Annotated in this window: 42 protein-coding genes and 1 other RNA gene (2 of these 43 only partly in view); 20 read left to right on the forward strand and 23 right to left on the reverse strand. The window is 44.5% G+C overall.

Annotated features, from left to right (window positions below):
- The 4 genes from ACRRSY_RS18020 to ACRRSY_RS18035 all read left to right on the forward strand — a co-directional run.
- On the forward strand, nucleotides 1–553 hold the 3' portion of the coding sequence (locus ACRRSY_RS18020; protein ID WP_432451876.1) for a cobalamin biosynthesis protein CobD/CbiB. It extends 395 nt beyond the left edge of the window; the window shows 553 of its 948 coding nt (coding positions 396–948); its start codon lies off the left edge, out of view; it ends in the stop codon at nucleotides 551–553.
- Entirely contained in the window at nucleotides 540–1379 is an 840-nt protein-coding gene (locus tag ACRRSY_RS18025) for a cobalamin-binding protein (protein ID WP_432460041.1), read from the forward strand. Before ACRRSY_RS18020 ends, ACRRSY_RS18025 begins: the two co-directional genes overlap by 14 nt.
- A 380-nt stretch (nucleotides 1380–1759) precedes the next feature.
- Nucleotides 1760–3337 (forward strand): peptidoglycan DD-metalloendopeptidase family protein, encoded by a 1578-nt coding sequence (locus tag ACRRSY_RS18030; protein ID WP_432463763.1) that lies wholly within the window; start codon nucleotides 1760–1762, stop codon nucleotides 3335–3337.
- A gap of 9 nt (nucleotides 3338–3346) precedes the next feature.
- Nucleotides 3347–4453, forward strand: coding sequence for an anhydro-N-acetylmuramic acid kinase (locus ACRRSY_RS18035; protein WP_432460043.1), 1107 nt, complete (start codon nucleotides 3347–3349; stop codon nucleotides 4451–4453).
- A gap of 133 nt (nucleotides 4454–4586) precedes the next feature.
- Here the strand turns inward: ACRRSY_RS18035 and ACRRSY_RS18040 are convergent, their stop codons facing one another.
- Nucleotides 4587–5888 (reverse strand): methyl-accepting chemotaxis protein, encoded by a 1302-nt coding sequence (locus ACRRSY_RS18040; RefSeq protein WP_432460044.1) that lies wholly within the window; start codon nucleotides 5886–5888, stop codon nucleotides 4587–4589.
- A 305-nt stretch (nucleotides 5889–6193) separates the two neighbouring features.
- On the opposite strand from ACRRSY_RS18040, the gene ACRRSY_RS18045 reads away from it, so the two are divergent.
- On the forward strand, nucleotides 6194–9163 hold the full coding sequence (locus tag ACRRSY_RS18045) for a DUF3857 domain-containing transglutaminase family protein (protein WP_432463764.1): 2970 nt from the start codon (nucleotides 6194–6196) through the stop codon (nucleotides 9161–9163).
- 203 nt (nucleotides 9164–9366) lie between these two features.
- Here ACRRSY_RS18045 and ACRRSY_RS18050 read toward each other — a convergent pair whose 3' ends face one another.
- Complete coding sequence (locus ACRRSY_RS18050) at nucleotides 9367–11244, reverse strand: methyl-accepting chemotaxis protein (protein ID WP_432451870.1); 1878 nt, start codon at nucleotides 11242–11244, stop codon at nucleotides 9367–9369.
- A gap of 1911 nt (nucleotides 11245–13155) precedes the next feature.
- Between ACRRSY_RS18050 and ACRRSY_RS18055 the strand changes: the two genes are divergently transcribed.
- Nucleotides 13156–13911: an Npun_F0296 family exosortase-dependent surface protein gene (locus ACRRSY_RS18055; RefSeq protein WP_432463765.1), complete on the forward strand. Its 756-nt coding sequence runs from the start codon at nucleotides 13156–13158 to the stop codon at nucleotides 13909–13911.
- A 169-nt stretch (nucleotides 13912–14080) separates the two neighbouring features.
- Here ACRRSY_RS18055 and ACRRSY_RS18060 read toward each other — a convergent pair whose 3' ends face one another.
- Nucleotides 14081–15658, reverse strand: coding sequence for an alkaline phosphatase (locus tag ACRRSY_RS18060; RefSeq protein ID WP_432451868.1), 1578 nt, complete (start codon nucleotides 15656–15658; stop codon nucleotides 14081–14083).
- Nucleotides 15659–16173: 515 nt separating this feature from the next.
- On the reverse strand, nucleotides 16174–17214 hold the full coding sequence (gene rsgA, locus ACRRSY_RS18065) for a ribosome small subunit-dependent GTPase A (protein WP_432451867.1): 1041 nt from the start codon (nucleotides 17212–17214) through the stop codon (nucleotides 16174–16176).
- Nucleotides 17215–17844: 630 nt separating this feature from the next.
- Between rsgA and ACRRSY_RS18070 the strand changes: the two genes are divergently transcribed.
- On the forward strand, nucleotides 17845–18993 hold the full coding sequence (locus ACRRSY_RS18070) for a N(5)-(carboxyethyl)ornithine synthase (RefSeq protein WP_432451866.1): 1149 nt from the start codon (nucleotides 17845–17847) through the stop codon (nucleotides 18991–18993).
- Here ACRRSY_RS18070 and ACRRSY_RS18075 read toward each other — a convergent pair.
- The 3 genes from ACRRSY_RS18075 to ACRRSY_RS18085 form a co-directional block, all read right to left on the reverse strand.
- Nucleotides 18983–19162 (reverse strand): hypothetical protein, encoded by a 180-nt coding sequence (locus ACRRSY_RS18075; protein WP_432451865.1) that lies wholly within the window; start codon nucleotides 19160–19162, stop codon nucleotides 18983–18985. The genes ACRRSY_RS18070 and ACRRSY_RS18075 overlap by 11 nt on opposite strands.
- 248 nt (nucleotides 19163–19410) lie before the next feature.
- The gene (locus ACRRSY_RS18080; RefSeq protein WP_432451864.1) at nucleotides 19411–20886 is read right to left on the reverse strand and encodes a pectate lyase family protein; all 1476 of its coding nucleotides are present in this window, start codon (nucleotides 20884–20886) and stop codon (nucleotides 19411–19413) included.
- A gap of 1991 nt (nucleotides 20887–22877) precedes the next feature.
- Entirely contained in the window at nucleotides 22878–23384 is a 507-nt protein-coding gene (locus ACRRSY_RS18085) for a hypothetical protein (RefSeq protein WP_432451863.1), read from the reverse strand.
- A gap of 342 nt (nucleotides 23385–23726) precedes the next feature.
- On the opposite strand from ACRRSY_RS18085, the gene ACRRSY_RS18090 reads away from it, so the two are divergent.
- Both ACRRSY_RS18090 and ACRRSY_RS18095 read left to right on the forward strand, forming a co-directional pair.
- Nucleotides 23727–24886, forward strand: a protein-coding gene (locus ACRRSY_RS18090; protein ID WP_432463766.1) for an IS3 family transposase whose coding sequence is annotated in 2 segments (ribosomal slippage) — nucleotides 23727–23976 and nucleotides 23976–24886 — 1161 coding nt in all. Because the reading frame shifts where the segments join, the coding sequence is not laid out codon by codon here.
- 321 nt (nucleotides 24887–25207) lie between these two features.
- Nucleotides 25208–26292, forward strand: a protein-coding gene (locus tag ACRRSY_RS18095) for an IS3 family transposase (RefSeq protein WP_432463767.1) whose coding sequence is annotated in 2 segments (ribosomal slippage) — nucleotides 25208–25457 and nucleotides 25457–26292 — 1086 coding nt in all. Because the reading frame shifts where the segments join, the coding sequence is not laid out codon by codon here.
- A 230-nt stretch (nucleotides 26293–26522) separates the two neighbouring features.
- Here the strand turns inward: ACRRSY_RS18095 and ACRRSY_RS18100 are convergent.
- From ACRRSY_RS18100 to ACRRSY_RS18145, 10 genes are all read right to left on the reverse strand, one after another.
- On the reverse strand, nucleotides 26523–27098 hold the full coding sequence (locus ACRRSY_RS18100) for a porin family protein (protein ID WP_432463768.1): 576 nt from the start codon (nucleotides 27096–27098) through the stop codon (nucleotides 26523–26525).
- 167 nt (nucleotides 27099–27265) lie between these two features.
- Entirely contained in the window at nucleotides 27266–28705 is a 1440-nt protein-coding gene (locus ACRRSY_RS18105; RefSeq protein ID WP_432463769.1) for an ATP-binding protein, read from the reverse strand.
- A gap of 180 nt (nucleotides 28706–28885) precedes the next feature.
- The gene (locus ACRRSY_RS18110; RefSeq protein ID WP_432460052.1) at nucleotides 28886–29569 is read right to left on the reverse strand and encodes a winged helix-turn-helix domain-containing protein; all 684 of its coding nucleotides are present in this window, start codon (nucleotides 29567–29569) and stop codon (nucleotides 28886–28888) included.
- A gap of 417 nt (nucleotides 29570–29986) precedes the next feature.
- A complete protein-coding gene (locus tag ACRRSY_RS18115) occupies nucleotides 29987–30976 on the reverse strand; it encodes a transposase (RefSeq protein WP_432451858.1) in 990 nt (329 codons plus the stop codon).
- A gap of 207 nt (nucleotides 30977–31183) precedes the next feature.
- The gene (locus tag ACRRSY_RS18120) at nucleotides 31184–31585 is read right to left on the reverse strand and encodes a hypothetical protein (RefSeq protein WP_432463770.1); all 402 of its coding nucleotides are present in this window, start codon (nucleotides 31583–31585) and stop codon (nucleotides 31184–31186) included.
- A complete protein-coding gene (locus ACRRSY_RS18125; protein ID WP_432463771.1) occupies nucleotides 31582–32490 on the reverse strand; it encodes a hypothetical protein in 909 nt (302 codons plus the stop codon). Before ACRRSY_RS18125 ends, ACRRSY_RS18120 begins: the two co-directional genes overlap by 4 nt.
- Nucleotides 32491–33420: 930 nt before the next feature.
- Nucleotides 33421–36306 (reverse strand): aminomethyl-transferring glycine dehydrogenase, encoded by a 2886-nt coding sequence (gcvP, locus tag ACRRSY_RS18130; RefSeq protein WP_432451852.1) that lies wholly within the window; start codon nucleotides 36304–36306, stop codon nucleotides 33421–33423.
- A gap of 109 nt (nucleotides 36307–36415) precedes the next feature.
- On the reverse strand, nucleotides 36416–36808 hold the full coding sequence (gene gcvH, locus ACRRSY_RS18135) for a glycine cleavage system protein GcvH (protein WP_432451851.1): 393 nt from the start codon (nucleotides 36806–36808) through the stop codon (nucleotides 36416–36418).
- A 65-nt stretch (nucleotides 36809–36873) separates the two neighbouring features.
- Nucleotides 36874–37965: a glycine cleavage system aminomethyltransferase GcvT gene (gene gcvT, locus ACRRSY_RS18140; protein ID WP_432451850.1), complete on the reverse strand. Its 1092-nt coding sequence runs from the start codon at nucleotides 37963–37965 to the stop codon at nucleotides 36874–36876.
- A 653-nt stretch (nucleotides 37966–38618) separates the two neighbouring features.
- Entirely contained in the window at nucleotides 38619–39512 is an 894-nt protein-coding gene (locus tag ACRRSY_RS18145) for a LysR family transcriptional regulator (protein WP_432460058.1), read from the reverse strand.
- A gap of 178 nt (nucleotides 39513–39690) precedes the next feature.
- Between ACRRSY_RS18145 and ACRRSY_RS18150 the strand changes: the two genes are divergently transcribed.
- The 3 genes from ACRRSY_RS18150 to tolC all read left to right on the forward strand — a co-directional run bounded on the left by ACRRSY_RS18150 (nucleotide 39691) and on the right by tolC (nucleotide 45331).
- Nucleotides 39691–40818, forward strand: coding sequence for an efflux RND transporter periplasmic adaptor subunit (locus ACRRSY_RS18150; RefSeq protein WP_432460059.1), 1128 nt, complete (start codon nucleotides 39691–39693; stop codon nucleotides 40816–40818).
- Nucleotides 40819–40820: 2 nt separating this feature from the next.
- Nucleotides 40821–43898 (forward strand): efflux RND transporter permease subunit, encoded by a 3078-nt coding sequence (locus ACRRSY_RS18155; protein ID WP_432460060.1) that lies wholly within the window; start codon nucleotides 40821–40823, stop codon nucleotides 43896–43898.
- 107 nt (nucleotides 43899–44005) lie between these two features.
- A complete protein-coding gene (gene tolC, locus ACRRSY_RS18160) occupies nucleotides 44006–45331 on the forward strand; it encodes an outer membrane channel protein TolC (RefSeq protein WP_432451846.1) in 1326 nt (441 codons plus the stop codon).
- Between the two features lie 183 nt (nucleotides 45332–45514).
- On the opposite strand, the gene ACRRSY_RS18165 is transcribed toward tolC, so the two are convergent.
- From ACRRSY_RS18165 to ACRRSY_RS18185, 5 genes are all read right to left on the reverse strand, one after another.
- The gene (locus ACRRSY_RS18165; protein WP_432463772.1) at nucleotides 45515–46726 is read right to left on the reverse strand and encodes an FAD-dependent monooxygenase; all 1212 of its coding nucleotides are present in this window, start codon (nucleotides 46724–46726) and stop codon (nucleotides 45515–45517) included.
- 77 nt (nucleotides 46727–46803) lie between these two features.
- Nucleotides 46804–47997: a 2-octaprenyl-6-methoxyphenyl hydroxylase gene (gene ubiH, locus ACRRSY_RS18170; RefSeq protein ID WP_432460063.1), complete on the reverse strand. Its 1194-nt coding sequence runs from the start codon at nucleotides 47995–47997 to the stop codon at nucleotides 46804–46806.
- 14 nt (nucleotides 47998–48011) lie between these two features.
- Complete coding sequence (gene pepP / locus ACRRSY_RS18175; protein WP_432460064.1) at nucleotides 48012–49307, reverse strand: Xaa-Pro aminopeptidase; 1296 nt, start codon at nucleotides 49305–49307, stop codon at nucleotides 48012–48014.
- A 25-nt stretch (nucleotides 49308–49332) separates the two neighbouring features.
- Entirely contained in the window at nucleotides 49333–49899 is a 567-nt protein-coding gene (locus ACRRSY_RS18180) for a UPF0149 family protein (RefSeq protein WP_432451842.1), read from the reverse strand.
- An 89-nt stretch (nucleotides 49900–49988) separates the two neighbouring features.
- The gene (locus ACRRSY_RS18185) at nucleotides 49989–50594 is read right to left on the reverse strand and encodes a hypothetical protein (protein ID WP_432451841.1); all 606 of its coding nucleotides are present in this window, start codon (nucleotides 50592–50594) and stop codon (nucleotides 49989–49991) included.
- Nucleotides 50595–50860: 266 nt separating this feature from the next.
- Between ACRRSY_RS18185 and zapA the strand changes: the two genes are divergently transcribed.
- The 5 genes from zapA to ACRRSY_RS18210 all read left to right on the forward strand — a co-directional run bounded on the left by zapA (nucleotide 50861) and on the right by ACRRSY_RS18210 (nucleotide 54783).
- On the forward strand, nucleotides 50861–51184 hold the full coding sequence (zapA, locus tag ACRRSY_RS18190) for a cell division protein ZapA (RefSeq protein WP_432451840.1): 324 nt from the start codon (nucleotides 50861–50863) through the stop codon (nucleotides 51182–51184).
- Between the two features lie 42 nt (nucleotides 51185–51226).
- Nucleotides 51227–51408, forward strand: a non-coding RNA gene (gene ssrS / locus ACRRSY_RS18195) — 6S RNA.
- A gap of 260 nt (nucleotides 51409–51668) precedes the next feature.
- A complete protein-coding gene (locus tag ACRRSY_RS18200; RefSeq protein WP_432463773.1) occupies nucleotides 51669–52856 on the forward strand; it encodes a hypothetical protein in 1188 nt (395 codons plus the stop codon).
- The gene (locus ACRRSY_RS18205) at nucleotides 52853–53878 is read left to right on the forward strand and encodes a sensor histidine kinase (protein WP_432451838.1); all 1026 of its coding nucleotides are present in this window, start codon (nucleotides 52853–52855) and stop codon (nucleotides 53876–53878) included. The genes ACRRSY_RS18200 and ACRRSY_RS18205 overlap by 4 nt, the downstream gene beginning before the upstream one ends.
- A 164-nt stretch (nucleotides 53879–54042) precedes the next feature.
- The gene (locus ACRRSY_RS18210) at nucleotides 54043–54783 is read left to right on the forward strand and encodes a LytR/AlgR family response regulator transcription factor (RefSeq protein ID WP_432451837.1); all 741 of its coding nucleotides are present in this window, start codon (nucleotides 54043–54045) and stop codon (nucleotides 54781–54783) included.
- A 58-nt stretch (nucleotides 54784–54841) separates the two neighbouring features.
- Here the strand turns inward: ACRRSY_RS18210 and ACRRSY_RS18215 are convergent, their stop codons facing one another.
- Entirely contained in the window at nucleotides 54842–55498 is a 657-nt protein-coding gene (locus ACRRSY_RS18215) for a cupin domain-containing protein (protein WP_432456142.1), read from the reverse strand.
- Between the two features lie 270 nt (nucleotides 55499–55768).
- Here ACRRSY_RS18215 and ACRRSY_RS18220 point away from each other — a divergent pair, with 270 nt between their 5' ends.
- The 3 genes in view from ACRRSY_RS18220 to ACRRSY_RS18230 are tightly spaced (at most 9 nt apart) and all read left to right on the forward strand, a layout consistent with a single transcriptional unit that may run on beyond the window.
- Nucleotides 55769–56398 (forward strand): hypothetical protein, encoded by a 630-nt coding sequence (locus ACRRSY_RS18220; RefSeq protein ID WP_432460068.1) that lies wholly within the window; start codon nucleotides 55769–55771, stop codon nucleotides 56396–56398.
- Nucleotides 56399–56407: 9 nt separating this feature from the next.
- Nucleotides 56408–57094 carry an ABC transporter ATP-binding protein gene (locus tag ACRRSY_RS18225; RefSeq protein ID WP_432463774.1) on the forward strand — a complete coding sequence of 229 codons (687 nt, stop codon included), beginning with the start codon at nucleotides 56408–56410 and terminating at the stop codon, nucleotides 57092–57094.
- Nucleotides 57082–57671: the 5' end (the start) of an ABC transporter permease gene (locus ACRRSY_RS18230; RefSeq protein WP_432463775.1), read on the forward strand. Its footprint extends 625 nt past the window's final position; only the first 590 of its 1215 coding nucleotides appear in the window; it begins with the start codon at nucleotides 57082–57084; its stop codon lies off the right edge, out of view. Before ACRRSY_RS18225 ends, ACRRSY_RS18230 begins: the two co-directional genes overlap by 13 nt.

Consider the following 57671-nt stretch of genomic DNA (forward strand, 5'->3'; position numbering starts at 1 on the left):
CGATTGTGAAGAGCTTTCGGCAGTGGGGGTAGCCAAAGCCAGCGCCGAGATGCTGCTTCTCCGCTTAGCTAGCAATTGGTTTGGGGTGATTTTTTGGTTTATGGTCGGCGGTATCGTTCCAGCCTTAAGCTATCGCTTAGTCTGCGAGTTACATCAAACTTGGAACCCCAAGCTAGTGCAATATCGACAATTTGGTCGCACTGCGAGCATTCTTTATCAAACCTTTAGCTGGCTCCCCTTCCGCATACTCAGTTTAATTTTTTGCTGCTATGGTCATTACGGACGCAACTTCACAGCAGGTAAGCAAGGATTTCGCTGGCCCTACAGCAGCAGCGGTCAATTGCTCGGCGTCGCCGCGTCTAGTCTACAAAGTGAGCTTGGAGGGCCTCGCCTTTATCAACAAAAAAAAGTTGAACAAGCTAGATTTGGCCCTAGTAAACATTATCCCAAAGCCGCTGAATTAGACCGACTAGCCTTAAAACTGAATATGAGTGCTTTGTTATTTTTATTGTTACTCAGCCCAATCTATGTGGCGCGTATTGTCTACTTATAGAGGAATTTGGCTGCTCATTGCAGGACTTTGCTTCAGTTTTAACAGCTTCGCGGTAAGCAAACCACAACGTATTATATCCTTAGCCCCTCACTTGACCGAACTAGTGTATTCCTTAGGTGCTGGCAATCGTCTGATTGCCACCGTAGATTACGCCGACTACCCTAAGGCGGCGAAATCTCTACCGCGAATAGGTAACTACCAATACATTAGTTTAGAGAGCATTTTGGCCTTGCAGCCCGATTTAGTGTTGGTATGGCAACAGGGGAATCAAAAAGGTCTCGCTCAGAAATTAGCGGCACTCAATATTGCTGTCTACGTATCGGCTCCCAAAACACTGCTGCAACTACCACAAGAAATATTACAACTGGGGCGAGCCCTAGGAGAGCCGCAGCAAGGTCTGCGACTCAGTCAACAAAGCCAACAAATTCTGAAGCAACTTCAACAACGCTACCAAACTCGGCCCAAGGTCAGTGTCTTTTATCAACTATGGCACAATCCACTACGCAGTATTTCAGCCAAGAGTTGGATTAACGATGGGATCCGCTTATGCGGCGGTGAGAATATTATGGCCGAAGCGCCAGCACCTTATCCCTTATTATCTGAAGAGTTGGTATTGGCCGCCAATCCACAGGCAATCATTGTGGCTCAGTGGGCATTCAATCACTTCTGGAATAAATGGCCGCAACTACAAGCAGTACAGCAGCAAACCATCTATCATTTAGATCCCGATAAAGCACATCGGCTAACACTACGCACTCTCGAAAGCTTAACTGAGCTATGTGATGTTCTAGAAAAAACTCGAAAAAAAACCCACTCAGATAACTGAGTGGGACGAGAGCATATACGAGTGAAGAAAAATCTTCAGATGAACTAATGAAAGTCTTGTGCCAGCTTTACCTGAACAATGAGTATAAACAAAACTTCAACACAGATAGCCTCCAATAAGCATCCTGTTAGCGATTTATTTCACCAATAACTCAACTTTCCCTCAATGTACCAATCATTATCCTGAGCGCTTAACGACCACAACATTATGTTTATAAATCGAAGCGAAAACGCTTGCACCACCTTTTGTCAACTTGCGCCAAATTGGGTCTTAGCTTCAATTTATTATGGATAAATCGCCAGCAAACGCACTGAATCTGGCATTCTGACCGGCATCTAGCTACAATCGGCCTAATCTCTTGTTTGTATGTTGGAAGTAGATTGGCAAGCTTATTACCAAAACGTCATAGACGGCTCTTATTGATTGCGCTGATTGTAGTGCTGGCCGCACTGCTCTTTCCCAGCGACCCTCCCGTCTCAGCAGAACAATCACGCCAACCTATCGATTTATCTGCTCCGGTAGCTCAAATCAGTTTGCCTTCAAATGAGACCTCAGAGCCAGCCAGCAGTGATTTAAACAACTCACAAGATCTTCACGAGAAAGCCAATAGCAGTCAATCGACCGCTAACCAAGCGCACTTACAACAAGCGAGCTCAGCGGCTCCACAGGCAAGCCCTTCGTTGCAGCCAAAACCAATCAGCGCCTTAACTCTCAATGCGACTGAAAACGCCTCAAAGGAAAGTCTAACAGCAAGCGAAGTGCAACAACGGCTCAGCCAATTCGATACCAAACAGCCACTACAACGTGGTGTTCGTTACCGTTTAGACTTAGCAATCGAGAGCAGCCAACTCAAGCCCGAAGAAGAACATTTTTATACCCTAAAACGACAAACTGTAAAATCTGGCGATAGTATGGCGTTGTTATTCTCTCGTGTTGGACTCAGCGCAAAGAGCCTCTATCAAATCGATCAGTTAGGCGGCGAAGCACATCAACTGCGAACCCTGCATCCTGGCGATAAACTAGATTTTTACTTAGATGAAAATGACCAGTTAATAGAATTACGTTATCCACGCTCAAAATACCAAACCTTAATTATTGAGCGTGATGAACAGCAACAATTTCAGGCCAGAGTGGAAACAAAAGCGCTAGAAATTAGAACCAATTTTGCGCGAGGCAACATTACATCAAGTTTTTGGAATGCCGGGATTAGCGCACAACTCAGTCAGGGACAAATCATGGCTTTAGCGGCCATTTTTGGTTGGGACATCGATTTTGCTCTCGACATTCGCAGCAACGACAGCTTTATGGTGTTGTTTGAAGAATACTATGTTGACGGACAGTATGCTGGCAATGGCAATATTATTGCCGCTGAATTTATTAATCAGGGCGAAGTATTTAGAGCGGTTCGCAACGACGATGATGATAACTACTATTCACCAGAAGGGCGCCCCATGCGCAAGGCCTTCTTACGCGCGCCGGTCAATTTTAAATATATCAGCTCCAATTTCAATCCTCGCCGCTTACATCCGGTGACAGGAAAGGTTCGTCCACACAATGGGATCGATTATGCGGCGAAACCGGGTACGCCAGTTCAGGCTGCAGGCGATGGCCGGGTGATAAAATCAGGATACAATCAATACAATGGCAATTATGTGTTTATTCAACATAGCAGTGCCTATGTCACCAAATATTTGCACTTGAAAAAACGTTATGTAAAAACTGGACAACGAATTAAACAAGGGAAAATAATTGGTACGGTAGGCGCTACCGGTCGTGTTACCGGGCCACATTTACATTATGAGTTTTTGGTTCACGGTGTACATAAAAACCCTCGAACGGTGAAACTACCGACGTCTACGCCACTTAAGGGTGATAAGAAAAAACGCTTCTTGCCTACGGCTAAGTCACGGATTGCCCAACTCGATAATACCAAACGTGTATTATTGACCATGAATTAAGCAATTCACATGAGCGAAATTTATCTTGGTTTAATGTCTGGCACCAGCATGGATGGGGTCGATGCGGTGTTGGTTGACTTCGCAAAACAGCCACCATGTTTATTAGCCCACTACCAGCAGGCCATTCCTAACACTTTATTAACCCAACTGCACCGCTTATGTAGTCCGGCAACGAATGAATTAACAGCAATGGCACAAGCCAGTGTGGCAATGGGGAAACTGTTTGCAAACGCCGCAAACCAAGTGGTAGCACAAGCTCGACTTGAGCCCACCCAAATAAAAGCAATTGGAAGCCATGGGCAAACCATTCGTCACTTTCCTGAACTCGGATTTAGCTTGCAAATCGGAAGCCCCAGTCACATTGCGGTCGCAACTGGTATTGATGTGATTGCCGACTTTCGCAATAAAGATATGGCTTTAGGGGGCCAAGGCGCTCCTCTGGTACCAGCGTTCCATCAAGCCATTTTTAGTGATCCCAGCGAGGCGCGATTTATTTTAAACATCGGTGGTATTGCGAATATCACTAGCCTCATCGCTAACCAAACGCTACTCGGTTACGACACGGGGCCCGGCAATACCTTACTTGACCAGCATTTTCAACGCCACCACCCAAAAGGCTTAGCCTATGACGACCATGGTCATTGGGGGCGTAGTGGCCAGCCAAATCCCGAATTATTGACCTGTTTGCTCAGTGATAACTATTTCTGCCTACCCGCCCCCAAAAGTACAGGGCGAGAGTACTTTCATTTAGCTTGGCTAGATACCCATCTCCAACAAGCCCGATTCGCTAAAATCAAACCTGCAGACGTGCAATGCACCTTGTACCACCTTACCGCTCAAAGCATTGCTCAGTCACTGAACAAGCATGATAAGGGTTGTGTTTATGTCTGTGGCGGCGGCGATAACAACCCATTTTTACTGGAATTACTAGCCAAGGCCCTTCCCAACTTACGACTCAGTCGAACCTCAGAACTGGGGATCCCAGAACAAGCGCTAGAAGCGATGGCATTTGCCTGGCTAGCTCGCTGCTTCATCAAACAACAAGCAGGCAATGCGAGTTCGGTCACCGGAGCAAGCAGAGCAGCAATTTTGGGGGCACTATATCCTGCAAAGTAAGAGACCAATCTTGCGAATTAAGCGCCGAAGTAAAGCGTCAAACGACAGCCTCGAGTAAAAAGTGCCAAACCAGATACTATAAACTTGCCTGAGGGCAACAACTGAATGGCGCGTCATCCCGCCAGTAAAACGACTAGCGAGTTTCGGAGAGTTGCGTCACCGTATTCGAAACATTCTCTGCTCCCTTATAAATTTCATCCATTACCGTTGAAACTTCAGAGATTTTATCCATACCTTCGGCTGAAATAGCCGCAACTTCCTCCATGGCTTTGGTGACACTACTGGTCAATTTCTGGTTTTCTGATACCACTTCGGCAATCTCAGAAGTAGATTGACTGGTTCTGGAAGCTAATGAGCGCACCTCATCCGCAACCACTGCAAATCCGCGCCCCTGTTCACCAGCTCTGGCCGCTTCAATCGCCGCATTCAGGGCCAGTAAGTTGGTTTGCTCGGCGATACTTTTAATCGTTGAAACAATCGCCTCAATACTCTGGGACTTAATATTCAATTCTTGTACTCGCCCAGAAGTTTGCTTGACTTGATCAGCAATACCGCCAGAAAGCCGAACCGAGTCTTGTAAAAGCTCAGAGCCTTGTTTGGCGATTTGTGCGGTTTCGATAGAAGTACTCAATGCAATTTCAGAGGCTTCTGCCACGGCTAAGTTTCTCGCGACTTGCGCAGAAATGTCGGTCGCAAATTTAATGACCCGAGTCACCTTGCCTTCACGGTTAATAATCGGATTATAAGTTGCTTCCAGCCAAACATCCTCGCCATAGCTGGTCTTTCGTAAAAACCGCCCAGACTTAAATTCTCCCTTGGCAAGGTCGGCCCAAAAATTTGGGTTTTCCTGGTAAAAAAGCTCATCGCAGAACATCTTATGTTTCTGTCCTTTAATTTGCTCCTGACTGTATTTGACCGTGGCTAAAAAATTATCATTGGCACGCAATATATTTCCCTGAGGATCAAACTCAATGATCGCTAAAGACCGTTCCAAGGCCTGCATAATGTTGTTTTTACTCTCTAACTCTAAATACTCTCGCGTCACATCATTGGCGATTTTCATAACTTTGAAAATCGAGCCATTCTTTTTAACTGGAAAATAGCTTGCCTGAAGCCAAACGGTGTGACCATTTTTAGCCACTCGTTCAAAAGTCCCTTGATGCGCAACTCCCTTGCTCAGCTCGGGCCAAAAACTGCGATACTCATGACTAGCGACATATGCTGACTTACAAAACATCGAATGGTGTTTACCAACTATCTCATCAAGTTGATAGCCCATCGTCTTTAAGAATAAAGGATTGGCATCGAGTATCTTTCCATCTGTCGAAAATTCGATGGTGGCAACACTGGCTTTAATCGAAGACACTATCCCCTCTAGTTCGCTCATCATTTCAATATTTTTGGCTAATTCTGCTTTCAATTTGGTTGCGAACATAGGTTCCCCTTTACTATGACAATAAGCGTTCTTAACATACTATTGCGGTATAAAATCAATGTGGTGCCACTAAAATATAGAACGGTGTTCACCATAGAGCGAATTAAATATCTTGAACATCACACACATTTTTAAATATTGTTATATCGCACCGCCTAATCACGTATATTCCGCTGTGCTCGATCATAAGAGTCTGTTTTTTTTGATCTTATTGAGTCAACTGTAAACTAATGGCATACTGACAAAATGTACAAAAATCTAACATTCATGTAATTAGCTGTTTTAAAGGATTAAAGTCACAGCAAATGAAGATTGTTCAAAATAAAATATCCCTTCAATTATTACTCTGCTTGCTGTTGATTTTCTGTGCGATGAGTGAGGCCGACGATCATATTCCCACCGCACCAAAACCAAACTGGGTGAGCGAGATAGTTCTCCCTGATCCCGAGCTTATTCAAAATAATCAAATTCAAAATGGTGTCTATTACTTATTAGCAGATACTCAGCTCAAGGTTGAAGAGCAACAATCACAGTTCTACTATCACTATGCTGATTACATCGTGAATCAAACAGGGGTCGAAAATAACTCCCAAATCAATATCGACTTTGACCCTAGCTACCAACAATTGCGCTTGCATTCGGTCCAAGTGATTAGAGACCAACAGCCCATCAATAAACGCAACTCGGCACTTATCAAGCTGCTCCAACGTGAAGAAGAATTGGAAAAACTGGTCTATCAGGGGGAAATGACACTTAATATCATTCTCGATGATGTTCGCGTCGGCGATATTATCGAATACAGTTACAGTATCCAGGGCATGAATCCAGCCTACCAAAATATTTTTGCCTATCAACGCTTACTCAATTGGTCGGTTCCTTTGGCTAAATTTTCGTTACGGATCCTATGGAACAAGGCCACACCACTTTACTACCAGTTACAAAATACTGAGCAAGAGGTCATCGAAAATCAAACAGTTCATGGGACAGAATACCTGATCCAAAAAAATTGGATTGAAGCGCTAAGAATTGAGGACAATACACCGATTGGCTTCGATCCCAGAGCAAAGGTCTATTTTAGTGAGCTTCAGTCTTGGGCGGAAGTCGCTCGTTGGAGTGAACCATTCTACCGTGATGCGATGATCGTCGACCAACACATCAAAAACTTAGTCAGCGATATTCAAACACAGCATCACGATCGAGAAGCACAAATTTCAGCCGCATTACGTTTCGTTCAAGATGAAATTCGCTACTTTGCCATCGAGCTCAACCAAAACTCACACATTCCCACCCCTGCTTTCGAAACGCTGCGTAATCGCTACGGCGACTGTAAAGACAAAACCGTATTATTACTCACACTCTTCAAAGAATTAGGATTTAAGGCTTATCCGGCGCTAGTAAATACCGAAGACAAATTGGATAGCATCTTGCCAAACGTTCAGGCCTTTGATCATGTGATTACCTATCTTGAATATAAAGGACGGCGTTATTGGCTCGATCCCACCCGTAGTTTTCAACATGGTCACATCGATAATATTTACCAAGCCGATTTTGGCAAGGCCTTGGTGCTATTAAAAGACCACCAGCAATTAACGCAGATGCAAGTCTCTCAGGCCAAGCATGGCGTTTTGGTTCACGACCACTTTATCCTTGCCGATGAAGGCCCAAGCCAGTTCTTATCAACAACCCAAGATATCGGTAAAGATGCCGAAAGACAGCGCCAGCGTTTAGCCGAAAATAGTCTCGAGCAAATCCAGCAAGATTATTTAAAGTTTTTTCAGGGGTATTACCCAAAAACATCAGTATCACAAGCCATTCGATATACGGATGACACCGAACTGAATATATTGCGCAGCGACGAGCAATACCAAATTGAAAACTTTTGGCAAAACGACTCCGAACAACAGCGCACTCAAGCCGATTTTTATGCGAATTTAGTGAGTTCCTCGCTTCAGGTTCCCGATGATTTAAGCCGGATTGACCCGCTTTATCTCAGTTATCCGCATCGCGTAGAACAAACCATTGATATCGATTTAACAGACGGCGACTGGAATTTTGATAATGAGAGCTTTGTTGAAGACAATCCATTTTTTCACTTCAGTCATCAGGTCAAATTCAATAAAGCGAAACAACAGCTAAGTTTAATCTATCAATATCAAAGTAAACTGGATCATATATCACCAGAAGATTACTCAGCTTATCGTAAGGCTATCCAAAAAACCCAAGACCACCTCAGCTATAGCATCATTCAAAGTCATTCGTCAGCAGCTGATGGTAATCCGACGCTCGCTTGGCTGATGCAGTATCTAACAGCTACCACCGTACTTATGGTATATGGAGCGCTCTATTTACTGGTGATGTTATTATGGCTCATGGAGCGTAAGCACACTGCCGACCAGACTGAAGCGCTGTTCTTTCCAGTCTCGATAGTAAAGCTAGCCCTGATGTGGGTACTGAGCTTTGGCTTATATGCCGTGTATTGGTTTTATCAGAACTTTCAATATATAAAACAGCAAGAACAAAACGCTTCAATGCCTTGGGCCAGAGCCTGTTTCAGTATTTTTTGGTATTATCCACTATGGCGTAAACTCAAAACTGATAATGAGCAACGTTTTACTCAAAGCCACTTACCCAACAAATGGCTTGCAATATTGCTTGCTTTGATTTATTCAGCAAGTGGATTCATCATTAATACAGACTATTGGCAACTCCTTTCATTATTACTTAGTGTTGCCCTCGTGATTCCTTTAGCAAACTATATTTTATTTATTAATGGCCCAGATTCAGCAGCCATGTTGAGAGACTCAAAGTGGCGTTTCCGCCACTATTTATTGACGATATTAACGGCCCCATTATTTATGTTTCAAGTAAGTTCATCATTTGGAGTCATTCCAAGTGATACCGTTGTGAAAGGTACATGGCTGCTAGACCACGATATAAAAACCATGCAGCGTCAGGGTATTATTAAACCCGGAGATCAAATAGATTACTTTTATAGTGATGCTTTATTCTTTGTGGGAAATGATGGAAATGGCTTCACCCAGCGCCATGTGTTCTCCTATTGGAAGGACGATGAGCAACGAATAAACAAACAGCTAGCATCCTATAGCGAGATCCGACAGATTAAAGTTGATTGGGCAAAAACCGTCAACAAAAACTCGACCGTGACGGTCATTCGAAAAGACGGTAGTGAGTTTATACTTTACGTTTCCAATGTTGACCATAAGGATCAACAGTTTGTTACAGCACTAAAAAAACACTGGCAAGCCAGTCCTTAAATCAATGCTTCGCATAAGGATAGATACCCTTGAGTGCGACTTGAAGTATCCGCCATAAGGCTATCAACGCCAATCAAGCTATTCGAGCCCACCACGACTCAGCAAGACATGAGCCTTTCTCGATGATGGGCCTAGTGCTCGGCCCTTGGCTTTGCCGTCTCAAGCGACCAAGCCAAGTTTTGAACACAAGCGAACTTGATTTACTAATGAAAGAAAGACAACTCTTTTTTCTGCGATTCAGCCAGCTGCGCTAACTCTTCCGATGCTTGTAAAGTCTGACTCACCGCTGCAACATTTTGATTCACGGAGTCAAAAGCTTGTGTCGTAATCTTCGAAATGTCTTCCGTCACCATGAATTGCTGCTGTGAAGATTCGGCCACCAAGCTATTGATGTCCAAAATAGATGTTACCGCTGTCGAAATATCTTCAAAAGATGCTTTGATCTGGTCGGCCAAAGTTACTGAGCCTTCAATCAACTCTACATTCCCAATCATATGCTGATTTGCTTTATCCGATTGAGATTGCAGTTTTTCGATAATCTCTTGAATTTTGACTGTCGATGATTGAGTTTTCGATGCCAAGTTTCTCACTTCATCGGCAACCACCGCAAAACCACGTCCTTGTTCACCAGCGCGAGCAGCTTCAATCGCGGCATTGAGCGCCAGAAGGTTAGTTTGCTCCGAAATACTGGTAATCACTTCAGTGACCGAGCCAATTTCAATAGCAAACTGCCTGAGTTCTTCCACAATAGTGGCAGCCTCTGTTACCGAGTGATGAATTTGATCCGTAAGACGAATATTTTCTTCTAAAACCAACTGCCCACTGGACACATTCGCTTGAGCTTTTTCGGCATCTTGTTCCGCTAAACCCGCCTTACTGCTCACTTCTTGAGAGGTTGATGACAACTCATTAATCGCAGTTGAGATTTGTTCGACTTGTATCAACTCTTGATTGGCATTGTTCTGAGTCTCATTCATAACCACATTCAACTCTTGAGATGCCGAAGAAACACTTTCAGAAATGCTTCGAGAGTTATTAACCAACTCATTCAGTTGTCTGGATAAATTCACCAATGAAAGATAGATTCCTGTCTCTTGACCCGTCACCTTTAGATTTTGACTTAAATGTCCCTTCGACATACTTTCCATTAAAGCTGCAATGTCATCGGGAGCGCCGCCAACCGGCTTAATCACCAGCTTATTCAAGGCCACTAATAAAACTAAAATAGCAATAATCAGACAAAACAAACCGATAACAATAGATGTCCATAACTGCTCATCTGCGCTCTCATGAATTTGATCATTACGAATGTAAGTAATAAAGTTCATATTCGCCTGTTCAAGTTTTCCCCAAAAAGCAGTGAAGGCGACCATTTCGCCATTCACTTCGCTTTCGTAAGATAACTTCGGTGACTCTGGGCTAAACTGTTTATATAGAGGGCGCTTGGTAAAGATATTTTTGCCGACAAAATCTGGATAGGCGGATAGCAAAATAGTGCCATCGGCGGTGTATAAAACCATATCTTTACGGTTCGCAATATCTTCAAGTATTGAAGCCAAATATACATTCGCCACCACGGCTGCTGAATCGCTGAGCTTATAAGCAATCGCGACAACCGTATTACCACTTTCTTTCGACTCAAAAGGAGGCGAGACAAAAAAGCTTTCTCCTTGTTTGAACAAGGCCGTGTAAAATGCACGGTTCAAATCCTTCACATTAAAACTAAGCTTTTTACCAGTTTCAAAATACACTTCACCATCTCTGTTAAATACCGCAACACCATCGCCTATCTTGCCCATCGAACGACGTAATGCCTTCAGCTCAGTGACCAATTTTTCAGATAGGCCTGCGTCGGAAAAATCCTTAGGAGCAACTTGAATCGAAGATAACATCTGCTTATAAGCTTTGAGTTTTTCATTCAATTTAGTCTCAACAGTGATCGTTCTTTCACGAAGTAATTCTTCATGTAAATAAATACTTTCTGTTCTGAAAGAATTAAAACTTAGACTCGATAGCAGCACTACGATGATGAGGATAATGGCACTGAGCGTGCCAACAATTTGAAGTTTAAATTTGTTCATATAAGCTCTCTATGTATCACTTCACAAATCAGAAAACAGTCAATATCTCGACCTAACTTGGCCGGGATGAATATATGACTTAGATGGGAGATAGAAATAAAAGATTAATTATTGTAGCACTTCTGATTACCCTCTCGTTTATCGTTTTTATATATATTAGATGATTTTTAAGGGCTTAGAAGCAAAACCTTTAATAAATTTCTCTCAATGAAGGCAGAGGGAAGTCATTTACTTTTCCGGTGTGATTTTTTTGTGAATAAGCAAAATACCTAGAATAAGACAAATGCCATATATTAGACCGCTAGAATATATATTCTAGATTAAAACACTATTCCATATGGCAGCTGCAGAGGATTTAAACTCTGCATAGAGTTGACTACAGTGTTCAATTCCAGAAAGAACAATATTTTACAATACAAAATCGCATTCAATAGACCAGTGCCGTTATTTGAGTCCGATATATTCTCGACTCATTTAAAAATAGCATTTAGTAAATACCGCTCCACCAATTGATAAAAACTAATTGAAGGGAGCTGTCTCGAATAACTGACACCTATCGATGTGAAACCGCTACTAGCCATTTAGAGCTATTTTTATGCGCACCTGAATGCCAGCATATACAAATAATTTTAGCGCATCGCAACGAATACCAAGCCTAATGCAGCGATGGTTCGCTTCGAATAAGTCCCCACAGGCGCATCATCGATGCGAATAAACCACCCTCAGATTTACTCGAAGGGTTACTGAGAGTTCTCTGTTCACGCAGCGACAAGAAAACGCTTGGGAATAAGTATTGGTATCTGGCTTCTGCTAAGAATATAAGCCTAGCGGAAAACACTCTTCGACAAGGTATAGCTGTCGATCTGGTTTAAGCATCAGAGCGAGATAAATCTTAGCGCTTGATTGGAGCTTGACGGCCATCTAAGCATTGGCCAGTTGCTTTTTTATATCACCGACATAATGTGTGAGGAATCAAAAGCATTAATCGCTAGCTTTGCTGCTTCATCTAAAATAGCCTGCAACACTCACCTCTTGTTGACCATTGCTCACCCAGTTGAACTGAACTAAGTGGTCGATTGCCAGACCAGCCTTGAGAGTTGTTTACAATGATTATCCCGATCACAAACAACCCGATACTGCATTCTCGGGGGGAACAGGGTCGTGCGCGGCAAATAGCAGTGCTTACTTATGCCTTCAAGCGGATGAACGATGGCATAAGGTAGATGTCACAGTGTACACTGATGACTTAAGCTAGTTAACTGACTCATCTAAGCCCCATACGTTATTTTTAAACATGTAATTAAATTTTTATAGGCATAGCCTGCGGATGTACTTAAATCTAATTGGCTGGTATTTTTAAAGCTTTGCTTAGCAATAATAATATAAAAAATCCTATATACAAAAGTAGATTTTAGCAACACAAATCAGGTAAAAAACCCATTTAAAATAGATACTTATATCATGCCGCTTTCTAAAGTATAACTGCATGTATTAGTTGTGGTTCATATATATAACCAAACAACTAATACAATATTATCCTTGTACAAGCCAATTTAAACTCAAAAATTATCAGGGGCAATAATTATTCTATGATTCCTTCCTGTCATAAAGCTAACAAATACAAATCATCAATTAAATAAACGATTCAGTGACCAAGAGAGCACCGTCAAGTCAATAACGAGTCCCTCTCCCACAAACTGTACTTCCCCCTTGAACTATCAAAAGAATAATCGAATTTGCAAAAAGCGAATACCTAGTTTGCATTTCGAGAAATGTATTCTATTTCAATAAGAACTAAGCGATAAGTAATTGAAAAATAAAAATATAATAAAACTGGCATGAAACTGGATTACTCGGTAATCAACAGCACCTAAAACCACCAACGCTAGCGCGATCCAGTCGAGGTATCAAATGCAAGCAAGATTTCACAAAATACTCATGCAATTCACACTCTGTTCAAGCATTCTAACAACAGTATTCACTTCATTAGCCAGCCAGGCAGGCGTTATCTACAGTATCGAAAAACCAGGCATTCAAAGCTCTCAAGTGAGCGGATTAACCCTCACCGAAGATTTTGACCTACTATCGAACAACAGCCTAGCCAAGGGTTACCAAGCCGATTTTGGCTATTACTCGGTAAATAAAGGCACCGCGAAGATCCACAAATTTGGGGTTTATGGGGGGGCATTTGGCGAAGGGAAATACCTATTTATTCCGAATAACAGCGCTGTAAAATTAAGTTTTGACCAAGCCGTCGGGTATTTTGGTTTTTGGTGGAGCGCAGGTGATAGTGGTAATCAATTGCGTATTACCACCAAGTCTGAAAACTTAATGTTTGCCACTCACCAAATTTTAGATGCAGCCGTATTGGAACCCGAGCACTACGGCAGCCCAACGAGAGTGAGCGGAAATAAACGCGAGCCTTATGGCTATGTCAATTTATTTGCAGAAACAGAGGCTGATAAAATAGTCTCAATCGAGTTCTTTGGCCGAAACTTCGAAACCGATAATCACACAACCAGCATCCAGCGCGAGCGCATTACTGGTTTAACATTAGCGGCGGTCAGCGTACCTGAGCCCAAAAGCAGCTGGTTAATCGGCTTGGGGTTGTTACTATTGATGATTCGTCAGACTAGGTGCAGGCAGCGAACTGAACACGCTCGATAGAGCCTTTGGGCTCTGATACCTAAAGGATAATCCGAACAGTGCTGGCGGTTCGGTCACTGCGCATTCTCCATAAACTAATTCTTATTTATAAATGTAAAAACGGTGCTAAACCTTTGCTTAGCACCGTTTGACAAGAACATCGTGTAAATATTAGCGTGAAAACCGCCGACTATTTCACCATATCTTTAATATATTGACCCAATTCAGAGTGGTGCATAATTCGAGAAACCGGAATGATTTCTTTTAACGGTCCCCACGCAAAAACATTGACCGGAGTATGAGTATGCGTGCCCGTACCCCAAACCGTATTTTGGCCCGTCGCATGTTGGCGCGCTAATACGTTACCGCGGTCGTTATAAGGGAAGAACGCGTCGAAGTCATTAATAGCAGGCACATCATTCGCAGATAAGTAGCTATGCATTTTTTTATAGTATGGATTTGGCTTGGTTGCCATCACATGAGCTGCTTGCTCAGAGGTAATCGAAAAATCACTATTTGCGTTCACAATTTCAGCTAAATGATCTGGAGTTTGTTGCGCTTTATCCAATTTGTCGAACTGAGCAAGCATATCTGCATAACTCATTTTCTGATTATACAAACCGTCTAAAATATCAAACTTACCAAAGTTGAAGTTAGGCGCATAATCGCGTTTTTGAAATGCTTCGCCAGTACGTTTTTCTGGTTTTGGTAAGTCATTTGAAGAATAGCTGAAACCGAACGAACCTGTTTCGTGGTCTGCGGTCACAATGATCAAGGTATCTTCACGACCTTTCGCCCACTCATAAACTGAATTGACCGCTTCATCGAATTTGATCATTTCATGTAACATCGTGCCAGCATCGTTACTATGTCCAGCCCAATCAATTTGCCCCCCTTCCACCATAAGGAAAAAGCCGTCCTGATCTTTAGCCAATACCTCCAGAGCTTTGTCTGTCATCTCTTTCAATGTTGGTTGAGTGCGTTTCGGATCATTTTTAGTATGGCTATAAGCAATGCCGTCATTCATCCCCGAATAAGAAAACAAACCTAATAATTTGTCACCTGACGCATTTGCCAACATATTTTTATTAAATGCCAAACTGTAGCCTTGGGTTTGCGCTTCATTCAGCAAATTGCGCTCATCCTTACGCTTAGACTTAAGCTTCACATCGCCCTGAGTCAATAACTCAAGCGCCTTATAAGTCTCCCCTTTATCATTGGTAGATTTAGGGATCCAATGACGAATACCACCAGACAGCATCACATCGGCACCAGTTGCCAACATATCAGACGCAATCTCATTTTCTAAAGAACGATGCGGTTCATGGGCAGCAAAGGCTGCAGGAGTCGCGTGGGTGAGACGGGTGTCAGAAACCAGTCCGGTGGCTTTGCCCATCCGTTTGGCTTTTTCCAGCACCGTTTCTACATGATCGCCATTTGAGTTAATTCCGATCACCTCAGAGGCGGTATATACCCCGGTAGCTAACATCGTTGCAGAACATGCAGAGTCAACAACGATGGCCTCCTCTGGATTAGTTAACGAAGAACCGATCACGCCTTCCTGGGCCAGCTTATACAATGCAGTGGTTTCACCGCGATAGATAGAATGCGGTGCATTGTTCGCGTATAGCTCTAATAACCCGACTTGCTGCGGGCCCATGCCATCACCAATCATTAAAATGACGTTCTTAATTTCTGCCGATAAAACAGAAAAAGAAAACATCGAGGTGGCTGCGGCGAAAACGAGGGGTTTAACGATCTGCTTCATTTCATGTTCCTTATGTATAAATGCGGCGGTAGTTAAACAAGGTTGTTTGACAGTTTTATGACAAAAGGTGATTTGTTTGACGACTCAAACATAATAATCACGCTAAATACGACCCCTTAATCTCGTATAACGTTGCCGCAGAGCAATCAAGCGCCTTTGCCAAAAATGAAATGAACCACTGGTTAATGAAAAAAGCACATCTTAACTCTCAAGCCGCAGGCGGATTGAATAACCAGAAAAATCACTTAGCCAAGCGCAATGATGAACATCATTTAAGCAAACAAATGCTAACTAAAAGTCGACCATGATTAGGCAATATCTCGCTTAGTTGATATAAATCGAAGGCAATATTCGATCTCGCAATCGACCATTTAGCTTCGAGAAATGTGATGCCCTTGTACTGCTCCAGCTCGCCAAAAATAAAAAACTCATAGCGTCATACGCTATGAGTTTGGTTTTCTTAATCGACCTTAATCGACCTTAACCAACATATCGAAAAATAAAGTCACCACAAATCAGTACTGTGACTTACGCTTTCGCGAACCAGCCAAAGTCGATTTTACCATTCGACCAAAATCTCGGTCATTGGCACGACGCTGGGCGATACTGGCAGCATTAAACTGTTGTTCTCGCATCAGTTTTCGATAGTTACTTAAACGACGCTCAGAAAACTGGCCTTGTTCTATCGCCAAACGTACTTTACAACCAGGCTCACGCTCGTGCTGACAATCTGCAAATTTACATTGGGCGGCCAATTCAACGATATCATTAAAGGTAGCCTTTACGCCCTCTTCGCAATCACTCAACTGCAGTTCACGCATGCCAGGCGTGTCGAGTAATAGGCCGCCTCGCCGCATGATATGCATCGATCGCGCAGTGGTGGTATGCCGCCCCTTACTATCGTTTTCTCGAATGCTAGCCGTAAGACTCGTAGGTTCGCCTAACAAAGTATTAATTAAGGTCGACTTACCCACACCAGACGAGCCCATAAAAGCCACTGTTTGCCCTTCGCCACAGTAACTTTCTAGCTGGCTAACTTGCTGTGCATCCAAGGCATTCACCGCCTCTACAAGCAACATTGGATCCAGTTGTTGCACTTGTTCAATGTAGGATTCCGCTGACTCACATTGATCCACTTTAGTCAGCACCACAACTGGGGCAACCTTTACTTCATGAGCTAAGGCCAAATAGCGCTCAATACGACTGAGCTTAAAATCATAGTTCACTGAGCACACCAAAAACAATGTATCTACGTTCGCTGCAATCAGCTGTAACTCGGCGCGCGAACCGACCGCTTTACGACGAAACAGAGTCGTAGGTTCAAGTTGCCGAACAAACTGGCGTTGCTCGAGTAACAGCCAGTCTCCGACCGCCATTTTTGGCATATTCGGGGTAATCGCCAGCCTTTCCAGCCCCTGTTCAGAAGCAAGTAAATATTCGCTTCGATGTTGTTCAAATATTCGAGCAGGCCGAAATAAGCTGAGCTCGTCGAAATGAAGTTGTTGTTGAAAAAAAGGTTTCCATCCTAGTTGAGATAGAGAAAAAGAAGTGCCCATTGAGCTTACTCCAAACACATAATTTGTGAAATTTTAAGACGTAGTGAAACGCCCCGGAGATACGGGCTTTGACAAGAAATGACTTAAGCTAAATCCTGAGCCCGTTGAGTTTTAATTACAATCATCAGATGTCCTTTATGTGTGTTCAAATTGTCGCCAATCATAACAAAATACCAGTAAATTTACTCTAACAATGATGTTCATCACTCAATTCAAACATACTGCGTGTAACAAGCACCGCTGACTCTTGGGGCGGCAGATCCCTTAGGGCAGGTAAGCTGAATACTCACTTTTGTTCAACATTTAATTCGCAGTTAAAAATATTGGATAGTGCAAAATATCTATATTTTGAGTAAAAAATTTTGCGCTGAAGACTCTCCTGCAAGGCGCATGACGGTTCAGTTATTCGCCAAGTAGGGTTCTTGTTCGCCAGTGGATCTGGCCAATGCTCCGAAAACTTGCGCTTAATTGTGTTAGACTACGCTCCACGGTATCAAATGACTCGCATCCCCTCTCGCATCAACGAGCTCTCATTTTCAAGCCTCCTCGATTACCAATATAGCCCCACTAAGCTTGTGACGTTTATTGTTAGCATCCTGCTGACGCGCTCGCTCAAGCAAAGGAAATATTATGAAAACATCTTCAATAGGCGTAATAGGCACCTCTAAAAAGCAAGACGAACGACGCGTTCCAATCCACCCTGAGCATTTATCTCGACTCCCAGAAGCACTGCGTAAACAGCTAACCTTTGAAACTGGCTACGGAGAACGTTTTGGAATGTCCGATGCAGAACTTACCACGCAAGTAGCAGGGCTTGCCTCACGAGATGAGATACTCGAGACCATGGATACCACCATTATTGCAAAACCCACGCTTGCCGACTTTGAACAACTTCGAGAAGGCGGCACTCTTTGGGGTTACCCGCATTGCACTCAGCAACGAGCTATCACTCAAACCGCAATTAACCGCAAGCAAACCTTGATAGCCTTCGAAGATATGTACGTATGGGGCCCTCAAGGACAAGTCGGACGACATACTTTTTATAAGAATAACGAAATGGCGGGCTACTGCGCGGTGATTCATGCGCTGCAACTGAAAGGCATTGACGGACACTATGGTAATCAACGCAAAGTGATTATCTTCAGCTTTGGTGCGGTAAGTCGTGGTGCCATTTATGCACTTAAAGCACATGGCTTCAGAGATATTACCATTTGTATTCAACGTCCTGATCATGAAGTGCGCGAAGAAGTGCTTGATTGCCATTATGTTACTTTTAGAGAAGGAGCTGAGGGCGAAGCTCGAATGGTTATCATCGAGCACGATGGATCGGAAAGACCACTAGCAGAGCTGATTAGTGAATCAAGCATTATTATTAATGGCACTTATCAAGATACCCATCATCCAGTGCATTTTGTCACCGAGGCAGAAAAATCCTGCTTAAAAGACGGTAGCTTAATCATTGATGTGAGTTGTGACGATGGCATGGGATTTTATTTTGCTAAACCCACAACCTTTCAAGATCCCATATTTAGCGTTGAAAATGTTGATTATTACGCTGTAGACCATACGCCAAGCTATTTGTGGGAAAGCGCCTCTCGGTCTATTTCTGCCGCGCTTATCGTTCATCTCCCTGCGATCGCAGCGGGGCGCGCCAGTTGGCAAAACAGTGACACCATTCGCCGAGCAATCAATATTGATCGCGGAGTGATCCAAAAGGAAGAAATTTTAGCCTTTCAGCATCGCCAGCCAAGCTATCCACACGTCGCCATTACCGAGTGAAATCAAATTCAACAAGCACCAGCGAGAGTCCCCCTGAAAATGCAATACGCGGTGAACTCAAAGCCAGTAATAGCGCAATGGAGGAGCCCTTAGAAATAACAAAACCAAATGGTAAACTGGTCCTGTTATCTGGTCGGTAAGTTTCAAATAGCTTTATGCTGCGTTCCATGGTCTCGCCTTAAGATGAAGGCCTGTAAGCATGCACCTTGTTTAAAGCCATTTGAATTGATACTGCTCGCTCTGATATAGATGCGTAATCAAATAGAGGATGTCGATTAGCTTTATTCACAAAAGCGTTGTTTATAACTCTCATCCAACGCGCTAAACATGAATGAAAATCGCGAGCTTAAAATTAGATATAAAAAAAGCCGATGCGTTAGCATCGGCTTTTCATATTAAAGGTTTGCTCTGAAGCGATTAAAGCTTACCAGAACCTGCGTTTGCTTTCACATACTCAACCACTTCACTTGCTGGCATCGCTGGCGCGTCACCATAAAGAGTTGGTTTCCAACCGACATCTTTAGACAATTGTTTCTTCTTGCTGCTCACTTTATTTGCCTCAGCAATCACATCAATCATCTTGCCATTGAACATAGAGCCAGTATCGAATGCTACTTTGCCTTTCATGTTGCCAATTGCATTAGCGGCTGTACCGTTTGCGATTTCAAATACGTTGGCTTCTGAGTAGATAGCAGACTCTTTACCGGCACCCAAAGCTTGACGCAAAATGTTATGGTGCGGTTTGTTTTTCAAAGAACTTACGTGTCTTGCATAACGTGTATCACCAACACCATCACCAGATGCATCACCTACAAAGTAGTTATTGTATGAGTGAATTTTACCATAACGAACACGTGGCATACGTTGGCCAACATTATTGAAATAGTTGCTGTGTAACGTCACACGTAAGTGACCCGTATCAGCTTTTTTCTTATCACTATTACCAATCAAAAACGCTTTATCATGATCATGGAAGTAGCTATTTGAAATAGTTACAAAATCAGCTTGGTTAGTAATATCGATCAAACCATCATGGTGTTGAACTTTTTGGGTAATCTCATTCTGAGGGAATGGGTAAACCGGTGGGAACATTGAATCCGCACGGTCACCATCAGAGAAGGTACAGTGATCAACCCAAACGCGTTTACCGCCAGCGATAGAGATTAAATCATACTCTGAGTTCCAACGGCCACCTGAACACATTTGTGGGCCGGTTTTCACATCAACGTATTCTGCCTGACAGCCAGGGTAGCTTGAGTCAAGTTTAAAGCTATCGCCTGGATCCCAATCTGGGAAGTAGTCGAAGGCATCTTCAAAGGCTATGTTGCGAATGATGATGTTTTCAGAGCCTTTGCCAATATGTAGCATGCCTTTAACGATTTTGGCATCAGTGCCTAAACCAATAATGCTGGTATTCGATGGGATGTCGATAACGATTTGTTTTTTCTGATTTTTTTGCGAGGCAACACGCGCTTCTTCAAGAGGGCCGGTCAATTTTCTATTTGGACGCTTCTTGATCAGTGGCTTCACGTTCCAAACTGCTGGCGCGTAAGCATTTTTATAATCTTCAAAATTGTAAGGTGCAACTCGGTAATCTTCTTCAGTCAATTCCCGACCTTGATCATCAGATGACAAGTTGATGGTACCTTTGATTTTGAGGATTTTTGCATTGTCGCCAGCAGCTAACAACGCATCGACTAACGCTTTTCGACTGCTCACCGTATAAACATGTGCATCAGTCGCTTTCGCTCCGCCTGTAACAGGACCTTCAGCAGCAGCCCAACCGTCATTGGCAGGCATAACCACTCTTGCCATATCCATAGTGGCTGCACTTGAATATCCAGTCATTAAACTGGCCGCCAAACATGACGCAGCTAGAATCGTTCTATTCATTTTATTCTCCGAATAATGTTGAAAATAAACATTTTCGGTTTCCTAACCGATGCCTATTTTCAAATAGAATTTTGATTTTTAGATATATAAAAAACATAAAAAGTTTGTTTCCCCCCTCATATACTCGTTTCATTTTTTTTGAAAAAAATAATTTGGGAACCCTCTATATCTACAAACAAACTAACAAGAAAAACAAAATAAAAATACTGTTTTATTTTTTTAAAATCTCGATTTTAGATTTAGCGCACAAAATATATTAGTTATCGACAATTTGCTTCTTGTAAGGTTCGAGACGCCTTTAATCCAGAATGAAAAGAAAGCCAGATTTGTATTCAAAATTTGTGATCTAGATTCTAAATTTTAACTATCCCCCCCCCGTTAATACGCAGTAGTTAAAAGTATCAATAAACACTCACGACCAATGCGGTTTGCTAATTGTTAGCCTTCTATGGTCTACAAAAATAACCTTATTTGAGTCGATAGTAGGCGCGAGTAAGTCGATGTATAGAGCGATGGGCAAGTCGATAGAATTGATTTGAGACAGAGAGCAACTCGCTTAGCGATCACTCATCTCACACCGAGTAACATCCCCACAGGAATTAAAAATAACTCGCGCTGAGCGGATGGCTGCGCTAATGGTACCAACTTAACTCATCGCCACCTCCCTAGACCACAGCCAAGCATGACGAGACACATATCAGTGAAGTGTTTCAAATAAAATAAACAATAACATGGTTGAACTTGGCATCACGCCAAATCTGAAATCAACTAATGACAACATTAATTATTAAATGATGTCAAAATATTTGCATTTCATTGGGATTTTTTTATAGCGTACAAATAAAGATGCTTAGGTATTTATAATAATTCTGTGATCTGAATAACACTAGCATTAATTAGAGCCAACTATTTTCACGAACCTTATAATGTGTCACATGAGTATCTGGCTTTAGTTCATATTGTTCATCTTCTGGGTAAATTTTTTCAACATCTATATCTTCACTAGCAAATGCTTTAATAGATTCTAGGTCTGACCAATAGCTAATTTGCTATTGTTATCGTTCCTCATCCAGCTTTCCCTCGACGAGCTCAGCAAAAAACTTATGCCAGCCATAAGAAGGCTTTCATCTATACCTGTAAACCTTGCATTTTAGCTGGTTGAGTTTTTCATCTTTATTCTATGAATCACGCCTCTGGGCTTAGAGCTTTGGGACTGGATAGCTTAAGGAGTTTACTCACCAGAACGATGAGCAAATTTGTGTGCAACTCAGGGTCAGGTTTTGCTTTTAGCCACTATCTTGCTTACCCGAGAATAAAGCGGCTTTCTCGCCTCCCTCATAGACAAACCGCCGATATTTGTTAACGACCCGTTTCCTCTGCTTTCCAAAGAGCAATTAAGTCTAATCATTATCCTGCCACCATAAAAAACAGCCTAAGTAAAACTTGAGCTACTGTAAGCAAAAAACAAGACCTGAACCCATTACTCCCTCAAGAGAAAGAGCCTTGGTTGATTGCTACGTCATTAAGCCTCTAGCAGGTTACACCGAAAGCTGTAGAGAAATTTACGCCACTCGGATGCAAATTGAAGAAGTTTTAAAAATGTAACAACTGGGCTGGGAATGAACCCATCTAGAACCCAAGACATAAGGTGGCTTAGAATGTTACTCAGGATTGCCGCTCTCACCCATCTTATACTTCACTGGTCTAGCGTTGAAAGCTGCGGGCAAACACTATCGTTATCTGGCTAATTCAATTGAGCATCGCAACGTTCTCTATACCCCCTATAACTTGCTCAATAAACGACCAAGATACAAGACTCAGATTAAACAACGCTCACTAGCCTAAAGCCTTAGATACGCTAAAGATACGCTAAAGATACTCTACACGAGCCCAGCTAAATACGGGACTGAAAAAGCATGAGTATATTCGAGGAACATCAGGCCCTCCCTCCTTTTATTCCAAGCAGCAATATCTTGGGCTCGTTGAATTGCCTACGTTTTGTTTTCGCTTGTTTTGCGTATTATCTGTGGGACAAATCTTTCACTAAAGCCTGCGACAAATGACCAGAAAAACAATTTGGCTATATCTTCACCTGTTTTGGGGTAAGTCAAAGATATCCATTGGTAAAAATCATTTGCGTTAGAAATATTGAATTTGTTCGGATATTCTGGGAATAATTCACCTTGAATTATATTACCGATAAACATCAGCATAAGAACTAACGCAAATATTCCACCATTTATCGGGATCAGTGTTATAGATACCCAAGAGGTTGATAATGTCTTTAACTCTTGCAATTTTATTTTCGGTAGTCGCTGTTGAATGCTCACAAAGCCGCCTAACAGCCCAGAGGCAAACACTAATGTGACTAGGTATGACCTCTTATCATCATGTAATCCATACAAGCCAATCGCTAATATAAGCAAAATTAACCCAGTGAAAGATACTAACCTCTTTGTTACTGCTTGAAGATGTTCTTGACGTTCTAAATCTTCCATATGTTACTCCTTCAACATGATGAAGACAGACATAAAAAACCAGACATAATGATCCCGGTGAAAGTCTCAATCTTCTGCATTAAACGAGGTTTAGCCGAACTAGAGACACACCATAAGATGCAAGTCTTAATATAAGGGAAGAGGAGCCAATACGTCATGCTTACATCCCCACCATCCATCATTCACTATAATCAATATATCTAGAGAATTTGAGATATTCAGCAGGGTTGGAAGATTTATAAGGGGATCCATGAATAAAGCGGCTTTCTCACTTCCTGTTCTGGTCTAATTCCATCGGACACTTAATTTTGAGACAGTATGTTAATGAATTAAGAGGTCTATATGAGTTTGAAAAAATCACACAAGAGTTATCCACAAGAATTTAAAGATGAAGCGGTACTAATGGTGTTGGAGCAAGGTTACAGTGTTGCTGATGCTGCAAAATCTCTAGGGGTTGGCACTAGCCTGCTTTACAAGTGGAAAGAAAGGTACGAAGTCCAACGGCAAGGCATCACCCTAGAAGAGTCTGAGCGTGATGAACTCAAGCGATTACGCAAAGAAAACAAAGAATTACGCATGGAGAAAGAAATACTAAAAAAGGCAAGCGCCTTCTTTGCGAAAGAAATGAAGTAAAATGTCGCTTCATAAAAAAACACTCAAATCAGTTCCCTGTTGCGCAGCTATGCCGAGTCATGAACGTAAGTAAATCAGGCTATTACGATTGGCTTAAACGCCCTGCGAACGTGATAGGCCTTGATACTTTGAAGCTTTATCGCCGTGTTCGCCAGTTATTCAAGAAAAGCCGAGGTAGCCTAGGGAATCGTGAGATGGTGAAGAAATTGCGCAAGGAAGGCTACCAAGTAGGCCGCTATGCTGTCCGTACAATGATGCAACGCTTGCGGCTGAAAGTGACCCAACGGCAAGCTTATAAAGTGACAACGCAGCGTAAACACTCTGACGCAGTCGCTGATAACCTGCTAAATATGAACTTTAACCCAAGCGCTGCTAATCAGGTTTGGGCTGGTGATGTGACCTACCTAAAAACAGGCGAGGGTTGGATGTATTTAGCTGTCGTGATGGATTTATACTCTCGCAGAATTGTTGGCTGGCATATTGATAAACGGATGACTACAGACTTAATTTCCAAAGCACTCATTAAAGCCTACAACTTACGGCAACCACCTAAAGGCTTGTTCTTTCACAGTGATAGAGGCTCACAGTACACCAGTAAACAATATCGTAAGCTATTAGTTGGTTTTGATATTCGAGCCAGTATGGGCGATGTAGGAGCGTGTTGGGATAATGCTGTTGTTGAACGATTCTTCGGAAGTTTAAAACACGATTGGCTGTTTAAAGTTAATCAGCCAACACGAGAATTTATGAAGCAAGATGTGGCTGCTTATATGAAGTATTACAACTTAGAGCGGCTTCATTCGGCCAATGGTGATTTATCACCGGTGGCGTTTGAAAATTCTCAACTAAAAGTGTCCAGTTTGGGTTGACCAGTACATCCCTCATAGACAAACTGCCGATATTTTTTAACGACCCGTTTCCGCTGTTTTCCAAAGAGCAATCGGGTCTAATCATCCGATATTCTAGTTTAGACAGCCATGCTAACTATCGAATAAGCATCAGTCGATGTTATCAACTCAAATCTGTAGTTGGGGTGGCTGTCTAGTTATCTTCGTCTTCTCTTTTCATTTTTAGTCAAACATCTTAACTAGACAGCCATCTTAACTATCGAATAAGCATGGTAATCCCCCCGAAAATTAATCGCATGCAAAAGTAGAATTTTCTCGTATAGTAAATACAGGAGATTCAACATGAAAAAGTCACGTTACACGGACAGTCAGATCTTATCTATTCTCAAGCAGGCTGAGGCTGGTACACCTGTTCCTGAGCTCTGTCGTGAGCATGGAATGAGCAACGCAACCTTTTACAAGTGGCGTTCGAAATACGGTGGTATGGACGCATCCCTTATGGCGCGGATGAAAGAACTCGAAGATGAAAATCGACGGCTTAAAAAGATGTATGCGGAAGAACGCCTTAAAGCAGAGGTGATCTCAGAGGCGATGGCAAAAAAGTGGTGAAGCCCTGTGAGCGTCGATTGATGGCTCAGCGTTCGGTGGCGAACTATCACATCAGCATTAAAAGTGCATGCTATTGGTTTGGGATCAGCGAGACCTGCTATCACTATAAATCGAAGCTTCAACCTGAGAATGAGTTGATAGCTCAAGAGTTAGTAACGCTGTGCAACAGTGAAGACTGCTCTGACTGGGGCTTTGGCCTGTGTTTTCACCATTTGCGGAACGTTAAAGGGTATACATGGAACCATAAGCGGGTTTATCGGATCTACTGCGAATTGGCTCTAAACTTACGTATTAGGCCAAAACGACGCCTGAATCGCCATACGCCAGAGCCTCTTAAAGAGCCGATTAAAACAAACCAAGTTTGGTCCGTGGACTTTATGCATGATCAGCTATCTGATGGCCGGAAGTACCGTTTATTCAATGTGATAGATGATTACAAACGTGAAGGTCTGGCGTCAGAACCTGATTTTTCAATGCCCACAGTACGAGTCACTCGGATCTTAGAGCAGCTCATCGAACAACGAACCAAACCTGTTGCGATCCGCTGCGACAATGGTCCTGAGTTCATTAGCCATGCGTTTATTAAATGGGCCAACAACCACGACATTCGAATCGATTATATTCAGCCAGGGAACCCACAACAAAACGCGTATATAGAAAGGTTCAACCGTACTATGAGGTTTGGCTTAGTGAGTAAGTATTTGTTTGACACACTTGAAGAGGTTCAAGATCGGGCGACCCAATGGTTATGGTTCTACAATCATCAACGACCACACCTTGCAAATGGAGGGTTCCCACCACTAAAAACGGCAGCATGAATTCTACGAATAAATGCGGTTAATAATGGGAGGATTACCGCATCAGTCGATGTTATCAACTCAAATCTGTAGTTGGGGTGGCTGTCTAGTTATCTTCGCTGTCTAGTTATCTTCTCTTTTAATTTTTAGTTAAGAGACCAAAGGGCTAAAGGGTGCAGATATTTATAGTTACTCTGCCCCTTTGCTTGCAACTGAAAGTGTCCAATTTGGGTTGACTAAAACAGAATGACTTAAAATGACACGCTTAAGCCGATATTGGCGGTATTGATGTCAACATCCTTAAGTCCCAAGCGCTGTATGCCAACATGCATCGCTGTTCTCTGATTGAAATGATATTGCCAACCAGCCTGCACGGTATAACCAATACCATCCTTATCGGTAGAAGGGCCCGATTTAGGGTCCATTTTTACTTCATTGGCATTGATTCCAGCAGAGAGATAAAGCTCATGGTTTTGTGCGAGAGGATAGTACCCTACGGCACTGAGAGAGATGGCTTTGTAGTCAATATCTCGTTCTGAAGTGGTCGTCTTACCAATATCGTTGGTTTTAACGCTTGTCGCATTCCCGATATGCCCACTAACTTTCATAGCAAAAGATGGATAAAAGCGTCGCTCATACTCGATAGACCCGGTCCAGGCAGTATTAGTCTCATCATTGTCTGCTGCGTCGTCTACATTCATTGAACCAACCCCCAAAGACAGCCCAAAGCTATTTGTTTGGGCAAACACAGGCTGATGCACGGAAACTAAGAGACTCGCTATCACCATAGAAAGGATTCTGACGTTTTTTACTTCTTTATTTCTCATAATGTTATTCACTACTTGTGGATGGATAAATGTTTAATGAGACTATTCTAGAGATGAAGTATCAGGTGCGTCTGTAACCCCTTCGTGACTATTTGTGACAGATTGAGACAACCTCAAATGAGGGTCAAAAAAGGACGAAATCCGTGTTGAAATAGCTCGATACATGGCTAATTCGAAACAGGTAATAATTGAGGATGACATGGCCACCGGAAGGTAAAACAAGCACCACCCATGAGGGAATCGCTCACCGTAAGCTGCCCATGATGCCAGTGTGCAACCTGTTGACTAATTGCCAGCCCAAGGCCATGGCCAGCTTCCTGAGTTCGGGAAGCGTTATCCAGTTGAACAAAAGGATTGAAAATCTGTTCACGGTGCTCAGGAGGAATCCCTGGTCCGTCATCACACACATCAATCACCCACTGATCTTGCCCTGCATCATAATTGAGATGGATTTCAATCGTCGTTACGGCATAACGGCAAGCATTACTCAATAAATTATTGATAGCGCGCCGGATCGCTGTTGGATCAATCCATGTGGTTCGTAAACGGATTAACGGCGCAGCATGCAATACCACAGACAGCGACGGATTTGCGAGAGCAACATGGTTACACTCCTTTTGCAGCAATTGCGCCAAAACCTGTTCAGAAAACCGGATTTGCTCGCGATCATGACTATAACGAGAAAGCTGAAGTGTTTGATTAATGAGATGATCCAAATCTTGCATACTGTGCTCAATGCTTTGCTGGTACCTTGCCTGTTCAGACGCAGTGAGTGACGATGTATTGAGTATCTCAAAAGCATATCTCATTCGATGTAGGGGTTGACGTAAATCATGAGCAATGGCATTGGTAAGTGTGCGTTGGCCCTGAACAGTTTGCTCAATACATTGTGCCATTTGATTAAACTGCCGGCTAAGATTCGCCACGGCTGCAACCTTGGGAATCGGAGAGCGTTGAGACAAATCGCCCTGACCAAATTGTGTTGTCGCATCACTCAAACGTTTCAGATCACGCCAGAGCGGGTAACTCCAAAAAAACATTCCGACAGATACCAATAAAACGAACATCAGAATAACCACTAAAAGCACCATCGGTGTGTTCGAAGAATAAGGTAGCGATGATACAACCAATGTCATCCCTTTTTCAGGCGTTGCAGTATAAAAAACCAGTTGATGTGTAGCATCAAATCGCCAAAAACTGGCCCTTTTATCCCATTGAGCCTGTTCTGAGGGCGTGAATACAATGGTTGATTGCTTTTGTAATCGTAGATGAAATTGAGATGAAAGTCGCTGAATCAAAGCTTGCCATTGTGTCACAGGGGTTTGCTCGAGAGCTTTCCTAAGCAGATAGATTGTCCCAGATGACGCCCTGTCGATATCTTCTTCTTGTGTGATATCGACAAAAAGACGAATAACCCAATCACTGTTTGGCAGCCACTTCAACAGGTACTCTGGTTCAGCATTAATAAACAAGATGTTTCCCGCGGATAATGCTGCTTGCTGTGACTCAGAAAGGGATAGCGTTGACATCTGCTGGAGTGATAGTCCATAGCCAAAATAAGGTGAAATATGAGCAAGTTTTTGGGGCCATGCAGCCTGCGGCTGCATAAGTAACTGCTGCTCAAGTAGGGTCAGTGTTCCACCATAGAGATGAACATACCGTTCTTGCTCAATATGTTGATTAAACCAGTGAATTGGACTGTAACGTGATGGGAAAAGTAAAAAACATAAGGGAATAAAAACGAGTAACCATAAGCCTGAAAATGCTCGAAACATAAACCGGATTCCTTAGAAACAGAGTTGATAGCCTTTGCCATGCACTGTTTTGATAAACGTTTGTTCAGCTAAGTCTTCAGATAATTTTTTTCTCAATCTGGAAATACGTCGATCAATAGAACGGTCAAGGCCATCATATTCATAGCCACGCAGTTCTTGCATGATCGTTTCTCGACTTACAACCTTCCCCGGAGAAGCTGCCAATAATGCCAGAAGCTCGAATTCGGCAGTCGTGAGTGCCAGAATCTGATCATTAATTTTAACACTCCGATCTGAATAAGATATCGTCAATGCCCCACATTGACGTGTCTGATCGGAATCCTGATTAGTCTGCGCCTGAACTTGCCGATTCACACGCCTGAAAAGAGAATGAATGCGGGATAAAAGTAGACGAGGATTCACCTGCTTCACCACATAATCATCTGCTCCGGACTCCAAGCCCGTGATTTGGTCAAGATCATCATCAAGCGCGGTCTGTATTAAAATTATTCCCCGATATTTCTGACGCACTTGCTTGCAAACATCAACGCCATTTTGTCCGGGTAGCATCACATCTAGAATAACAAGATCTGGTTGTTGCTCTAGGATTGCAGGAACCGCATCAAGGCCATTTTGAATCAAAGACACCGTGAAGTGATGATGAGTGAAGTAGTCTTTCATCAAATGAGCAAGTTCGATGTCATCTTCTACCAACATGATGTGTTTCTTATCGGCTGAATAACTATCTGATGGATGTCTATCGCACGAAGGTTTCAATTTATTCGCCCCTATGATGAAAATGAATCTGGCCGTTATCATACGTGGTAAGCAGCGATAGACTGTGACTAATTGTGACAAAAACTTACCAAATTAACAATAATCTGTTCCGGAAGCCTTGGATATGAGTTAAGAGACTAAATATTTAGACAGCCATACTAACTATCCAATGAGCATCAGTCGATGTCATCAACTCAAATCAACTTTGAAGAGCCAACTTGTTCTTAAACACCTTACATACTGGGGCGTTAATCAAAGCTTTAGTCAATGCGCAGCGATTCATGAGGGCGAAAAACGTAGTGATTCGAGATATGCTAAATACCTACTCAGTCGACAAAAAATCAGACTATAAATTACTTACCCAGCATCAAGCCAGCGTTTAGCTGCTGCCATGCCTTTAATTCGCTGTTGCTTATGCTGGTGTTTGTAACGTTCTAGCGAGTGACCAGCCCCAACCACACTGGCGAAGTGATGCTCTAAACCCGTGCTTAAGGCTAACCAGCTTTCTTCATCGATTTGTAAGCGCTGTAAAATGGGCGCTTGTGCATCATCGATATAACCACGTTTATCTTCTCTGATAACTCGACAGGTAAGTTCCACCAGTTGCAGGTAGTCTTGTAACTCGAAAGGCAAGCCTTTAGGCATGGTTTCTCTGGGGTTACCGACAAAAGGCATTAGCGGCTTGGGTTGCTGACCTTGTTTGGCTTGCTGAATGCGCTGTTTGATACTGGTGTGGTCCGAGGTTTCAGGCGTACTTGCCATATTTGAGCGAACCGGGTTTAAATCCACATAGGCCATACAGGCGGCAAGTGCTGCTTCATCGAGTAAGGCTTGTGATTTAAAACGGCCTTCCCAAAAGCGCCCAGTGCATTGGTCTTCTTTATTGGCGGCTCGAGCAATATGTTCATTTAAATGGCGCATAAACCAGCTTAAATCAAAGAGTCGAGTCCGATACACTTCGGCGGTGGCGTGAATGGCCTGTAGTTGCACCTCACTTAACTTTGGACGTAACTCAGAATTGAGATACATTTGAGTCAGTAAGGTGCCTTGGTGCAAAATATGCCAGCGCTCTAAGACTTCATCCATTGACCAGGCTTCGGCTTTGGCCTTATCGATGTGCAATACCACATGAGTGTGATTACTCATAACAGCATAAGCACAGACATCAATGGCAAAAACCGCAGTAAGTTGCAGCAAATAGTCTTCCACCCACTGGCGACGGTGCTCATAGCTTTTACCACTTTGCTTGTCTTCGCCACATAAAAAAGCCCGCCGAACACAGCGGGAAACACAATGATAGTAAGGCGTATCCGATAAGCTCACTTGCGACTGTCTTGACCGAGGCATGGCAATAACTCCAAAAAAACACTATTGATAGTTTAGATTATTACTGGCATTTGGCTAGTTTGGGTGGATGTCTAATTATCTGGGACTTTTACACCCGCAAAGACCTCTCCGACTTGGCCCTTGTAAGACCGTAAGCAGGGTGGATGTCTAATCTATCTATCTAATCTATCTAATCTACCTCAGGTGGCTAACTATCTTGCCTCCCTATTAGTCCATATCCTTAAATGTGCAAACAGGCTCACCAATCGTTGATTTGGTAAGTGGAATACGACAATCCAAGTAATAAGAGATTAAATCTAAGGTCACTTCAAGACTCTGAGCTGCAAATGTTGGAGAAAGGTAGTCTACAGCCGCAACATCTTTCCTTACGTCTACGGTATTACCTAGTTGATCGGTGAAGTCACATAGAGTTTTAGAAACATTTGCATTTTCTAGCCGCAGAGTGATACATGGCTGCTCCTCTGTGTTGTATCTCGTGTAAGTCACTGTTTCGCTACCGACAATACCAACAACTTCGTCCCTCGCTTGAAAAGACTTACTGTCTTGTGTGCAAGCCGAGCCAGAAAACAATACTAAGCTAAGCGTTATAGTTTTTAATAAGTGTTTCATGGCGTAACCTGAGCTGGTGAAATATTAGAAATTGAATAGGCAAATTTGCTTCGAGCTTTAAATCGCTCGTAAGGTACTGAAGTCCATTTAGAGCGGTCATTAAATAACAACTTCAAGGCTGGCATGTCCCCTTGAGCTAAAGGTTTTTGTAGAAATTTACGTGTTGTACCCGAATAATCTCCCCGATACGTTAAATCAATAAATAGCTCTAATAAAGAACCAGGCAAAGCACCCCAATTAACAAAGCCATAAGCCGCAACCGTATCAGCTTTTTTGCATATACGCAGTACTGTTTTTTCCTTCTCCCCATATACAATATTAAACAGTGCCAATTGAGTTTTTGGGCTAACTTCAAAGTCTAAAAGATCGTTGGCAATGACGAAGTCTTTCGCTGCCTTTCCTTTTAACCTGGCACCAGCTGCTACTTTCATCGCCTCTGTAGAGCCAATGCCTGCTTTCATCAGCTGGGAAGCGACTAAACTAGACGACTTATCTTTCATGTCATACCCTCGGCCTATTGTTAAGCCAGAGTTGGAACTGGGAACATGAAGTAATCGGCTATGGAATAGTCCGCCTTCGTGTCCTTCAGCCACCCAAGTTAATAAACCTTTTTTAGGCGCTGTAAGCGATTGAACTGTAAAACCTGTTTTAAGGTGCTCAACCAATTTCTTAAAAGTGCCTCCACCTACAGAAACCAATCTGTCAGGCTTAGCCATTCGTACAACTTTTTTCTGAAATTCTTCCAACAATCCCAAAGTTGCAGCATCAACACTGCCATTCATTGGTAACACAGCTTTTTTAGTATTTCGTGCGTATGAATTTAACAACGCTTTGATCAGATAAACATCAGCGGAAGAATTTTTGCCTCGCTCTCCCACAGAGCCATTCATTAGTAACGAAATCAAGAGTTATTCCTAAGCATTTTATTAACAGCTGGTATACTGACAAAATACTTATTAGCATTGACGCAGTCAACAACAATTTAATCAAGTAATAAAAACATCAGACAAAACCAAACAAGCAGAAAAAAGCGAAGCATCGCTGCTTCGCTTTCTATCATAAAACACTAAAAGGTTTTGGTGATCTGAAATGAAGTTGGCCGAAAGAACTTTACCCCCAACGCGGATGAAATCAGTTTAGATAATTCATCAACCAACATCGCTTCACTTTTTCGGCTGATGAACAGGTACAGAGCCTTCCTTCCCATCCTGAGCGCTAAAAAATGCTTCTTTCAATAAGCGCGTCTTATCCACTCTACGCTTACCAACAACAACGCTTAACGGCCTTTGGTCTCGGCAAGCTTTTGCGTTACTCACCTCAAAGCATCAAGCTCTTCTGTTCGATTATAAAATTTGCAATAAACTAGACACCCATTCTAAAAACAAAAATCTTTCACACTCTTGATAGCCAAGATTACCTTTTAAATCCCATCATCTTCGCCGAGTAGCGCAAATGAATAAGGGATTAAAGTTGAAGTCTGTTTGAGCGTAGTGTTTACTTCAACGCCCTTGTGAGTGAGCAACGGAGGATCTAAGAAAATGCTGGGTGGCCTTTCTAAGCTTTAGCCAAGCAAGCTTAGTATATCGCCGTCAGGGCGAAACCCTCACGAACAGATCTATCCAAAACTAAATGATAAAAACGAGACTAACAGCTCCCCAAAAAAATAAGCGAACTCATTTTGGGTCAGAAACGAGTTACCAACAAAAAAGCGAACACAATATCAATTGCGCTCGCTTTCATCTGATTTCAACCTGAAGCTAGTTTCCTACTTCAATTGCAGTTTCCAACTATAATTCCGCAGTTTCCTACTTCAATTGACGTGATCATGTGATCATCTACTCCTGGTACGCTTCCATCGGCAAGCAGGCACAGAACAAATTCCGGTCGCCATATACATCGTCGATACGATTGACCGTTGGCCAGAACTTGTTTTGCTTCACTGCCGCGCTAGGGAATACCGCCAGCTCGCGGCTGTAGCAGTGTGGCCATTCGGCATCGGTAATGTCATCCAAGGTATGTGGTGCAAATACCAGCGGGTTGTCTTGCAGCGTCCACTCTCCGGTTTCTACCTTGGCTATTTCACCGCGAATGGCTAACATTGCGTCAACAAAACGGTCAATTTCGGCTAGCGATTCTGATTCAGTTGGCTCAACCATCAGCGTACCCGCAACTGGGAAACTCATGGTAGGTGCGTGGAAGCCGTAGTCGTTGAGGCGTTTGGCCACGTCCATTTCGGTGATACCAGTCGCTTCTTTAAGGGGCCGCATATCAATAATACATTCGTGCGCAACCCAGCCATTTTTACCGCTATATAAGATAGGAAAGGCTTGACTTAAACGGCTGGCAAGATAGTTCGCGTTTAAGATGGCAATCTCTGAGGATTGACGTAAGCCTTGGTTGCCCAACATGGCCACGTACATCCAGCTAATCGGCAAAATAGACGCGCTACCGTAAGGAGCTGCCGCAACGGCCGCATTGGCATGACTAACTTTACCATTGCTCACAACCCTGTGGCCTGCCACGAACGGTGCTAAATGCGCTTTCACCCCAATCGGGCCCATACCGGGGCCGCCACCACCATGCGGAATGGCAAAGGTTTTATGTAGATTAAGGTGGCTTACATCTGAGCCAATCGAGCCTGGTGAAGTTAACCCAACTTGGGCGTTCATATTGGCGCCATCCATATATACCTGACCACCGTTGTCATGAATAATGTCACAAATTTCTTTAATCGATTCTTCATAAACGCCATGGGTACTTGGATAGGTAATCATGATGCAAGATAACTGCTCGGCTAGCTCGCTGGCTTTACTACGCAGGTCACCCATATCTACATTACCCAGTTTATCACAGGCAACCACCACCACTTTTAAGCCCGCCATATGGGCCGAGGCTGGATTGGTTCCATGGGCCGAACTGGGGATTAAACAAATATTACGGTGATGATCACCACGGCTGGCGTGATATTTTTGAATCGCTAACAAACCTGCATATTCACCTTGCGCACCCGAGTTTGGTTGCATACAAATTGAATCGTAACCAGTGATGTTAACTAACCAATCTTCTAGTTGGCTAATCATGGCATGGTAGCCCTGCGCCTGTTCACTTGGGCAGAAAGGGTGCATGCTGGAGAATTCTGGCCAAGTCACTGGGATCATCTCGGCAGTTGCGTTGAGTTTCATCGTGCATGAACCCAGCGAAATCATCGAGTGATTAAGCGCCAAATCTTTACTCTCTAACTTGCGAATATAGCGCAATACATCGGTTTCACTGCGGTAACGATTAAAAACCTCGTGATCTAAAATTGGCGTATCGCGTAACAAGGTTTGTGGAATGCAAGTCTCCCCCTTCACAACCACATCTAAACGCGCCGCATCCAAGCCGTGGCCTTCGCCCAACAATACGCTGAATAGATCATTCACATCGGCAGCGGTCGTGGTTTCATCAAGGCTTAAAGCAACTCGGCCCTCCAGATCCATGCGCAAGTTAATGCCCAAGGCTTCACTGCGGGCTTTAATTAACTGTTTATCGGCCACCGGAATACACAGCGTATCAAAATACTGAGCATGCTCAGGGCTGAGACCTTTAGCCTCGAGGCCGTGAGCTAAAATAGCCGTTAAACGATGGATCCGTTGGGCTATGGTGCGCAGGCCATCAGGGCCATGGAACACCGCGTAGAATGAAGCCATATTGGCGAGTAAGACCTGCGCGGTACAAATGTTTGAGTTAGCTTTTTCACGGCGAATGTGTTGCTCTCGGGTTTGCAGCGCCATGCGCAACGCAGGCTTGCCTCGGCGATCTTTAGAAACCCCAATAATTCGTCCGGGAAGCGAGCGTTTATAGGCATCACGGGTGGCAAAAAATGCCGCATGCGGGCCACCGTAACCCATGGGTACGCCAAAGCGTTGAGCACAACCCAGCACCACGTCAGCCCCCATCGCGCCAGGTGATTTAAGCATCACCAAGGCCATAATATCGGCGGCCACTGCAACAATGCCCTTATCAGCGTGAACTTGCCCGATCAGCTCGCTTAAGTCACGCACTCGACCACTGGTGCCTGGATATTGCAGCAGCGCACCAAATATATTGTGTTCCACTACACTTTCGGCGGGACCAACTTCAGTATCGAAACCGAAGAAATCGGCTCGCTCTTGAACTACGTCGATAGTTTGCGGATGCACATCATCGGCAATGAAAAATAAATTAGATTTTTTGTTTTTAGACACCCGCTTCGCTAACGCCATCGCTTCGGCAGCAGCAGTGGCTTCGTCGAGTAATGAAGCACTGGCTAACTCCATCCCTGTGAGGTCGAGGCTTAACTGCTGAAAATTGAGTAACGCTTCTAAACGGCCTTGAGCAATCTCGGGCTGATAAGGCGTATAAGCGGTATACCAACCAGGATTTTCAAATACATTACGCAAAATCACATGCGGCACATGGGTATTGTGATACCCCATCCCGATGTAGCTACGATACAGCTTATTTTGCTTGGCTAAGTCACGCAGGGCACTTAAAGCCTGCTGTTCAGTTTGGCTCTCTCCAATGTTTAGACCTTGGCTAAGGCGAATCTGCGCCGGCACCGTCTGCTCGATCAGTTGTTCAACCGAATTTAGCCCTAGTTGCTGCAACATGGTGGCCACTTCGGCTTGGTCGGGGCCTATGTGGCGGCGAATGAAGTCTTGGTTTTGCTCTAATTCATTTAACGGCAAAGACGGGTTCATTGAAGTATTCCTGTATAACTGAAATAAAGTGCGTTTGCGTTTAGTGGTATTTAAATTCTTTTAGATAAAAAAAGCGCCCCGACTAGCGGAGCGCATCATTTACCTGATTTTATTCATCTTCTTCGATGGTCAAGGCGTAGTCTTCGGCCGACATTAATTCGTCAAGCTCGCTTGAGTCGCTGCATTTCACTTTGAACATCCAACCGTCGCCGTAAGCATCACTGTTCACCAATTCTGGCGAGTCTTCTAAATCTTCGTTAATTGCCACAACTTCACCACTGATTGGCGCGTAAATATCAGAAGCCGCTTTCACCGACTCGGCAACCGCACAATCGTCTCCCGCATCAATATCGTCACCCACGTCGGGCAAATCAACAAAGACCATATCACCCAAAAGTTCTTGAGCATGCTCACTAATACCAATAGTGTAAACACCCTCACCTTCATCACGAACCCACTCATGGGTGCTTGCGTAGCGTAAATCGGCTGGGATAGTAGCCATAATTCTTTTCCTCTAGGTTGCTAATTTAAGGGTTAATTCAAAGTAAAAATCAGTGCTCAGCGAAGCTAAACTTTGGCGCCATTACGTACAAATACAGGTTTTACTACTTTCACTTTAACCTGTTTTTTGCGCATTTCCACTAAGGCTTCATCAACCTCACAATTGGCGATCCGTGCTAAAGCAATACTGACGCCTAAAGTCGGCGAAAATGTACCGCTAGTGATCACCCCAGGGAGCGCTTCGCCAAATTCGTTGACCACCGTCACTTGTTGCCCGGCACGCATTACGCCTTTGCTTTCCATCAACAAACCAACCAGCTTATCGCTGCCTTCGATTCGTTGCGCTTCTAATGCTGCGCGGCCAATAAAATCCCGGTCTTCTGGTTGCCAAGCAATGGTCCAAGCCATATTCGCGGCTAACGGCGAAATGCTCTCGTCCATATCCTGACCATATAGATTCATGCCTGCTTCTAGACGCAAGGTATCGCGCGCACCCAAACCGCAAGGTTTCACGCCTTGTGCTTGCAGCGCCTTCCAAAGAGAAACCGCTTTATCTTGTGGTACCACAATTTCGTAGCCTTGCTCACCGGTATAACCAGTGGTGGCAATAAATAAATCACCGGCTTGCACTCCAAAGAAAGGCTTCATACCTTCTACAGCAAGGTTTTGCTCGTTATCCAATACCGCCGCGGTGAGTTGCTTGGCTTGCGGGCCTTGCACTGCAATCATCGCCAGCTCTGGTCGCTCAATAATACTCACTTGATAGTCGGCCGCTTGTTGATTGATCCAAGCCAGATCTTTTTCACGAGTGGCTGAATTCACCACTAAACGGTAGTCGGTTTCACTGAAATAATAGGTAATGAGGTCGTCAATAACCCCCCCTTCATGGTTCAGCATTCCACCATATAAGGCCTTGCCTTTCACGGTGAGCTTAGCCACGTCATTGGCCAACAGTTTACGTAGAAAGGCTTGTGCTTGTTGACCCTGAATATCAACAATAGTCATGTGTGATACATCAAACATGCCTGCGGTTTGGCGCACCGCATGATGCTCTTCAATTTGCGAGCCGTAGTTGATAGGCATTTCCCAGCCATGAAAATCAACTAATTTTGCACCTGCATCGAGATGCGCTTGGTGAAGAACCGTTTGCTGTGTCATCTGCTATTCTCTTTATCATAAGGTAGAGAAGGAAAAACCCTTCTGCCAATGCAGAACGATTATAGCGACAACGATGCGACTGTAAAATGACAATCCCAAATAGAGCTAATAGATAAGTTGAACAATTCACTTACATAAGCACAACAAGACGCTGACAACAAACCTGTCAAAACGCCAAAAAACAGTATTAATAGCTAGTATTTCTGGGTAAGCATCGAACTTAACGCCAATTTAAACTGAGAAAATCAATTTTCTCCACCATATTTATTTTTCACCCCACCCCACCATTGATTAGATAAACTAATCCACTTTAAAAAATTGAATAAAAATATTTCAACAATTAACGTTCAAAAAACCAGCAGCGCAGCGCCTGATTGACAAGTAAAGCTTAAAATAAATGAGTTTGCTAAGACTAAGCCGTAAAACGGCAAGATGAAACCGAGCGCAAATGAGCTCAACATGGCGCTGCGCAGGAGACTGCGATTCAACCAAAGAAGCGAGCAGTTACACTAAAAGCCGATAGCAAACAGCCAGCTCGTTGAGTCGACTCTTTCAAGCTGAATTTTTTCACAAAAGGTCGCGGTAAACTTTCCAAGGCTTCGCATCAAATGGTCCTACACAAACAAGACCGTATTTCACAAAACAAAAACCAGTTATTCGATGGATAGCTTATTAATCTCATGATAGAGAAAATCAATTAAAGCTCTGGCTGCCCGAGACAAACTGCTACGGTTTGGGTATACCAGCCAACCAGTGCTAACAATCGAATTGGTCTCGGGTAACAAATGAACTAAGAGCCCCTCCTCTACCTCAGGCTTTACCAGATGATTCGGTTGACACACCACGCCTTGGTGTTTAATACAAGCATGAGTCACCAAGGCGATATCATTCACAATCAGTCGCCCCTTCGCTTCAAAAAACTTTCCCTTAGATAAAGGAAATTGTTTTGCCAATTTACCATTTGGCATCCGCTGGATAATAAATTGGTGCTGCTTCAATTCTTCTTCACTGCGCGGATGACCGTACTTTGTTAAGTATTCAGGGCTGGCGTAATAACCCATGGAGATGGTTTGCAACGCACGCGCCATTAAACTCGAATCTTCCAAACGATCACCAATGCGCAGTGCAACATCGATATTATGCTCAATTAAATTTCGCTCATCGGCGCTAGTGATAATCTCCAGATGCACCTTAGGATGAAGCTCCATGAATTCAAAAATAATATTTTCAAATACACTGATACCGGGTAGCGGTAGTAACTGCAAACGCAAATGACCACTCAATTCATAGGACTCGTGCACCATGTCTTCAATCGTTGATTCAAGCTCAATAATGATCGGCTTGGTCCGCTGATAAAACTGCCGTCCATTCTCAGATAACGCAATCGAGCGCTGATGGCGATGAAATAGTTTCACCTTTAATTCAGTTTCAAGATTTTTTAGTCGACGGCTAAGATTAGATTTCGGTAAATCAAGCAACTCTGAGGCTTTGGTTAAATTTCCCGAATCCACAATAAAGTGAAATAACTTAATGTCTTCTGTTTTCATGGCGGTATTTTCTCTCGCGTCTAATAACAATTGCAGCTAGAAGCCCTGTAGCTCTAGATGAGCCTAACACTTAAGTTTCACATTTCAGAACACAAAGTTACAAATAGTCATGTTTTTTGTAAAAGATAAACTCTCTATACTCGGCTTTTATTATATAAAACAGATCTCAAGGAAAAATATGTTCAATCACACTCCTTATCAGATTGTCATGGCGGTATTTATATCCACTTTGATTTCCGGATGCGACTTTTCAGCCCAAGCAGAAACCAAAGCCATAGTGAAACCGCGCCCGGTTAAATTAATCGATATTGACCAATCGATCCCGCCAAAGCAACGCAGTTTTCCAGGCAAAGTCTATGCGAGCCAACAGGCTGAGTTGGCGTTTCGAATTAGCGGCGAGTTAACTCAGCTTAATTTAATTGAAGGGCAAAAGGTTCAGCAAGGCGAAGTGCTCTCGCAATTAGACAAACGTGATGCAAGTAACGCGCTGCTCAATGCTGAAGCAAATTTTGAACTGGCTCAAGCCGACTTTAAACGAAAGAAAGCTTTGTTAACCCGCAAACTGATTTCGCCCGCCGACGTTGACAGTGCGAGTGCCAGTTTAAAATCGGCCGACGCTAACTTACGTAGTAGCCGCGACCAGCTGGCCTATACCACGATATATGCGCCATTTTCTGGTGTAGTTGCCAAGGTACATACCGACAACTATCAAATGGTTCAGCCAAATCAAGCGATTGTGACACTGCAAAACACCGATACTTTCGAGCTAAAAATTCAGCTTCCAGAATCCATGTTACTCAGTTTACAAAACCATGCGGCGCTGGAGCAAATTCAAGCCTATGCGCAGTTCGACAACTTACTTGGTGGACAAGCCATTCCGGTCCACTATAAAGAACACAGTAGCCTTGCCTCGCAAGGGACTCAAACCTATGAAACGACCTTTACCCTTAAGGCGCCAGAGCAAATGCGTCTGATACCCGGCATGAGTACTTCGGTCGCGATTAACATGCCTGCGGCTTCTGCTGAAAGCAACCCAATTGCTATTTTACCGCTCACGGCGCTGGTTCGCGATAGCGATACAATTACTCAAGCCGCTGAAGGCCAACCATTAAGCGCTTCGGTTTGGGTTTACCAGCCCGATGCACAATCACTTAAACTGACTCCAGTGTTACTCGGGAAAATTCGCGCCGATGGCATTGAGATCTTATCTGGTCTCAATCAAGGTGACCGAGTGGTTGCCAGCGGAGTCAACGCGCTCACAGGTAAAGAGTTAATCAAACCACTGCATTGGGTTAGAGGAGTTTAACCATGAATGCAGCACTCTATAGTATTAACCATAAAGTGATCAGCTGGATGGTGGTCGTGTTGATGTTGGTCGGAGGGGTGATCTCGTTCACTGGTTTAGGTCAACTCGAGCAACCCGAATTTACCATCAAAACGGCATTGGTGATCACCAATTATCCCGGTGCCAGTGCCGAACAAGTGGAAGAAGAAGTCACGCTGCCACTAGAGGATGCACTACAGCAAATGGCACAGATCAAACATGTGTCTTCAATTAACAGCGCAGGGCTGTCGCAAATTGAAGTCGAGATGAATGATCAATATGACAAAAATAGCTTACCGCAAGTCTGGGATGAATTACGCCGAAAAATTAGTGATACTCAAGGCAAGATGCCTCCCGGAGTCGGTTCGCCATTAATTATTGACGACTTTTCCGATGTGTATGGTTATTTGCTAAATCTAACCGGTGAAGGCTACAGCTATCGAGACTTAGACAACTACAGTAACCTGCTACGTCGCGAACTGGTTCTCTCTCCCGGGGTGAAAAAGGTATCGGTAGTCGGTGTCCCACAAGAGCAAGTTGTAGTCGAAATTAGCCAACAAAAACTGAGTGCATTGGGTCTCGAACCCGACTATATCTACGGTTTATTGCAGACCCAAAATGTAGTGTCTAACGCCGGTGAAATGCTGATTGACAATAACCGAGTCCGGATCCACCCCACCGGTGAATTGGCCGATATCTCTGAAATGAAAAACATTTTGGTGAGCCCACCAAGCAGTGACAACCTGATCTATTTAGGCGACATCGCAAATATTTATCGCGCCACCACCGAGACTCCGAGTCAGCTTTATCATGATAATGGCGAGAAGGCTTTATCCATGGGGATCTCTTACTCCTCAGGGGTAAACGTGGTCGACATCTCAAAGTCAATGAACGCCAAACTAGAATCCCTTAAATCTGAAATGCCGATCGGAATGAAGATTAATGTGATTTATGATCAAGGTAAGATTGTCGATAAGGCCGTTAGCGGATTTATTGTTAACCTTGCGCAATCGGTTGGCATTGTGATCATCGTATTACTCGTCTTTATGGGCCTAAGATCGGGTATTTTGATGGGTGCGGTGCTGGTCATTACCATCCTTGGCACGTTCATAGTGATGAATGTAATGCACATTCAGTTACAAAATATTTCCTTAGGGGCTCTCATTATTGCCTTAGGGATGTTAGTTGATAATGCCATAGTGGTGACCGAAGGGGTCATTATTGGCATTAAAAAAGGCTTAAGCCGTACCGAAGCTGCCGCTGCGATTGTTAAGCAAACCCAATGGCCATTGCTCGGTGCTACCGTTATCGCAATTATGGCTTTTGCGCCAATCGGACTCTCCTCCGATGCCACTGGCGAATTCTGTGCCTCATTGTTCCAGGTATTGCTGATTTCTTTATCGATCAGTTGGGTGATGGCTATCACCATTACCCCCTTCTTTTGTTATCTGTTGTTTAAGGATGGCGATCAAGACAGCGCCGAGCAAGAACCTTATAGCGGCTTAATTTTTAACGTTTATCGTCGCATTCTTAATGCTGCTATGCACAATCGAATCATTAGCATACTTCTGGTTCTCGCAATGTTAGGAGCAGCCGTTGTAGGTATGAGTAAAGTGAAGAATGTCTTTTTTCCTGCCTCTACCACTCCCATTTTTATGGTAGATATCTGGATGCCTGAAGGCACCGATATTCTTGGCACCGAAAAATTTGTAAGCGGCATCGAGCAGGACTTAATCAAAGACAAAGCCAAAACGAGCGACCAGCGAGGCATTGTGAATATCACCTCGGTGATCGGTCAAGGTGCACAGCGTTATGCCTTAACTTATCAACCAGAGAAAGGCTACGCCGCCTACGCGCAATTGATCGTCGAGATGCAAGATTTACAGAGTCTTTCGGCCTATTTGCCTTGGCTGCAACACAAATTAAGAGAAGACTATCCGGAAGCCAAATACCGGGTTAAATTGATCGAAAATGGTCCTTCTCCAGCAGCTAAAATAGAAGCTCGCTTCTATGGTGATGATCCCGTGGTACTGCGTCAATTAGCGGAGCAGGCGGTGATCATTTTTCAAAATGAGCCCTCAGCCGATAATATTCGAAATACTTGGCGCAACCAGCAGTTGTTAGTTCGCCCGCAAATGGATCTGGCTCGCTCACGTGAAATTGGAATTAGTAAACAAGACCTAGATGCGGCCTTGCTGCGTAACTTCGATAGCCAAAACATTGGAACCTATCGCGATGGCTCGCACCTGCTGCCAATTGTGGCGCGCGCTCCTGCAGCCGAGCGAAAAAATGCCAATAGTTTAAACGAGCTACAAGTTTGGAGTTCTAAATACCAAAGTTTTGTGCCGATTACCCAGTTGGTCTCTAGCTTCGACAGCGAATGGGAAGATCCGATTATCATGCGTCGAGACCGAAAACGCTTGATCACGATATTAGCCGACCCCGCCATTGGTAGTGGTCAAACCGCTGATTCATTGTTACGAAAAGTACGCGATAAAGTGGAAGCTATCCCCTTGCCAGACGGCTATAAATTAGAATGGGGAGGCGAATTTGAAACCTCTTCTGAAGCCCAGCAAGGGATCGCAGGTTCCATCCCAATGGGTTACTTGGCGATGTTCTTACTTACGGTGCTGCTATTTAACTCGATTAAGCAACCCTTAATTATTTGGTTAACCGTACCGCTAGCAGTGATTGGTGTGGCCTTTGGTCTATTGGCTCTAGACGCACCTCTCAGCTTCATGGCGATTTTGGGGATGCTCAGTTTAAGTGGGATGATCATCAAAAACAGTATTGTTTTAGTCGACCAAATTAATCTGGAACTCGAAGAAGGCCAAAGCCCCTATGAGGCTGTTTATCACTCGTCAGTGAGCCGGGTTCGGCCAGTAGGAATGGCAGCATTAACCACCATGCTAGGGATGATTCCCTTACTGTCAGATCCCTTCTTTCAATCGATGGCGGTCACCATTGTGTTTGGTTTAGGTTTTGCCACGGTATTAACACTGGTGGTACTCCCTGTGATTTATACCCTGATATATCGCATCAAAGTACCAAAAACCAGTTAATTCATTCGCAGTCATTTGGCCTCAGCCTTCTGAGGCCAAATCGAAGCAACAACCTCTAGCAGGGTGGCGGTATTACTCGAATAAGCCGCGACTTAAGGAACCATGAAATGAGTTTTAAAATAAAATCCTTACTCTTAGGTAGCTTGCTCGGCATAAGTGCCTTTCAAGTATCAGCCGATGATTTACTACAAATTTACCAACTTGCTCAAGAGAAAGATCCGGTGATTTTGCAGAGTAAAGCACAGCGTGACATTGCTTTTGAACAAATCAGCGAAAGCAAGGCCTCACTATTACCTCAAATTGGGTTTAGCGCGGGGGCGACTTATACCGATACCGACAATCAAGCTATCGATAGCATCAGCAATAGTTCAGCCTCGGTTTCTTTGAGCCAATCACTCTATTCACAGAGTAATTGGACCAATTTAAGTATTGCTGAAAAAAATGCTTCGCAGGCCGATGTCAGCTACCAAAGCGAACAACAAAACTTAATCATTCGAGTAAGTAAGGCTTACTTTGCGGTGTTACGTGCCATGGACAATCTCAACTTTGTGGCTGCCACCAAAACCGCGGTAGGGCGACAACTAGAGCAAACCAAGCAACGCTTTAAGGTTGGCTTAACCGCGATTACCGACGTGCATGAAGCACAAGCTGAGTACGACCGGACCCTTGCGGAAGAAATTCAAGCGAATAACGACTTATCCAATAGCTACGAGGCACTGCGCGAATTGACCGGCGTTCAGGCCCGTCAATTAAAGATACTCAATACCGAACGTTTTGAGCCTCGGGAATTGAGCCACAACGTCGATTATTGGCTCTCCACGGCGGGTGAGCATAACTTAACGCTGAATGCCCAACGCATCGCGCAACAGATCGCTAAACAGCAGATCAAACTCGCCCAAACCGGCCATCAACCTAGCTTAAATTTGACCGCGGGGATCGGCTATGAAAAGAATCAATATGGTAACGATAGCTACAACACCCTCAACGGGGGAGACACAAATAGCGGTAATATCGGTTTAGAATTTAGCTGGCCACTATATTCCGGAGGCAGTATTAACTCTCAAGTGAAGCAGGCTCAACTCAGTTATATTGAATCATCGGAAGCCCTAGAGCAGAGCTACCGCTCGGTACAAAGTTCGATCCATTCACTGGTCAATAATGTCACTTCTAGTATCGGTTCTGTAACAGCCTATCAGCAAACAGTTGTGTCTTCAAAAAGTGCCTTAGATGCCACCGAAGCGGGGTTTGAAGTGGGCTCTCGCACCATTGTTGATGTACAAGATGCAACCCGCAATCTGTATTCAGCAATGAATCAACTGGCCAACGCCCGTTACGATTACATCCTAAACATGTTGGAACTAAAACAAACCGCTGGCAACTTAAGCCAAGATGACTTAGCCCTGATTAATGCAGGGTTAATGAAAAGTCTGTAACTATCGATGCCAGTTTTTGCAGCGACTGCTGGCATCGATATAACAGAGCGCTTTCCTTGGTGAAAACTAGGAAAGATCCTCCTTGAAGTTGTTATGTAACTTCACCATCCAGTAGCCTTCCCTACTGGATTTTTTTTGCGTGAAACGCTGTTTCAGGGCGTGCCTCTCATTGGGTAACAATCATCAATAAGACCTCACTTTTGCACGACGAGGTAAATCACCTTCCAGACCTAAGGCGCGGCGCATCGCTTGTTGCTTTAAGGGCTCAGCCTTATCCAACAAATTCATCCCTAGTCCACGCACTAACTTAAGCGGCGCAAGGTTATTACCAAATAGTCGCTTAAAAAACTCCATCGAGGCAATCATTTGCGTGGCTTCGCTCTTCCGCCAGCGTTCAAAGTGACGTAAATTAGCATAATCCGATAGCGATTTGCCTGTCGCCTGCAAGGCCAATATATCCTCCGCCAAAGCGGCTGCATCCATCAAGCCTAAATTCACCCCCTGACCCGCTAAAGGATGAATGGTATGGGCCGCATCGCCAATTAAAGCGAAACCTTGACCCGCAAAGTCTCGCGCATAACGCATTCGCAATGGAAAGGCCGCTATCTCGCCAACCCGTTCACACAACCCCAAACGAGCGTCGAAAGCGATGCTCAATTGTCGATTAAATTCGAGCTCTGGTAGGGCTTGTAGCTCGGCAGCTCGATCCGGCGATACCGACCAAACGATGGAACAATGATCGGCTTCTGCCAAAGGTAAAAAGGCTAAAGGCCCTTCCTGACTAAAGATTTGTCGCGCACAATTTTGATGGGGCATTTCGGTTTTAATCGTCGCAACAATCGCAGTGTGTTGATAATCCCAATAGGTGAGTGGAATATCGAGTTGTTGACGTAACCAGGAATTTGCACCATCGGCAGCCACCAGCAACTTACAACTTAAACTTTGGTCGTTGTCAAAACTAAGCCAAGACTCAGTTTCGCCTCGATGCAACTTTTCAACTGAAGATTCGATGATCGCAACATTACTTTGGCTACACACTTGCTGCCATAAAGCATAACGAATCACCTCATTTTCAACGATATGGCCGATTTGAGGCAGCATCACTTGTTTGGCTTGAAAACGGATCTTAGCAAAACTGTCACGTTCCCACACTTGCATATCGTGATAAGGTGCCAAGCGCTGAGCCACAATTTCATCCCAAGCACCGAGTGATTCAAGCAAGCGTTGTGAGGATAAACTGAGCGCACTGACTCGTAAACTATAGTTAGCTAAATCGGGGGACTGCGCAGGGGAAGGCTCCACAATGGCGATCCGGAGTGGACTGTCGGCCAAGGCTCGCGCCAAAGCCAAACCCACCATACCACCCCCAATAATCGCTATATCTACCGCTTGCATATTGCCCTTCCTAGAATCAAATTAAGTTGCTGTTTGGCCAGTGCGAATCCACCAGCGAAATGCCCATGCTGACTAGCCTAAAACAAACCTAGACTTTGCTTGGCTAATACTGCTTTAAGATCCGGTAATAAGCGCATTGCCATCAAACCCAGATTACGCGGGATCACCATGCTTTTATCATCACCAGCAAACAGACTCGCCAACGACGAAGTCATCAAAATGGTACGCTCTATATCGGCTTGTCGTGATTGTTGATAAGCATCTAATAACGCATGCCCACCTATGTCTTTGCCCTGCTGCCAGTGTTGTTCAATCAAAGTCGCTAAGCAAGCGACATCACGTAGGCCCAGATTAAAGCCCTGCCCTGCAATTGGGTGCAAACTATGCGCCGCATTGCCCAACAATAATAAACGATGGTTAAATAGACGAGGATAATAACGCAGTACTAAAGGATAGGCATAACGCTTTCCTAGGCCGATAAAACGTCCGGCTCGATAGCCAAAAGCTCGCTGTAGCGCGGCTAAAAAATCGGCTTCGGCTAAATTTTGTAAGCGTTGCGCCTCTGCAGCACTAACACTCCACACCACCGACCAACGATGGCCATTCATCGGTAGCAAAGCCAAGGGACCGTCAATGGTGAAACGCTCAAAAGCTCGACCAGCAGGCGCTTGCTCGGCCTCAACGTTGGCAATCACAGCATACTTGGCAAAGTCATGTAGCTGTTGTTGTAAGCCTCCTTGCAAGGCCACCTGCGAATCAGCGCCATCGGCACCAATCAGTAAACGAGCAGTAAGGCTTTGCTGATCGTCCAGAGTAATCCGCACTTGTTGCTGCTGTTGCTCCAATTTCACCAGTTTACTCGGGCAAAATAGACGAACCGAACGCTCGGCTAATAAACGATGAAACTCACGTCCGGCATGCTCCAGTTCGATCACTTGGCCTAGGGCTGACAAGTGATATTCATCGGCGTCCAACTTGGTCCAGCCGCAATGGCCACGATCCGAGACGTGAATATGCTCAATGGCGCAGGCATAGGGCGCCAAAGGTGCCCATAAATCTTGTTCTCGTAACCATTGCTCAGAGCCAGCCGATAAGGCTATCGCACGACCATCAAAGCCAGGATGCTGCCCAAAATTCAGCGGCGCCGCTTCGATTAACGCTATTTTCAGCGGTTTATCTTGCTGAGACTGCGACAAGGCTAAAGCCAGACTAGCCCCAGCCATGCCCGCACCAACAATCACAATATCAAACGCTTGCAGAGGCTTATCCATCTATTGAATCGCTCCTAACTCGCGGCCATCAAGGCTTCAATCTCAGCCACCGTTTTCGGCGCAGCAGCCGTTAATACTTCGCAACCCGTGGCGGTAATGACCACATTATCTTCGATACGGATCCCCATGCCTCGATAGGCTTCAGGAACCTCTGCATCAAGCGGAATATAAAGGCCGGGCTCAATGGTGAAGACCATATTCTCAGCCAATGGACGACTACGCTTGCTATCGTGATAATCTCCCACATCGTGTACATCTAAGCCCAGCCAGTGGCCCACACCATGCATGTAATATTCTTTATAAGCTTCTTGTTCAATTAAATCGGTGACGTCACCCTGCATGATCCCAAGTTCTACCATGCCAGCAACCATGATCTGCAATACTTGCTGATTCGCTTCAAACAACGAAACCCCAGGCTTGAGCATCTCGATGGCAGCCAGCTCTGCGGCTAAAACAATATTGTATAACTTAGCTTGCTCACGACTAAACTGACCATTCACCGGAAAAGTTCGAGTAATGTCGCCCGCATAACCTTGATATTCGGCCCCGGCATCAATCAACACTAGGTCGCCAGCTTGCAGCTGACTTTCGTTCTCGGTGTAGTGCAAAATACAGGCATTCTCGCCGCTACCAACTATCGTGCCGTAAGCTGGTGAGCGTGCTCCGGCCATTAAAAACTGATGATGAATTTCAGCTTCCAATTGGTATTCCCACATCCCCGGTTGGCAGCTTCGCATCGCGCGGCAATGACCTTCGGCCGATATCGTTCCCGCCTTGCGCATCAATACCAGTTCTTCTGACGACTTAAACAAGCGCATCTCATCCACTATGGGACGCCAATCTTCAATTTGCTTTGGCGCCTGCCAACCTTGGCGTAAACCAAGGCGTAAGCGCTCGATGGCCGCAAATATCTGCTGGTCGTAAGCGGGATAACGCCCCTGAGCCATATAAACCTTACTTAAACCATCCAGCTCAAGATGCAGGTACTCGGTGAGATCTTCAATGGCAAAGGCTTTATCTACAGCCAATGTCAGCAAGGCCTGCTCTTGACCCAAACGACGTCCCTGCCATACTTCTGCAAGCTTATCTTTGCGTCGATTAAATAACACGGTGCGGGTTTCGCCCGCTTGCTTAATCAACAGCAATAGAGCTTTGGGTTCGTTAAAACCAAGAAAATAGAAAAAATCACTATCTTGACGAAAGGGATATTCGGTATCACGACTGCGTACTTGCTCTTCTGCAGCAACAAAAATCGCGACACTATTATCGGACATGGCAGCAAATAACTGCTGACGACGTTGTATAAACACAGCAACTCCTTGGCTTGGGAAATGATTAATGCAAAGTTGGACTTTGTTGGTCAGAAGCACTCGCCGTTAAATGCGCAAAAATAGTAATCGCACCAATCCGCACATATTCCACAACCTGGAATAAGGCTTGCTCATTTTCTTCTTCATCATCTTCTAAATCCGATGACAACTGGCTGATTTCGGTAAAATCTTTAACCAACTCTTGAATATCTGCGGCTAACTTATTGAGTTCGCTTTGCACCACGCCAAAGCCGACTAAAAAGCTTTGTACCCATTGTGCCAAAGCTTCGGTTCGATCTTCCACCAAGGCTTCCTCATCGGGTAACAATAACTGGAAACCCAATAAGCTATCGCTCATGCCTGCGTAAGTGGCCTCCATCACCTGAGTAAGTTGTTTTTTCAGATCAACGGGTAAACCCTGACCATCGTTGATCAGCATATTCATTTGACTTAACCAGTCGCCATCGGTCGGTAAACCAGCGGCTAACATGCCGCTTAAGATGCCGTGCGCTTCTGCAGGGCTAATCAATATTTTTGAAGACAGTAGCAACTCAGCTAAGTCTTCGTAGTCTGGATAAACTATTCTAGTCACGTGGAATACCTATAAGTATTGGATCCGCTCATCCTAACATTGGACAAGCCTCGTCGTCATGTTATTGACTCACATCACAGGTAAAATCACTATTTTTGTAAGGTCCGTTTGAGTTGTTGACGACGGACTCTCACCCGCTCGATATATTGCTCACGAAATAATTTGATCAGCATCGTTTCTTGCTGACGAACGAAGCGAGCAGGCAGATAGCTCGTTTTGCTAAATTGCAAACACAACTGCGGGTAAGGATCTCGCTGATTTTCAATCTTTCGGGAGATACGCGCCTGAAATGAGTGTTCATAGCCTTGGGGGCCATACAACAGGCTAAACTCGGCAAACTGTTGTTGAAGCTCCTTTGGCAAATAATCGACAATCTGACTAAAGTCTTGATGGAAAATAAGCCGACCAAGCAATACTTGCCTTGAGATTGGCAAGGGTTCAGCCGTAGTGCGCCACTGGGTACGAAAGCCGCCTTCCGATACATCTAACACTGGAAAAACATGCTTAGCCAGCTGCACCATTGGCATCAATTGACCAATATGAGCCAATTTTTCAGCCGAAACTACGCCATCAATAAAATTTCCGCGGGCCGCTTTAGCATTCACCATTTTGATGAATAACTGGATTAGCCGTACTGGATAAACAACCCGATAGGAACCACGACGTTCCTTTGCTGCAATGCCTGTTTGCGTCATTAAACCAAATTTCCTATGCCGAGTATGTTTAGCGATGCGGACACAAAAGCGCAAGCCGATCGATAATCAAGCCAATGGTCGCCAATAAAACCACGATGTTCAAGCCTAAGCCCACGCTTTATGCCGCAAACAATCTAGATTTGTTTAGCTTTAGAGCAAATTGCTGGTAAATACTCCAGCTTGCCCCTTACTGGGGCGACAACGGTTGCAAGTTAAGCCGCAGCGCTATATATTCAGCGAATAATAGAGTTTAGCTAAGGCAAATCATGGCTCAGGGCGTAGACATAATATTGTTAGGTAAGAGCTATCGGGTGGCTTGCCCGGAAGGTGAAGAAGATAAACTTCGCCAAGCCGCCGACGAATTATCTCAACGCTTACAAACGCTGAAAGAGAAGAGCCGAGTCAGCAGCACCGAGCACTTAGCGATTATGGTCGGCTTGCACCTCGCTTATGAGTTACATAACGAGCAAGCTAAAAATCAAAATTACGCCGATAACATGAATCAGCGAATTAAGGACTTACAATATACCATCGAGCGCGCTTTATTAGAACAAAGCCTGCCCGCTGGCGAGGTCGACGAAAGCAGTTAGCGCACTAACTGAAGTTTGACTAGAGTTAGATAAAAGAGTTTAGTTTTCCTGGGGTGTTTGCCAGTTGGTGATGTCCCTGAGCCGATAATTGTATCTTAAGGGTGATTTTTTTCTGCTTTTGAGCATGCTCAGCCCGACTGAGAAGCCTACGGTATGAAATTTATTTCCCGCCTTGAACCTCATGGTTCAAGGGCTAAAATCAACAGCGGCATCCCGGGTTCTTATTGCTAAAGCGTGACTTAATGTCACCTTCGCTTGTTTTCTTGTGGCTTGTAACACTCCCAAACCGAGCGAGCTTTGATTCATTCATCACCACCTGCAACACTTTATCGCCATTAAACCCACTTTAGCGCAAGCCCTATCGATACTCATTTCGACTGATTATGCTCACTGGCACCAACTTCTTGTACGCAGGATAAGCCGCATTGTTCAGTCTCTTCCTTAAAACCATACTCAAAAATGAGTTTACTGGCGGCCATTCACGATGATGCGACTCAGTAAACAGCTGGCTCGACAACTCTGCGCCTTAGCATTCTTCAGCGGGGCTCCTCATGCAGAAATGAACTGGCAACAGCATTGGCAGTTAGAAGCCGAGAGTGGTTTTAGTCAAGCCTCAACCAGCCCCCTATTTGCTAGCCAGAATCAAACCTTTAACGATATGGCGCTGCGTTGGTTCCCTCAAACTAACCAGTGGCAGGCTCAGTTGGTTGCCCTCAAGCAAAACCAGCAAACACAATTACGAGTAGCCGAACTATTTTGGAGTGGCGAAGTTAAGGGAAAAAATTTGCTGATTGGCAAGCAAAGGCTCAACTTAGGTGTCGGTTACGGCTTTCGTCCCTTAGACATATTTTCACCCTATCAACGTAATCCTATCGCCATTCAAGTTGAGCAAGGACTTGCCGTTGTAAGTCTTAGTCAATTTAGCGATGCTGACGAGCTGTCCTTATTTTATACCGATGCCTATCTTAGCCATGATAGTGCAGCTTTCGCCCAGCGCGGGATCGGGATCCGCAATTATCGACTTACGGGTCATCAGGAATGGCAAGGTCTAGCGTATGTCGATAATCAGCGTGGATTAAACCTAGGTGGCAGCTGGATCACCACCTTAGGAGATGCTTGGGAACTGCACGCCGAATCTCGCTACCAACAGTATTACAGCCAAATGATGAGCCGCCTTGATTTTCCCCCTTTGGATAGACAAGCGGCGATTATTGAGCAGCAATTTGCAAATGCTTGGCAAACCTTATTTGGTATGACTTGGACAAACTTAGTGGGTGATAATCTGATTATTGAGTATTGGTTTGATAACCGAGCCCTCAGCCTTCGGCAATGGCGAGCCGTGACCCAGCTAAGCCGTGACTTGCAAGTATTAGGCTCGCAATTTGATCCGCTACGCCTTTCGCAAGCGGCGGTATTTCAAGGAAATAATCTAGTTCAACATAATTTGCTACTGCACTGGCACCGCGATCTGACAGACTGGCAGCCCGCCCTCGACCTACTATTCTCACCAAGCGACGGCGGACTAATCAGCACTGCAAAAATCAACTATGAATTCAGTCAAGGTTGGACGCTAGGGGCTCAGCTGCGCTATCTTGGAGGCAAGAATGATGCGGTGTATCAACTATTGCCTGAGCGTTACATCGGCTTGATAAAATTAGAGGCACGCTTTTGAAGACTCAACCCTTTTATTCATTATTACGTTCGCTGTTGATTTGTGCGCTATTTTCACTACCGATCGCCTATATGACTCATGCAATTTGGGGTGGCCATTACTCGATGCATTATCGGATTGCAATGAGCTATAGTGTCGTTGGCACCTTCAGCAGTATGTTTGTGAGAGCTCGATTTCCAAAACTCTCTCATCTTTGGAGCTTCACCCTCAGTGCCACTCTCACCCTAAGCATCGGAAGCCTGCAAGTCTGGTATTGGATTAATCCTTATTACAGCAACATTGATTGGCCACTGATGCTAAAAATAATATTGATCTCTTTGGTCTTTATCAGTGTCGTGTACTACTATTTTTTTAGCCGAGAACAGAACTTAGCCATGCTCTCGGCGCTTCAGCAAGCCGAACTCGATAAAATTCGGGCTGAGCAAGCGCTCACCTTAAGCCAACTAAAACTCTTGCAAAGCCAAATTGAACCCCACTTTTTATTTAATACTTTAGCCAACTTAAAGGCGCTGATTGCACTCGATCCAGAGCAGGCTCAGCGACTCCTCGATACCTTGACCGAATTACTGAGGATCACCTTGAAGAAAAGCCGCCAAGCAAGCATTAGCGTCGCCGACGAACTGACTGGCATCCGAGCTTATTTAAGCATTCAACAGATCCGTTTAGGCGAGCGCTTAAGCTTTGCCATTGAACTCACCGATGGTGACTTAAGCCAAGCTCAGCTACCGCCAATGCTATTGCAACCCCTAGTTGAAAATGCGGTATTTCATGGCATCGAGCCTAAACCCGAAGGTGGTGAGGTACGAGTGAAAATAGCCATGTTGCAGCAACGCTGGCAGATTCAAGTTTGTGACAACGGGCTTGGCATCGATAACAAGCAACGACAAGGCAACGGACTTGCCTTGAATAACATTCGACAACGATTGGTCAGTCTTTACCCCGAAAATCAAGCACGCTTGAGTTTAAGCGCTCAAACAGGCGGAGGCACTGTGGCCACTTTGGAATTTCCATGCGAGGCATAGTTGTTGCTAACAAGCCGCGACGGCGCTGCCACCTGAATAAGGACAAGGTGCTGGCCAGAGCTAAGTTATATGCGAGAGTACCCGACTCAGTCACATTGGTTCACAGCCCTAGCCGCTGATGGCATTGGCTCCCACTTGTGCTTAACCCTAGAACTGGAGTTTCTATGCGAGCCATAATTGTTGATGACGAACCGCTACTGCGTTTCCACTTGGATAAGATGCTTGCCGAGTGCTGGCCAGAACTTGAAATTGTTGATAAAGCAGGGGATGGTCCCAGTGCATTGGCGGCGGTCGAGCAATTAGGTGCCGACATCGTATTCTTAGATATTCGGATGCCAGGAATGAACGGAATAGAAGTCGCACAGCAGCTCAATCAACAAGCGGATCCTCCGCAGATTGTATTTACCACCGCCTTCGACCAATATGCGATTCAAGCCTTCGAGCAACAAGCCATTGATTACTTACTGAAACCAATCGATGAGCAACGACTGTTACGCACCTGCCAACGCTTGAAAGCACAAACCCGCAGCAAAAACACGTTTGACTTACCAGCTCTGGTCTGCGCTCTCGAACAAAAGTCGCAGTATCTACAGTGGATCAGAGTCAATAAAGGAGAAACTTTGGAATTGGTGGCTGTTGACAATATCTTGGCTTTTATTGCCGAAGATAAGTACACCACGGTGCGCTGCCAACACGCAGAATATGTTATCCGCACCCCACTCAAAGAACTCATCAAACAACTTGAACCAGAACAGTTCTGGCAAATTCATCGCGCAAGCTTAGTGCGAGTGAGTGCCATTAAGCAGGTGAGCAGAAACTTACTTGGTAAGCTGAGCGTATGCCTGAGCGATGGTCATGAGTATCCGGTTAGCCGTAGTGCGCATCATCTGTTTAAGGCCATGTAGCGATGCTCACATCAGGTTTGTTATCGCACTTTAGCTTTCCCAAAGTGACGATGCCCTGCTAAGCATCTAGCCTTAGATGACCTCTTTTCACCAAAATAACCGTGTCTTGTTCGGCAAAAGGATGGTGTTGACTCAAGTGCGGGCTACGTAGCCAAGTATGTTGTGGGTAACGACCGTGTTCATCTTTCAACTCCCCACTAACCACCAGCAATTCTTCGCCGCCAAAGTGATGGTGAGTCTTAATCACCTTACCTGCAGGGCATTTTACTAGCGCGACTTGCTGTTGTTCGAACTGATGTAAAGGCAGCACAGCAAAGCCACCGAAACCAGACAGCCAAGGCTCGAGATTACTATTGATCCGCACTTCACTCGTATCGGCCAGAGCAAATTGATTCAGCTTCACAAACAGAGTACAGCCCAACTGACTAAAAGGACGATGTTTGCTCCCCGGTGGATTTCGCAAATAAGTACCTGCCGGGTAGTCTCCCTGTTCATCAGAAAAAACCCCTTCCAGTACCAAAATTTCTTCACCTAAAGGATGCAGATGTTCGGCAAAATGAGACTTGGCTTGGTATTGAACAATACTGGTGACATGACCCGATTCTTTGGCCGCACGCTCCAAAGGTTTACGCAATACGCCTATCGATGGGCTAGTTTGCCAGGCCATTTGCTGGGTATTAATCGCCACCGCTTGGTTAAAGTCCATATTCAACATACTCGATCCTGTAAGTTGCTCATAAAACTTGCCCATTAGACTCAGCCTATTTCAACAAAAATGCAAGTATTAAACGATGCTAATTAGCAGCTAAACTAACTCGGGCCACCCGCCGAAACCTCCTACGCCCTTGGCGAAACCTCCTACGCCCTTGGCGAAACCAAGATATAACCGCTCATCGCCTTGAACTGCAATTCATCGCAAAGCACTGTCCCCGAGTCGTCTCTCACTTAGGCTTAAACGGTCACTTTCCAATCCCAAGGATGAATCATGAAAAAACTAACGCTCGCAAGCCTATTACTCATCGTGAGTTACTCGGCCATGGCAGATTTAGAGCCACAATTACTAACTCGTTATTTTCAAGCCGCCCAAGGCGATTATTCTGAGTTGGAGCAACTCTATCAGGAAATGCAAACTGCTCAGCAAGGGCAACCCGGCGATGCATGGGCGCTGTTTTATTTGGGCGCAACGGAAACGCTAAAGGGTGATGATGCCTGGCTACCGTGGCGCAAACTTAATTTCACCGCAGATGGCTTGGCTCGAATGGACAAAGCCCTCAATATGATAGGCCCCAACCACTGGCAACAACAATATCGCAGCCTGCCACAAGCGCTGTATATGCAGGCAATGGCAGCCATTACCTATAGCAGCGTACCGCAATTTTTTAACTACCAAGAACGCGGCTTCGAGTTATTTCGCCAAGTCCTCGCGGATCCTCAATTACTGAACGCTCCCGGACAGGCCAGCACCTGGATCTACAGTTTTGCCATTGAAACGGCCCTCAAGCAAGACCAACAGCCACAGGCCCAAGCGTGGTTGAAGCAGCTGCGAGCCAGTGGCATCGATGACTCGTATAGCCAACAAGCCGAACAATTATATGCCCAATATAGCAAACGCTAAGGAGCTATCATGTTGCAACTCAACAATATCGCCAAGTCTTATCAAACTGGACAAGTAAAGTGCCAAGCTTTATCGGGCGTCAACCTCCAGATCAAACACGGTGAAATGGTTGCCCTCTGCGGCCCATCGGGCTCTGGTAAGAGTACCTTATTGAACATCTGTGGCTTACTCGACTTGGCATATCAAGGTGAACTATATTTTGACGGCGAGCATCTTCACAACAATGCTCACCATTGTATGTTACTGCGCCGACAGCAGCTCGGCTTTATCTTTCAACGTTTTAATTTGGTGCCCGTGATGAGCGCCTATGAGAACGTGGAATACCCCTTATTACTCAACAAAATGAGTGCAGCCACTCGCCGCAAAAAGGTGTTACAGATCCTTGACGCCGTCGGTATGTCGTCTTTTACCCAGGCGAAACCCGAATGTTTATCGGGCGGTCAACAGCAACGCGTCGCCATCGCCCGAGCGCTGGTTCATCAACCTCGCTTGGTGATTGCCGATGAGCCAACCGCTAGTCTTGATAGCGTGAGTGCTCATCAGGTGATTGAATTGATGAAAAGCATCGGTAAAGCGCAACAAACCACCTTTGTAATCGCAACTCATGATAGCCGTATGAGTCTGCATTGTGAGCGACAAATACGACTTCACGATGGGCAAATACAAAGTAGGGGAAATCGCCAATGCGTCGCTTAAAACATGCGCTACTCAATGTACAACGTAATCGCCGTCGCAGCCTCATGTCACTGCTTATAATTGCGATTGCGGTGTTTGCACTGCTCAGTGCCGGCGGTTTCGGTTTATTTACTTACCAATCTTTGGCCGAAGCCGCCGCTCGCGAAACTGGCCATCTTACTTTGTCTAATCGCCAATACCTAAGTCAACAAGAAGACTATTCTCTACAGTTTGGTTTAAACAATTGGCAAGCACAACGCGATAGCTTACTCAGTTTCGCCGCAATTAAGGCTGTACAACCGCGCATCGAATTTAGCGGTTTGATTAGCCACGGCGAGAAGTCTGCCATTTTTGTTGGTCAAGGAGTACTAGCCAGCGAGTTTAGCCAAAAGGGGCCATTTCTGACGCTAAAATCTGGCAAACTGCTCTCCGAAGCTGAAGATCCAACGCAGCCACAAATCTTACTTGGAGACACACTGGCAACTTACATGCGAGTTCAAGTCGGCGATTGGCTGACTTTACTCGCCACCACGAGCGAAGGTGCTTTGAATGCTTACGATTTTAAGGTGCAGGGCTTGGTGTCCACCGGCGTACCTGA

The sequence above is a fragment of the Agarivorans sp. QJM3NY_33 genome (assembly GCF_050870865.2).
Lineage (GTDB): Bacteria > Pseudomonadota > Gammaproteobacteria > Enterobacterales > Celerinatantimonadaceae > Agarivorans.

What these genes read in the sequence shown, in the direction of transcription:
- ACRRSY_RS18035 (WP_432460043.1), top strand. Translation starts at nt 3,347, where the DNA reads ATGAGCGAAATTTATCTTGGTTTAATGTCTGGCACCAGCATGGATGGG.
- ACRRSY_RS18040 (WP_432460044.1), bottom strand. Translation starts at nt 5,888, where the DNA reads ATGTTCGCAACCAAATTGAAAGCAGAATTAGCCAAAAATATTGAAATG.
- ACRRSY_RS18045 (WP_432463764.1), top strand. Translation starts at nt 6,194, where the DNA reads ATGAAGATTGTTCAAAATAAAATATCCCTTCAATTATTACTCTGCTTG.
- ACRRSY_RS18050 (WP_432451870.1), bottom strand. Translation starts at nt 11,244, where the DNA reads ATGAACAAATTTAAACTTCAAATTGTTGGCACGCTCAGTGCCATTATC.
- ACRRSY_RS18055 (WP_432463765.1), top strand. Translation starts at nt 13,156, where the DNA reads ATGCAAGCAAGATTTCACAAAATACTCATGCAATTCACACTCTGTTCA.
- ACRRSY_RS18060 (WP_432451868.1), bottom strand. Translation starts at nt 15,658, where the DNA reads ATGAAGCAGATCGTTAAACCCCTCGTTTTCGCCGCAGCCACCTCGATG.
- rsgA (WP_432451867.1), bottom strand. Translation starts at nt 17,214, where the DNA reads ATGGGCACTTCTTTTTCTCTATCTCAACTAGGATGGAAACCTTTTTTT.
- ACRRSY_RS18070 (WP_432451866.1), top strand. Translation starts at nt 17,845, where the DNA reads ATGAAAACATCTTCAATAGGCGTAATAGGCACCTCTAAAAAGCAAGAC.
- ACRRSY_RS18075 (WP_432451865.1), bottom strand. Translation starts at nt 19,162, where the DNA reads ATGGAACGCAGCATAAAGCTATTTGAAACTTACCGACCAGATAACAGG.
- ACRRSY_RS18080 (WP_432451864.1), bottom strand. Translation starts at nt 20,886, where the DNA reads ATGAATAGAACGATTCTAGCTGCGTCATGTTTGGCGGCCAGTTTAATG.
- ACRRSY_RS18085 (WP_432451863.1), bottom strand. Translation starts at nt 23,384, where the DNA reads ATGGAAGATTTAGAACGTCAAGAACATCTTCAAGCAGTAACAAAGAGG.
- ACRRSY_RS18100 (WP_432463768.1), bottom strand. Translation starts at nt 27,098, where the DNA reads ATGAGAAATAAAGAAGTAAAAAACGTCAGAATCCTTTCTATGGTGATA.
- ACRRSY_RS18105 (WP_432463769.1), bottom strand. Translation starts at nt 28,705, where the DNA reads ATGCAGCCGCAGGCTGCATGGCCCCAAAAACTTGCTCATATTTCACCT.
- ACRRSY_RS18110 (WP_432460052.1), bottom strand. Translation starts at nt 29,569, where the DNA reads ATGTTGGTAGAAGATGACATCGAACTTGCTCATTTGATGAAAGACTAC.
- ACRRSY_RS18115 (WP_432451858.1), bottom strand. Translation starts at nt 30,976, where the DNA reads ATGCCTCGGTCAAGACAGTCGCAAGTGAGCTTATCGGATACGCCTTAC.
- ACRRSY_RS18120 (WP_432463770.1), bottom strand. Translation starts at nt 31,585, where the DNA reads ATGAAACACTTATTAAAAACTATAACGCTTAGCTTAGTATTGTTTTCT.
- gcvP (WP_432451852.1), bottom strand. Translation starts at nt 36,306, where the DNA reads ATGAACCCGTCTTTGCCGTTAAATGAATTAGAGCAAAACCAAGACTTC.
- gcvH (WP_432451851.1), bottom strand. Translation starts at nt 36,808, where the DNA reads ATGGCTACTATCCCAGCCGATTTACGCTACGCAAGCACCCATGAGTGG.
- gcvT (WP_432451850.1), bottom strand. Translation starts at nt 37,965, where the DNA reads ATGACACAGCAAACGGTTCTTCACCAAGCGCATCTCGATGCAGGTGCA.
- ACRRSY_RS18145 (WP_432460058.1), bottom strand. Translation starts at nt 39,512, where the DNA reads ATGAAAACAGAAGACATTAAGTTATTTCACTTTATTGTGGATTCGGGA.
- ACRRSY_RS18150 (WP_432460059.1), top strand. Translation starts at nt 39,691, where the DNA reads ATGTTCAATCACACTCCTTATCAGATTGTCATGGCGGTATTTATATCC.
- ACRRSY_RS18155 (WP_432460060.1), top strand. Translation starts at nt 40,821, where the DNA reads ATGAATGCAGCACTCTATAGTATTAACCATAAAGTGATCAGCTGGATG.
- tolC (WP_432451846.1), top strand. Translation starts at nt 44,006, where the DNA reads ATGAGTTTTAAAATAAAATCCTTACTCTTAGGTAGCTTGCTCGGCATA.
- ACRRSY_RS18165 (WP_432463772.1), bottom strand. Translation starts at nt 46,726, where the DNA reads ATGCAAGCGGTAGATATAGCGATTATTGGGGGTGGTATGGTGGGTTTG.
- ubiH (WP_432460063.1), bottom strand. Translation starts at nt 47,997, where the DNA reads ATGGATAAGCCTCTGCAAGCGTTTGATATTGTGATTGTTGGTGCGGGC.
- ACRRSY_RS18185 (WP_432451841.1), bottom strand. Translation starts at nt 50,594, where the DNA reads ATGACGCAAACAGGCATTGCAGCAAAGGAACGTCGTGGTTCCTATCGG.
- zapA (WP_432451840.1), top strand. Translation starts at nt 50,861, where the DNA reads ATGGCTCAGGGCGTAGACATAATATTGTTAGGTAAGAGCTATCGGGTG.
- ACRRSY_RS18200 (WP_432463773.1), top strand. Translation starts at nt 51,669, where the DNA reads ATGATGCGACTCAGTAAACAGCTGGCTCGACAACTCTGCGCCTTAGCA.
- ACRRSY_RS18210 (WP_432451837.1), top strand. Translation starts at nt 54,043, where the DNA reads ATGCGAGCCATAATTGTTGATGACGAACCGCTACTGCGTTTCCACTTG.
- ACRRSY_RS18215 (WP_432456142.1), bottom strand. Translation starts at nt 55,498, where the DNA reads ATGTTGAATATGGACTTTAACCAAGCGGTGGCGATTAATACCCAGCAA.
- ACRRSY_RS18220 (WP_432460068.1), top strand. Translation starts at nt 55,769, where the DNA reads ATGAAAAAACTAACGCTCGCAAGCCTATTACTCATCGTGAGTTACTCG.
- ACRRSY_RS18225 (WP_432463774.1), top strand. Translation starts at nt 56,408, where the DNA reads ATGTTGCAACTCAACAATATCGCCAAGTCTTATCAAACTGGACAAGTA.